The sequence below is a fragment of the Rhizobacter sp. LjRoot28 genome, assembly GCF_964253025.1.
GTDB lineage: Bacteria > Pseudomonadota > Gammaproteobacteria > Burkholderiales > Burkholderiaceae_C > Rhizobacter.
This window is the reverse complement of the sequence record NZ_CAXUQC020000001.1, coordinates 4,253,652-4,307,258: the sequence shown is the minus strand read 5'-3', so window position 1 is coordinate 4,307,258 and position 53,607 is coordinate 4,253,652. Positions and strand designations below refer to the sequence as shown.

Annotated in this window: 57 protein-coding genes (1 of these 57 cut by a window edge); 35 read left to right on the top strand and 22 right to left on the bottom strand. The window is 69.3% G+C overall.

Translation table 11 applies throughout. From position 1 onward, the window contains the following. The 3 genes from ACSQ2F_RS19790 to ACSQ2F_RS19780 all read left to right on the top strand — a co-directional run. Window positions 1-917, top strand: the 3' portion of a protein-coding gene (locus tag ACSQ2F_RS19790; RefSeq protein WP_436025960.1) for an aldehyde dehydrogenase family protein. 523 nt of this gene lie to the left of the window's left edge; only the last 917 of its 1,440 coding nucleotides appear in the window; the start codon falls outside the window, past its left edge; the stop codon is at window positions 915-917. A gap of 112 nt (window positions 918-1,029) precedes the next feature. After that, a complete protein-coding gene (garD, locus tag ACSQ2F_RS19785) occupies window positions 1,030-2,601 on the top strand; it encodes a galactarate dehydratase (protein ID WP_436025959.1) in 1,572 nt (523 codons plus the stop codon). A 383-nt stretch (window positions 2,602-2,984) separates the two neighbouring features. Continuing rightward, window positions 2,985-4,853 carry a phosphoenolpyruvate carboxykinase (GTP) gene (locus ACSQ2F_RS19780; protein ID WP_436025958.1) on the top strand — a complete coding sequence of 623 codons (1,869 nt, stop codon included), beginning with the start codon at window positions 2,985-2,987 and terminating at the stop codon, window positions 4,851-4,853. A gap of 129 nt (window positions 4,854-4,982) precedes the next feature. On the opposite strand, the gene ACSQ2F_RS19775 is transcribed toward ACSQ2F_RS19780, so the two are convergent. Next, window positions 4,983-5,816, bottom strand: coding sequence for a DUF1521 domain-containing protein (locus ACSQ2F_RS19775; RefSeq protein WP_436025957.1), 834 nt, complete (start codon window positions 5,814-5,816; stop codon window positions 4,983-4,985). A gap of 262 nt (window positions 5,817-6,078) precedes the next feature. Between ACSQ2F_RS19775 and ACSQ2F_RS19770 the strand changes: the two genes are divergently transcribed. Both ACSQ2F_RS19770 and ACSQ2F_RS19765 read left to right on the top strand, forming a co-directional pair. Then, on the top strand, window positions 6,079-6,984 hold the full coding sequence (locus ACSQ2F_RS19770) for a DUF4339 domain-containing protein (protein ID WP_436025956.1): 906 nt from the start codon (window positions 6,079-6,081) through the stop codon (window positions 6,982-6,984). Beyond that, window positions 6,981-8,411, top strand: a complete 1,431-nt coding sequence (locus ACSQ2F_RS19765) for a PrsW family glutamic-type intramembrane protease (RefSeq protein ID WP_436025955.1) — start codon at window positions 6,981-6,983, stop codon at window positions 8,409-8,411. Before ACSQ2F_RS19770 ends, ACSQ2F_RS19765 begins: the two co-directional genes overlap by 4 nt. A 69-nt stretch (window positions 8,412-8,480) precedes the next feature. On the opposite strand, the gene ACSQ2F_RS19760 is transcribed toward ACSQ2F_RS19765, so the two are convergent. The 12 genes from ACSQ2F_RS19760 to sctU all read right to left on the bottom strand — a co-directional run bounded on the left by ACSQ2F_RS19760 (window position 8,481) and on the right by sctU (window position 20,063). Beyond that, complete coding sequence (locus ACSQ2F_RS19760) at window positions 8,481-9,704, bottom strand: hypothetical protein (protein ID WP_436025954.1); 1,224 nt, start codon at window positions 9,702-9,704, stop codon at window positions 8,481-8,483. A 103-nt stretch (window positions 9,705-9,807) separates the two neighbouring features. Continuing rightward, window positions 9,808-10,434: a hypothetical protein gene (locus ACSQ2F_RS19755; RefSeq protein WP_436025953.1), complete on the bottom strand. Its 627-nt coding sequence runs from the start codon at window positions 10,432-10,434 to the stop codon at window positions 9,808-9,810. After that, window positions 10,431-11,099 carry a hypothetical protein gene (locus tag ACSQ2F_RS19750; RefSeq protein WP_436025952.1) on the bottom strand — a complete coding sequence of 223 codons (669 nt, stop codon included), beginning with the start codon at window positions 11,097-11,099 and terminating at the stop codon, window positions 10,431-10,433. Before ACSQ2F_RS19750 ends, ACSQ2F_RS19755 begins: the two co-directional genes overlap by 4 nt. Before the next feature lie 15 nt (window positions 11,100-11,114). Continuing rightward, window positions 11,115-12,230, bottom strand: coding sequence for a hypothetical protein (locus tag ACSQ2F_RS19745; RefSeq protein WP_436025951.1), 1,116 nt, complete (start codon window positions 12,228-12,230; stop codon window positions 11,115-11,117). A 233-nt stretch (window positions 12,231-12,463) separates the two neighbouring features. Then, a complete protein-coding gene (locus ACSQ2F_RS19740) occupies window positions 12,464-12,859 on the bottom strand; it encodes a hypothetical protein (RefSeq protein ID WP_436025950.1) in 396 nt (131 codons plus the stop codon). A gap of 82 nt (window positions 12,860-12,941) precedes the next feature. After that, a complete protein-coding gene (locus tag ACSQ2F_RS19735; protein WP_436025949.1) occupies window positions 12,942-14,099 on the bottom strand; it encodes a TolB family protein in 1,158 nt (385 codons plus the stop codon). Window positions 14,100-14,157: 58 nt separating this feature from the next. Then, window positions 14,158-15,315, bottom strand: coding sequence for a TolB family protein (locus ACSQ2F_RS19730; RefSeq protein WP_436025948.1), 1,158 nt, complete (start codon window positions 15,313-15,315; stop codon window positions 14,158-14,160). Window positions 15,316-15,429: 114 nt separating this feature from the next. Continuing rightward, window positions 15,430-16,596 (bottom strand): hypothetical protein, encoded by a 1,167-nt coding sequence (locus ACSQ2F_RS19725; RefSeq protein ID WP_436025947.1) that lies wholly within the window; start codon window positions 16,594-16,596, stop codon window positions 15,430-15,432. Window positions 16,597-16,668: 72 nt separating this feature from the next. After that, window positions 16,669-17,382, bottom strand: a complete 714-nt coding sequence (locus ACSQ2F_RS19720) for a hypothetical protein (RefSeq protein ID WP_436025946.1) — start codon at window positions 17,380-17,382, stop codon at window positions 16,669-16,671. Window positions 17,383-17,588: 206 nt separating this feature from the next. Further along, window positions 17,589-17,915 carry a FliO/MopB family protein gene (locus tag ACSQ2F_RS19715; protein WP_436025945.1) on the bottom strand — a complete coding sequence of 109 codons (327 nt, stop codon included), beginning with the start codon at window positions 17,913-17,915 and terminating at the stop codon, window positions 17,589-17,591. Window positions 17,916-18,039: 124 nt separating this feature from the next. After that, complete coding sequence (locus ACSQ2F_RS19710; RefSeq protein ID WP_436025944.1) at window positions 18,040-18,801, bottom strand: LysM peptidoglycan-binding domain-containing protein; 762 nt, start codon at window positions 18,799-18,801, stop codon at window positions 18,040-18,042. A 77-nt stretch (window positions 18,802-18,878) separates the two neighbouring features. Further along, a complete protein-coding gene (sctU, locus tag ACSQ2F_RS19705) occupies window positions 18,879-20,063 on the bottom strand; it encodes a type III secretion system export apparatus subunit SctU (protein WP_436025943.1) in 1,185 nt (394 codons plus the stop codon). Window positions 20,064-20,402: 339 nt separating this feature from the next. On the opposite strand from sctU, the gene ACSQ2F_RS19700 reads away from it, so the two are divergent. The 20 genes from ACSQ2F_RS19700 (at window position 20,403) to ACSQ2F_RS19605 (ending at window position 37,933) form a co-directional block, all read left to right on the top strand. Further along, entirely contained in the window at window positions 20,403-21,203 is an 801-nt protein-coding gene (locus ACSQ2F_RS19700; RefSeq protein WP_436025942.1) for a lytic transglycosylase domain-containing protein, read from the top strand. A 10-nt stretch (window positions 21,204-21,213) separates the two neighbouring features. Then, on the top strand, window positions 21,214-23,175 hold the full coding sequence (locus ACSQ2F_RS19695) for an FHIPEP family type III secretion protein (RefSeq protein WP_436025941.1): 1,962 nt from the start codon (window positions 21,214-21,216) through the stop codon (window positions 23,173-23,175). Between the two features lie 37 nt (window positions 23,176-23,212). Continuing rightward, window positions 23,213-25,171, top strand: a complete 1,959-nt coding sequence (sctC, locus tag ACSQ2F_RS19690; RefSeq protein WP_436025940.1) for a type III secretion system outer membrane ring subunit SctC — start codon at window positions 23,213-23,215, stop codon at window positions 25,169-25,171. Window positions 25,172-25,173: 2 nt separating this feature from the next. After that, window positions 25,174-26,331: a SctD/MshK family protein gene (locus ACSQ2F_RS19685; RefSeq protein WP_436025939.1), complete on the top strand. Its 1,158-nt coding sequence runs from the start codon at window positions 25,174-25,176 to the stop codon at window positions 26,329-26,331. Between the two features lie 61 nt (window positions 26,332-26,392). Next, on the top strand, window positions 26,393-26,686 hold the full coding sequence (locus ACSQ2F_RS19680; protein WP_436025938.1) for a hypothetical protein: 294 nt from the start codon (window positions 26,393-26,395) through the stop codon (window positions 26,684-26,686). 28 nt (window positions 26,687-26,714) lie between these two features. Further along, entirely contained in the window at window positions 26,715-27,137 is a 423-nt protein-coding gene (locus tag ACSQ2F_RS19675; protein ID WP_436025937.1) for a hypothetical protein, read from the top strand. Between the two features lie 9 nt (window positions 27,138-27,146). After that, window positions 27,147-27,965 carry a type III secretion system inner membrane ring lipoprotein SctJ gene (gene sctJ, locus ACSQ2F_RS19670; protein ID WP_436025936.1) on the top strand — a complete coding sequence of 273 codons (819 nt, stop codon included), beginning with the start codon at window positions 27,147-27,149 and terminating at the stop codon, window positions 27,963-27,965. Continuing rightward, on the top strand, window positions 27,958-28,539 hold the full coding sequence (locus ACSQ2F_RS19665; protein WP_436025935.1) for a hypothetical protein: 582 nt from the start codon (window positions 27,958-27,960) through the stop codon (window positions 28,537-28,539). The genes sctJ and ACSQ2F_RS19665 overlap by 8 nt, the downstream gene beginning before the upstream one ends. After that, entirely contained in the window at window positions 28,536-29,165 is a 630-nt protein-coding gene (locus tag ACSQ2F_RS19660; RefSeq protein WP_436025934.1) for a hypothetical protein, read from the top strand. The genes ACSQ2F_RS19665 and ACSQ2F_RS19660 overlap by 4 nt, the downstream gene beginning before the upstream one ends. A 5-nt stretch (window positions 29,166-29,170) precedes the next feature. Next, window positions 29,171-30,505: a FliI/YscN family ATPase gene (locus ACSQ2F_RS19655; protein WP_436025933.1), complete on the top strand. Its 1,335-nt coding sequence runs from the start codon at window positions 29,171-29,173 to the stop codon at window positions 30,503-30,505. Then, entirely contained in the window at window positions 30,502-31,032 is a 531-nt protein-coding gene (locus tag ACSQ2F_RS19650) for a hypothetical protein (protein ID WP_436025932.1), read from the top strand. The genes ACSQ2F_RS19655 and ACSQ2F_RS19650 overlap by 4 nt, the downstream gene beginning before the upstream one ends. Further along, window positions 31,029-31,601 carry a hypothetical protein gene (locus tag ACSQ2F_RS19645; protein WP_436025931.1) on the top strand — a complete coding sequence of 191 codons (573 nt, stop codon included), beginning with the start codon at window positions 31,029-31,031 and terminating at the stop codon, window positions 31,599-31,601. The genes ACSQ2F_RS19650 and ACSQ2F_RS19645 overlap by 4 nt, the downstream gene beginning before the upstream one ends. Before the next feature lie 18 nt (window positions 31,602-31,619). After that, window positions 31,620-32,783 (top strand): hypothetical protein, encoded by a 1,164-nt coding sequence (locus ACSQ2F_RS19640; protein ID WP_436025930.1) that lies wholly within the window; start codon window positions 31,620-31,622, stop codon window positions 32,781-32,783. Then, on the top strand, window positions 32,773-33,915 hold the full coding sequence (locus ACSQ2F_RS19635; RefSeq protein WP_436025929.1) for a sensor histidine kinase: 1,143 nt from the start codon (window positions 32,773-32,775) through the stop codon (window positions 33,913-33,915). The genes ACSQ2F_RS19640 and ACSQ2F_RS19635 overlap by 11 nt, the downstream gene beginning before the upstream one ends. Next, complete coding sequence (locus ACSQ2F_RS19630; protein WP_436025928.1) at window positions 33,912-34,535, top strand: response regulator transcription factor; 624 nt, start codon at window positions 33,912-33,914, stop codon at window positions 34,533-34,535. Before ACSQ2F_RS19635 ends, ACSQ2F_RS19630 begins: the two co-directional genes overlap by 4 nt. Further along, window positions 34,535-35,440 carry a hypothetical protein gene (locus ACSQ2F_RS19625; protein WP_436025926.1) on the top strand — a complete coding sequence of 302 codons (906 nt, stop codon included), beginning with the start codon at window positions 34,535-34,537 and terminating at the stop codon, window positions 35,438-35,440. Before ACSQ2F_RS19630 ends, ACSQ2F_RS19625 begins: the two co-directional genes overlap by 1 nt. Before the next feature lie 37 nt (window positions 35,441-35,477). Further along, complete coding sequence (gene sctR, locus ACSQ2F_RS19620) at window positions 35,478-36,131, top strand: type III secretion system export apparatus subunit SctR (protein ID WP_436025924.1); 654 nt, start codon at window positions 35,478-35,480, stop codon at window positions 36,129-36,131. Between the two features lie 11 nt (window positions 36,132-36,142). Beyond that, entirely contained in the window at window positions 36,143-36,415 is a 273-nt protein-coding gene (gene sctS / locus ACSQ2F_RS19615; RefSeq protein ID WP_436025922.1) for a type III secretion system export apparatus subunit SctS, read from the top strand. Continuing rightward, entirely contained in the window at window positions 36,415-37,212 is a 798-nt protein-coding gene (gene sctT / locus ACSQ2F_RS19610; protein WP_436025920.1) for a type III secretion system export apparatus subunit SctT, read from the top strand. The genes sctS and sctT overlap by 1 nt, the downstream gene beginning before the upstream one ends. Window position 37,213: 1 nt before the next feature. Beyond that, window positions 37,214-37,933, top strand: a complete 720-nt coding sequence (locus ACSQ2F_RS19605; RefSeq protein WP_436025918.1) for a GNAT family N-acetyltransferase — start codon at window positions 37,214-37,216, stop codon at window positions 37,931-37,933. On the opposite strand, the gene ACSQ2F_RS19600 is transcribed toward ACSQ2F_RS19605, so the two are convergent. The 3 genes from ACSQ2F_RS19600 to ACSQ2F_RS19590 form a co-directional block, all read right to left on the bottom strand. Further along, window positions 37,886-38,554 (bottom strand): hypothetical protein, encoded by a 669-nt coding sequence (locus ACSQ2F_RS19600; protein WP_436025916.1) that lies wholly within the window; start codon window positions 38,552-38,554, stop codon window positions 37,886-37,888. The two genes, ACSQ2F_RS19605 and ACSQ2F_RS19600, sit on opposite strands and share 48 nt — an antisense overlap. Then, window positions 38,551-38,778: a hypothetical protein gene (locus ACSQ2F_RS19595; RefSeq protein WP_436025914.1), complete on the bottom strand. Its 228-nt coding sequence runs from the start codon at window positions 38,776-38,778 to the stop codon at window positions 38,551-38,553. Before ACSQ2F_RS19595 ends, ACSQ2F_RS19600 begins: the two co-directional genes overlap by 4 nt. 86 nt (window positions 38,779-38,864) lie before the next feature. Then, the gene (locus tag ACSQ2F_RS19590) at window positions 38,865-39,107 is read right to left on the bottom strand and encodes a hypothetical protein (RefSeq protein ID WP_436025912.1); all 243 of its coding nucleotides are present in this window, start codon (window positions 39,105-39,107) and stop codon (window positions 38,865-38,867) included. A gap of 129 nt (window positions 39,108-39,236) precedes the next feature. On the opposite strand from ACSQ2F_RS19590, the gene ACSQ2F_RS19585 reads away from it, so the two are divergent. From ACSQ2F_RS19585 to ACSQ2F_RS19570, 4 genes are read left to right on the top strand one after another with little or no spacing between them, the layout of a single operon-like run. Next, on the top strand, window positions 39,237-40,187 hold the full coding sequence (locus tag ACSQ2F_RS19585) for a LysR family transcriptional regulator (RefSeq protein WP_436025910.1): 951 nt from the start codon (window positions 39,237-39,239) through the stop codon (window positions 40,185-40,187). A 36-nt stretch (window positions 40,188-40,223) separates the two neighbouring features. After that, window positions 40,224-40,985, top strand: coding sequence for a UPF0149 family protein (locus ACSQ2F_RS19580; RefSeq protein ID WP_436025908.1), 762 nt, complete (start codon window positions 40,224-40,226; stop codon window positions 40,983-40,985). A gap of 20 nt (window positions 40,986-41,005) precedes the next feature. Continuing rightward, complete coding sequence (locus ACSQ2F_RS19575; protein WP_436025906.1) at window positions 41,006-41,776, top strand: metallophosphoesterase; 771 nt, start codon at window positions 41,006-41,008, stop codon at window positions 41,774-41,776. Between the two features lie 48 nt (window positions 41,777-41,824). Further along, window positions 41,825-42,247 (top strand): universal stress protein, encoded by a 423-nt coding sequence (locus ACSQ2F_RS19570; protein ID WP_436025904.1) that lies wholly within the window; start codon window positions 41,825-41,827, stop codon window positions 42,245-42,247. A gap of 2 nt (window positions 42,248-42,249) precedes the next feature. On the opposite strand, the gene ACSQ2F_RS19565 is transcribed toward ACSQ2F_RS19570, so the two are convergent. Further along, entirely contained in the window at window positions 42,250-42,861 is a 612-nt protein-coding gene (locus tag ACSQ2F_RS19565) for a TetR/AcrR family transcriptional regulator (RefSeq protein ID WP_436025902.1), read from the bottom strand. A gap of 95 nt (window positions 42,862-42,956) precedes the next feature. After that, window positions 42,957-43,154 carry a hypothetical protein gene (locus ACSQ2F_RS19560; RefSeq protein ID WP_436025900.1) on the bottom strand — a complete coding sequence of 66 codons (198 nt, stop codon included), beginning with the start codon at window positions 43,152-43,154 and terminating at the stop codon, window positions 42,957-42,959. Window positions 43,155-43,358: 204 nt separating this feature from the next. Here ACSQ2F_RS19560 and ACSQ2F_RS19555 point away from each other — a divergent pair, with 204 nt between their 5' ends. The 3 genes from ACSQ2F_RS19555 (at window position 43,359) to ACSQ2F_RS19545 (ending at window position 46,523) form a co-directional block, all read left to right on the top strand. Further along, window positions 43,359-43,577, top strand: a complete 219-nt coding sequence (locus ACSQ2F_RS19555) for a hypothetical protein (RefSeq protein WP_436025898.1) — start codon at window positions 43,359-43,361, stop codon at window positions 43,575-43,577. A 75-nt stretch (window positions 43,578-43,652) separates the two neighbouring features. Continuing rightward, entirely contained in the window at window positions 43,653-44,939 is a 1,287-nt protein-coding gene (locus ACSQ2F_RS19550; RefSeq protein WP_436025896.1) for a D-amino acid dehydrogenase, read from the top strand. A 96-nt stretch (window positions 44,940-45,035) separates the two neighbouring features. Continuing rightward, window positions 45,036-46,523 (top strand): YdgA family protein, encoded by a 1,488-nt coding sequence (locus ACSQ2F_RS19545; RefSeq protein ID WP_436025894.1) that lies wholly within the window; start codon window positions 45,036-45,038, stop codon window positions 46,521-46,523. A gap of 51 nt (window positions 46,524-46,574) precedes the next feature. Here the strand turns inward: ACSQ2F_RS19545 and ACSQ2F_RS19540 are convergent, their stop codons facing one another. Further along, window positions 46,575-47,039 carry a tetratricopeptide repeat protein gene (locus tag ACSQ2F_RS19540; RefSeq protein WP_436025892.1) on the bottom strand — a complete coding sequence of 155 codons (465 nt, stop codon included), beginning with the start codon at window positions 47,037-47,039 and terminating at the stop codon, window positions 46,575-46,577. A gap of 116 nt (window positions 47,040-47,155) precedes the next feature. Here ACSQ2F_RS19540 and ACSQ2F_RS19535 point away from each other — a divergent pair, with 116 nt between their 5' ends. Further along, a complete protein-coding gene (locus tag ACSQ2F_RS19535; RefSeq protein WP_436025890.1) occupies window positions 47,156-48,454 on the top strand; it encodes an Hsp70 family protein in 1,299 nt (432 codons plus the stop codon). On the opposite strand, the gene ACSQ2F_RS19530 is transcribed toward ACSQ2F_RS19535, so the two are convergent. Further along, a complete protein-coding gene (locus ACSQ2F_RS19530) occupies window positions 48,426-49,163 on the bottom strand; it encodes a YecA family protein (RefSeq protein WP_436025888.1) in 738 nt (245 codons plus the stop codon). The two genes, ACSQ2F_RS19535 and ACSQ2F_RS19530, sit on opposite strands and share 29 nt — an antisense overlap. Window positions 49,164-49,681: 518 nt before the next feature. Then, window positions 49,682-50,095: a PaaI family thioesterase gene (locus tag ACSQ2F_RS19525; protein ID WP_436025886.1), complete on the bottom strand. Its 414-nt coding sequence runs from the start codon at window positions 50,093-50,095 to the stop codon at window positions 49,682-49,684. A gap of 95 nt (window positions 50,096-50,190) precedes the next feature. Between ACSQ2F_RS19525 and ACSQ2F_RS19520 the strand changes: the two genes are divergently transcribed. Further along, a complete protein-coding gene (locus ACSQ2F_RS19520; protein ID WP_436025884.1) occupies window positions 50,191-51,546 on the top strand; it encodes a S1 family peptidase in 1,356 nt (451 codons plus the stop codon). Then, on the top strand, window positions 51,528-52,541 hold the full coding sequence (locus ACSQ2F_RS19515) for an FHA domain-containing protein (RefSeq protein ID WP_436025882.1): 1,014 nt from the start codon (window positions 51,528-51,530) through the stop codon (window positions 52,539-52,541). The genes ACSQ2F_RS19520 and ACSQ2F_RS19515 overlap by 19 nt, the downstream gene beginning before the upstream one ends. A 51-nt stretch (window positions 52,542-52,592) precedes the next feature. Here ACSQ2F_RS19515 and ACSQ2F_RS19510 read toward each other — a convergent pair whose 3' ends face one another. After that, window positions 52,593-53,567, bottom strand: a complete 975-nt coding sequence (locus ACSQ2F_RS19510; protein WP_436025880.1) for a septal ring lytic transglycosylase RlpA family protein — start codon at window positions 53,565-53,567, stop codon at window positions 52,593-52,595. Window positions 53,568-53,607 lie beyond the last annotated feature (40 nt).

Here is a 53,607-nt window from a genome sequence, read left to right as displayed (position 1 = left end):
TGCCGGGCTCGGCCTGGATGCTGGCCGACATCATCTCGCGCAGCGGGCTGCCGGCCGGTGCCTTCAACCTGGTCATGGGCCGCGGCACCGAAGTCGGTGCCACGATGCTGGAGGACTCCCGCGTCAACGCCATCAGCTTCACCGGCTCGGTGGCCACGGGCCAGCGCGTGGCGAGCGCCTGCCTGTCGCGCTTCGCCAAGTTCCAGCTGGAGATGGGCGGCAAGAACCCGTTCGTCGTGCTGGATGACGCCGACCTGGCGGTGGCGGTGAACTGTGCCGTCGACAGCGGCTTCTTCTCGACCGGCCAGCGCTGCACGGCCTCGTCGCGCGTGATCGTCACCGAAGGCATCCACGATCGCTTCGTGGAAGCGGTGGCCGAGCGCATGCGCGGCCTGAAGGTGGACGACGCCCGCAAGGTGGGCACCGACATCGGCCCGGTGGTGGACGACCGCCAGCTGGCGCAGAACCTCGAGTACGTGAAGATCGGCAAGGACGAAGGCGCGCGCCTCGTGGCCGGCGGCCATGCCATTGCCACCAATGCGGACGGCCAGCCGGGCTACTACATGGCCCCGGCCCTGTTCGCCGACACGGAGCCGACCATGCGCATCAACCGCGAGGAGATCTTCGGCCCGGTGGTGAGCGTCCAGAAGGTGCGCGACTACGACGAGGCGCTGCACCTGGCCAACGACACGCCCTTCGGCCTCGCGTCCGGCATCGCGACCACCTCGCTCAAGCACGCCACGCACTTCAAGCGCCACGCGCAAGCCGGCATGGTGATGGTCAACCTGCCGACGGCGGGGGTGGACTATCACGTGCCCTTCGGCGGTCGCAAGGGGTCGAGCTACGGTCCGCGCGAACAAGGGCGCTACGCAGCCGAGTTCTTCACGACGGTCAAGACGGCCTACACCCAGGCCTGAGGCGACCCCCGGCGACTTGACACCAGTCGCCGGGTCGTCGACCATCGAGGACGGTTGTACGACAACCGATGACCGGCCATCCCGGGCCGGCTCTTCCAGATCGAGCAGTTCCATGGACCAGCCCACCGCCCGCCCGCCTCATACCATTCGCATGCATGCGAACGACAACGTCGCCATCGTGGCGAACGACGGCGGCCTGCCCGCCGGCACGGTGCTGCCAGGCGGGCTGGTGCTGAAGGACCAGGTGCCGCAGGGCCACAAGGTGGCATTGGTGGACCTGCCCGAGGGCGCCGCCGTCCGGCGTTACGACGTCGCCATCGGCTTTGCAGCCCGCGACATCCCGGCCGGCAGCTGGGTCCATGAGCGACTCCTGACCATGCCGGAGGCCCGTGGCCTCGAGGGGCTGCCGATCGCGACGGTGCGGCCGCCGACGTCTGCGCCCCTCGAGGGCTACACCTTCCAGGGCTACCGCAATGCCGATGGCTCGGTGGGCACCCGCAACATCCTGGCCATCACGACGACCGTGCAGTGCGTGGCCGGCGTGGTGGACTTTGCCGTCAAGCGCATCAAGGACCAGCTGCTGCCGCAGTACCCGAACGTCGACGACGTGGTCGGCCTCGAGCACACCTACGGGTGTGGCGTGGCCATCGACGCACCGGACGCCATCGTTCCCATCCGCACCCTGCGCAACATCAGCCTCAACCCGAACTTCGGGGGCGAGGTGATGGTGGTCAGCCTGGGGTGCGAGAAGCTGCAGCCCGAGCGCCTCCTGCCGCCGGGCACCATCGCCATCACCGACCAGCGCGGGGACGCCGCCAATGCGGAGCTGGACGTCGTCTGCCTGCAGGACGCCCAGCACGTGGGCTTCATGTCGATGATCGAGTCGGTCATGAAGACCGCGCGCGTGCACCTGGAGCGGCTGAACCGCCGGCGGCGCGAGACGGTGCCGGCCAGCGAACTCGTGGTGGGCGTGCAATGCGGTGGCAGCGATGCCTTCTCCGGCGTGACCGCCAATCCCGCCGTGGGTTTCTGCACCGACCTGCTGGTGCGAGCCGGCGCCTCGGTGATGTTCTCCGAGGTGACCGAAGTGCGCGACGGCATCGACCAGCTCACCTCCCGCGCGACCACGCCGGAGGTGGCCGAAGCGATGATCCGCGAGATGGCCTGGTACGACGCCTACCTGGACAAGGGTCGTGTCGATCGCAGCGCCAACACGACACCAGGCAACAAGAAGGGCGGGCTGTCCAACATCGTCGAGAAGGCGATGGGCTCCATCGTCAAGTCGGGCTCGGCCCCGATCTCCGGCGTGCTCTCGCCCGGCGAGAAGCTGCGCCAGCGCGGGCTCATCTACGCCGCCACGCCGGCCAGCGACTTCATCTGCGGCACCTTGCAGCTGGCTGCGGGCATGAACCTGCACGTGTTCACGACCGGCCGCGGCACGCCCTATGGGCTGGCCGAAGTGCCGGTGATCAAGGTGGCCACGCGCACCGACCTCGCCCGCCGCTGGCACGACCTGATGGACGTGAACGCCGGCCGCATCGCCGACGGCGACGCCACCATCGAGGAGATGGGCTGGGAACTGTTCCGCCTGATGTTGGACGTCGCGAGCGGCAAGAAGACCTGGGCCGAGCAGTGGAAGCTGCACAACGCACTCGTGCTGTTCAACCCGGCTCCGGTGACCTGAACGGTCGCTCGAAGTCCCCGTCTTCGGAACGCGCCTTCGGGCGCGTTTTTCATTGCACGGCCGTGCACTGTGACCAGGGTATATGGGTTGCTTTTCACATCGTGGACGACGGTTCTCGCCTTCCGAATGCTGCGGCGCCCTCCTGACATGGGACTATGCAAATGTTGCATGACCCCCCCGGTCACGGTGCTGATGGCAGGCGGACAATGTCGCCACAATGATTTGACGGGTGTCCTTTTATCCATCGGACATCGAATCCGGTCCGTCACCCAGTGACCGAAGTGCCCGAAGCGGCATGGGGCGAGCCCCCTGAAAGCGCCTGCGCCAGCAGGTTCGCGAGGCTCGCCCGATTCCGCTTTTGAACTTTGATGATTGGAGCCAACGTGAACCAACCCCAACTGGAAGGCCTGCGCCTGAACGTACCCGCCTATGTGAAGAATCAGCGGCTGATCTCCTGGGTCGCCGACATCGCCGCGCTCACCGAAGCGCGCGACGTGTACTGGTGCGACGGCAGCACCGCGGAGTACGACCGCCTGTGCGCGCAGCTGGTCGAAGCCGGAACCTTCAAGAAACTGAATCCCGAGCTGCGGCCCAACAGCTACCTCGCCCTGAGCAGCCCGAGCGACGTGGCCCGCGTGGAAGACCGCACCTTCATCTGCTCCGCCAAGAAGGAAGACGCCGGCCCGACCAACAACTGGACGGCCCCGGCCGAGATGCGCGAGTTGCTGCAGACCGGCGACAAGGCGCTCTTCAGGGGCGCCATGCGCGGGCGCACCTTGTACGTCGTGCCGTTCAGCATGGGCCCGCTGGGTTCGCCCATCGCCCACATCGGCGTCGAGCTGTCCGACAGCCCGTACGTCGCCGTCAACATGAAGATCATGACGCGCATGGGCCGTGCCGTGCTCGACGTGCTGGGCGAGAACGGCAGCTTCGTGCCCTGCGTGCACACCGTGGGTGCGCCCCTGGAGGCCGGCCAGAAGGACGTCAGCTGGCCGTGCAACACGACCAAGTACATCGTCCACTATCCCGAGACCCAGGAAATCTGGAGCTATGGCTCCGGCTACGGCGGCAACGCGCTGCTCGGCAAGAAGTGCTTCGCGCTGCGCATCGCCTCCACCATGGGCCGCGACCAGGGCTGGCTGGCCGAGCACATGCTGGTGCTGGGCGTCACCTCGCCCGAAGGCAAGAAGAGCCACGTCGCCGCGGCATTCCCGAGCGCCTGCGGCAAGACCAACTTTGCGATGCTCATTCCGCCGGCCGGCTTCGACGGCTGGAAGGTCACGACCATCGGCGACGACATCGCCTGGATCAAGCCGGGCGCTGATGGCCGCCTGTACGCCATCAACCCCGAGGCCGGCTACTTCGGCGTCGCGCCGGGCACCAACAGCCAGACCAACGCCAACTGCATGGCCAGCCTGACCCGCGACGTGATCTTCACGAACGTGGCGCTCACTGACGACGGTGACGTCTGGTGGGAAGGCATGACCGACACCCCGCCGGCCCACCTGACCGACTGGCAGGGCAAGGACTGGACGCCGCAGATCGCCCGTGAGACCGGCGCCAAGGCCGCCCACCCGAACGCCCGTTTCACGGTTGGCGCCCTCAACAACCCGGCGCTCGATGCCGAGTGGGACAACCCGGCCGGCGTGGCGATCGACGCCTTCATCTTCGGGGGCCGCCGCTCCACCACCGTGCCCCTCGTCACCGAGGCACGCGACTGGACCGAAGGCGTGTACATGGCCGCGACCATGGGCTCCGAGACCACCGCTGCGGCCGCTGGCCAGCAAGGCGTCGTGCGCCGTGACCCGTTCGCCATGCTGCCGTTCATGGGCTACAACATGAGCGACTACTTCCAGCACTGGCTGAACCTCGGCGCCAAGCTGCAGGCCGCCGGGGCCACGCTGCCGAAGATCTACTGCGTGAACTGGTTCCGCAAGGGCGCAGACGGCAAGTTCGTCTGGCCGGGCTATGGCGACAACATGCGCGTGCTGAAGTGGATGCTCGAGCGCGTCGAGGGCAAGGCGCAAGGCAACGAGAACCTCTTCGGCGTGACCCCGCGCTACGAGGACATCACCTGGACGGGCCTCGACTTCACCCGCGCTCAGTTCGATGAAGTCATCGGCATCGACAAGGCGGCCTGGCAGACGGAGCTCGGCCTGCACGGCGAGCTGTTCCAGCAGCTGGCCTACCACCTGCCGGCCGAACTGACGGCCACCAAGGCTCGGCTGGAGCAACGCCTGGCGGCGCTCTGATGGCGAGTTGATCCGGATCGGACCGCGCCCCTTGTCGGCCGGTCCGGCCACCGGCGCCACGAAGAAAGGCCTCGCATCGCGAGGCCTTTTCTTCTTGTGCCCGCGGTACGGGCTCCCCGGTGGCCGATGTCAGCCCAGGCGGCCCATCGTCAGTTCGATGCGCAGGCTGAAGAAGCTGCTCTGGTGGTTGAAGAAGTCGCCCGGACGCGGACGGTGACCCGCACCGCGGTTGTCGTCGTGATGGTGGTGGCCTTCGCCACGCCCGCGGCCGCAGCCGGCGTCGTCGTTGCCGCCGAGGAACACACCCGAAAAGGCGATGCTGATCAGCGAGCTCAGCCGGCTGAACGCGTCCTTGTACTTGTCGACGAGCGCGCCGCCCTTCTTGAGGTCCGTCTCGTTGATGTACTGCTGGTCGACCTTGCGCACGCGTCCGTTGTCGTCGACCGCGACGAAGCCCTTGCCGGCGGGGTTCTCCTGCAGCACGTTGCCGTCGCTCACCACGGCGTCGAGCACACGGCCCCAGCCCTTGGCATCGTCGATCTTCAGGTCGCCGGTCTTGTTGCTGTCGACGCCGCTGATCTGAACACCGTAGTCGCCGTTGGTGATGGTGACGCGGGACGACAGGGTCTGGGACGGATCGTTCTTCCACGGCGTGGTCTCGATCGTGACCTTGGTGCCGTCTTCCAGGGACAGGGTAGTCGTGCCCCAGAAGTCGAACTCGTGCTTGCCGTCGATGTTCATGTGCGGATCGCCCCAGGCCTGGTACGTCTCGCCCGTCTTCTTGTTGTTGATGGTGACGGTGTTGTTGTCGTCGGCCGTGATGCGGTAGTTGTCGTTCTCGAACACCGCCTTGCCGCCCTGCATGCTGGTGCGCGCGTTGGTGGGGTTGGTCTCGCTGGTGGTGGGGAAGCAGCCGCCGACGGCGATGCTGGCAGACACGTTGACTTGGGTGTGGGTGAACATTTCTCTCTCTCCCGGTGGGTTGACGTTGGGCCTGGGGCGCGGCGTGAACGGCCGCTTGGAAACGGATGCCATTTCAGCCGTGCACAACCTTTCCGGCCAGATGGGACGTGCGATAGCTGTGACTGCCCCTAGCTGGGGTGCGCCCGAGGGGGCGTGACACCGGCGCTCACCTTTTGGGGGATGTCGGCGGGCAGTCGCTGTCTTAGACTGCGCCGACCCCTGGTGAGACCGACACACAGCGGCCGCCGGGCAGGGAGGACCCATGGCAAACCTGTTGATCCGCAGCGGCCCGCGAACGGCCGGCCCCTACACGCCCGAGGAGACACGGGCCTTCATCGATGCCGGCAGCGTCGCGCCGGACAGTCTGGCCTGGACGGAGGGCCTGCTCGACTGGGCACCTCTGGACCAGGTGCTCACGCTGCTCACGGGCCGCCCGGCATCCGAGGCGGCGGCCGAGTTCACCTCGCTCGACCGGCGGCGCGTTGTGCCCGACGGCGTGCGTGGCTTCAGCTGGGGTGCGTTCGTGCTCGGGCCGTTCTGGTCGGTCGGCAACCGCGTCTGGGTCGGCCTGTGGGCGCTGGTCCCGGGCCTCGGGCAACTGGTGAGCGTCTGGCTGGGATTTCACGGCCGCGAGCTTGCCTGGCAGCGTGGGCGTTGGGCCGACGTACAGAGCTTCCAGGCCGCGCAGCGCAAGTGGTCCGTCGCGGCGGCCGTCGCCTTGCCGCTGCTGGTGGCGGGACTCGTCGCGCTCGCCCTGGCCGTTCGAGGCCAAGGCGCCGGAGAGTCGGCCGAGGCTCGGCCTGCCGAGCCGACCCGACCCGCCGCGGAGCCGCGCCGGGCACCCGCGGGCGAGGCGCCCGCTCCCATCACCGAGCGACCGATCCGGGACGCACCGGACCGCGAAGCTCCGGTGGCCGAGCGACGCGCCCTGGCTTTTCCCGCGTCGCGTGACAGCTTCGAACGCGCGCTGCGCGACCGCGGTCCGGAGCAGGTGCAGTCCATCGCAGGACGACCCACGGCCATGCAGCGCGAGCAAGGCGTGCTGGTCTACGTCTACCGCGAGGCGACTTTGAATCCAGCGTCCGGCGCGCCCGATGCGGCCGCCTTGGTGCTGTTCATCGACGAACGGGCCGGCGTATTCCGCTACATCGAGGAGACCGAGCGATGAACGGCCCGTGCGAACTGGTGCTCACCACCACCCCGGCTGACTTGCCCGAGGCGTTGCGTGAGGCGGCGCTGGCGCACCTGCGTGCCGCCACGCAGCATTCGATCGAGGAACTGCGCCGCCTGTTGCACGAGCCCCAGCCCGTGCTGGCGCGCCCGCGCGACCTGGCCGAAGCGCAACGCCTGCAGGCCACGCTTCGCCAGGCGGGCTGGCACAGTGAGCTGCGGCCTTTGCCCGTCGCCCCGGCCGAGGGCTTGGCCTCGCCGCTGTCGTCGGCGGAGGCTCAAGGCCAGCCAGCGGGCGGCCGGGGTGCCGCAGCGGCGGAGCGCGCCTGCCCCGCGTGTCGGCACCGGAATGCCGCCTCAGCCCGCTTCTGCGGGGAATGCGGCGCCGCCCTTCCCGCCGGCGGTCTTCCGCCCGCTCCTGCCGATGAGGGCTCCGGCGCCTTGGGCGCGGCGGCCCGTTCCATGGCCGGCTTCGTGGGGCTGCCACCCGTTCGCGGTTTCAGTGTCGGCGACCTGCTCGGCGAAGTCTTCAAGCGCCGCAGTCCCAGTGAAGTGGAGGACCACCTGCTGGCCGGCACCCTCAGGGCCACACCCCCCTTGGCGGACGTGAGCCCCGACTGGCCGCGGCCCTGGCTCTTTGCCCGGCTGTTTGCCTCGGCGCTGTTGCTCTACGCGATCTTTCACCTGGGCTGGCTCGTCTTCGGCAACACCAACCTGCTGCCGGGCCTGATGGTGATCGGCAGCTTCATCGTGCCGCTGTCGGTGGTGGTGCTGTTCTACGAGTTGAATGCGCCGCGCAACGTATCGCTCTTCCTCATCACGAAGCTGGTGCTGCTGGGCGGGGCGGGGTCACTGCTGATCTCGCTCGTGCTGTTCCGCTTGGGCAGCGACATCTCGAGCCTGATCGGCGCTTCGGCGGCCGGGTTGATCGAGGAGACCGGCAAGCTGGCCGCCGTTCTGCTCGCCACGCGCTCGCTGAGTCCGGTGCGCTACCGCTACACCTTGAACGGGCTGGTGTTCGGCGCGGCGGTGGGCGCGGGCTTCGCCGCCTTCGAGTCGGCCGGCTATGCCTTCAACACGCTGCTGAAGCAGGGCAGCCCCGATGCCATGTCCGGCATCATCCTGTTGCGGGGTGTGCTGTCCCCGGCGGGGCATGTGGTCTGGACGGCCCTGGCGGCCGGGGCCTTGTGGCGGGTGAAGGGGGCGCTGTCGTACCACGGCACGATGCTGGCCGACGGCCGCTTCCTGCGGCTGTTCTTCACGAGCGTGCTGTGTCACGTCATCTGGAACGCGCCGTTCAGCATCGGGCACTGGAGCCTCAAGTACCTGGTGCTGGCCTTCGTGGCCTGGGCGGTCGCCCTGTCGCTGGTGCAGGACGGTCTGATGCAGGTGAAGCGCGAGCAGCGTTCCGCGGGTGTCGGTTGAGCCGGCTTCGCCCTGCCCGTCGGCATGCCGGGTGCGGCGACGATTCGTCGCACCCGGCGCCGCTTCAGATCACAACTCGAACACCAGGTACTGCATCACCCGCTCCTGCGGCATGAAGCCCTGGGTGGGCGCGTCCGGTTCGGTGTGGTACGAGGTGTAGCTGACGCGGCCCTGGCCGACGCCGAATGACACCGTCAGGGGGCGTTGGACGGCTTCGGACTGGCCGGTGAAGGTGACGGGGCCCGAAGCCCAGGTCTTCACGGCGGCCTGCTGCGCCGGATGCACGCCGGCCATCACGGCCCAGCCGTCCAGAAAACCTTCGACGTGCACCTTGCCGTCGGCAATGCAGGGCCCGTTGACGCAGCTGACGCCCTGCAGCCAAGCCGCCAACGTCCCGTCGACCGAGGCGTTCACGATGAGGCCCGAATCACCGATCTGCGCGGCATTGACCGCCTCGGGCTGGTCTGCTGGTGCCACGCTCCCTTCGAAGTCGAGGTAGGCCGGAAAGACCTGTTCGACGATGTCGTAGGCCTGGTCGCTGGCGTAGATGCGGCCGCCGGCCTCGACATAGGCGCGCAGGGTCGCCACGTTTTGCGGCGTATTCAGAGCGCCCTCGTTCAGGCCGCAATTGAAGAACACCACGCTGTGGTTGAAGATGTCGGCCTGTCCGTTGTTGTCGGCATCGACGAACAGTGCCTCGGCATCCTTGTAACTGCCAGCCAACGAGTCGTCGCCGTCGTACAGCGTGAAGGCCTCGGTGCCCGGCACCAGCCGGCCCTCCGCCACTTGGCCGTAGCCGAGCTTGGCCAGCACGTCCTGGATGTTGTCGAATGCGCCCGTGACCACGGCGAACTTCGATGCGGAGGCCGGCGCCAGCGCGACCGTTCCCACGTTCAACGCGCCGTCGCCCGTCACCGTCAAGGCCTTCTCCAGCGTGAAGGCGCCCTTGACCGCCACCAGCGTGGGCGACGCGGGAACCTTCGCGGTAAAGGTGAATTTGCCATCGGCGCCCGTACAGGCTGCCGCCCAGGAGGCGGTGGGCGGCGTGCCGCACGGGAGCGCCGCCAGCGGGCGTGCCTGGCCGGCTGCCGTGCCGGCCGCGCTGTCCTTGACGTAGACGAGGGCGTTCGCGATGGGTGTCGTCGCATCGGGCGCGGTGAGCTGGCCCGACAGCGTGACCGTCGCCGCGGCCGGCGGTGGCGGGGCCGGCTCGTCGCCGCCGCCACCTCCGCAGGCTGCCAGCAGCGACGCGCCCAAGGTCAGCGTCGCGAGTTTCACGCGAGAAGTGTTCATGGGGTACTCCAGTCGAATCGTTGAAAACGAACCGCCAAGTATCCCCATCGGTACGACTAGCGACACCCCTTCACGGGCGAACACCCCCTTCAGTGGGGGCGGCTCAATTCGCCTGCGGCCCGACGTACAAGTGGCGATGCGTGGCCCACAGTACGGGGCGAAGGCCTGCGAGAAAGGGTTCGTCGAAGTCGCCGCGTGCCGTTGCCTGAAAGCGCATGAGCGCCAGGTCGATCGGGCTGCACACGGCAGGCCCCGGCGTGTCCGCTGCGTCCGACGGGTTCAGCAACACCGCCCGTCCGAACGAGCCGACGCCATCGGCGGCGTGGTCATCGAAGTGGTCCACGCCCCAGTCGACCGCGGGTGCCAGGCAACGCGTCAGCTCACCCAGGGCGACGCCCAGGTCGATGACCATGGTGTAGGCCGTCGCCTGGGTTCCCCCGGCGCGGGGCCAGTCACCCACAGGGTCCACGAGGGGATCGGCCCAGCGACGGCGCATGGCCCGGGGCCAATGGGCCGTCGTCCAGGTGTCGAGCCACGCCAGGGAGGCCAACGGATCGCAGGGGCGAGCCAAGGAGAGTGCGGCCGGCAACCGCCCCTTCAAGCGGGCGAGTCGACGTTCGCGGCTGGCAAGCAGTTCCTCCAGCTCGGCGTCCCCGGTACCCCGATGCCATGGCGGCGGCTCCGCACCGTAGCCCCGCAACAGCCGGGGCTGCACGAAAGGCAGACTCATCGCGGGTCGTAGGCCCCGCTGACGGCATCCGAGACCAGCGCCGCCCACTCGTTTCTCAGCCAGTTCACCGAGGACGTGGGTCGCTGGTAGTGCGCCACGACCACCGCCTCGACGTCGAGCTCGACCTGCGGGAGGGAGGATGCCGGCGCACCCTGCAACAGCACGACGCGACGGTAGCTCGTCATGTCGTCGCGGCCGTTCTGGGGGTCGAGGTCCAGGTCCCAGCGAAAGCCCGGGTGGCGCTGTACCACCAGTTCGCCGAGCAGCAATGCCACGTCGAGGAGCAGCGAGTAGACGATGTCCTCGCCCTGCCGCAAGCTGGCGAGCCAATGGGCGGTGCTGGCATGGCGGGGATCGTGAAGCGCGGGCCAGTGGGCATTGGCCCATTGGTGAAGGGCCTGCACTGTCGGTTCCCACGGGCCGCCGTCGAGCGCAGGGCGAATGTCAATGCCGACCGGGTCCAGGAAGCGGGCCAGGCCCGCAAGCCGTTCGGGCTTGTGGCTCATCAGGTGAGCCAGGTTCTGGTGGGCTTGGGCGTCGGTCCAGCGCCGGGGTGGACCGACGTGCGGCGCCACGTACGGCGGGTAGTCGCGCAGACGGGCCGCCAGTCCGGTGGCGGACGGCGTGCTGCGTGAGCGAACCTGACGGGTGAGCCATTCGAGCATCGGCAGCCTGTGGCCTCAGAACCAGCCCTTGACTGTATCAAAGAGCCCCTTGCCGGCCTGGTCACCCGCGAAGGCCCCGATGGCGCCGCCCACGAGACCACCCACCACCGTGCCCACGCCGGGAAAGATCGCGGTGCCGATGGCCGCGCCGCCCACCGCACCCCCCCAGCCCCCGAGGGCGCCGCCGGCAACGCCGCTGGCCGTGCGGCCGGTGTTCTCGCCGATCCGGTTGCCATCGGCCTGGAAGGCCTGGCCGATCGACACGGCGTCGAGGACCACGCCGACGGGGCGGGCCACCTTGCCCACGTTCTCGAGTACCACGCCCGATCCGCGCAACATGCGGTTGTCCGCGAGCGTCTTGACGTCCTGCGCCACCTGGCCGCGGGTGGTGCTGCTCTGGCCGGTGCGGCCCACCTTGGATTCGATCTCGATGCGCTGCGACATGCGCGGGTCCTGCGCCGGCAGGTCGACCACGACGTCGACCACGCGGGCCCCGCCGTTGCGTGGCTGCTCGGTCGACACGACGGCGTTGGGCAGCGTCGCATAGCGGGCCGCAATCGCGTCCCGTGCCAGCGAGCCGTTCGTGTTGTTCGCAATGGACGAGTGCACGCCAGAACTGCGATTGAGCGAACCGGCGGGCGACGGATGCGGCCGGTCGAGGAAATCGATGCCGCTCTTGTCGAACAGTTCCTTGAGCGGGCCGGTGAAGCCGCCGCGGCCGGTCCAGGCGCTGGTGGTCGGCTCCCATCGCTTGGTGAGGATGGGGTTGTCCACGAGCAGCCGCGTGCCGCTTTGCAGCAGGCCCTGCCCTGCGCCGGCGAGGCCGCTGGGCACGAAGGCCTGCGCGGCGCTGACGACTTCGCTGTTGAAGCTCGCGGCGTCGGCGGGGCTGCTGGCGAGCAGTCGCGTCTCGATCGCCGCATGCGCTTGCGACGCCGCGCTCGGGTTCTGCCGCGCCGCGTCGGCCACCCATTGCCCGAGCTGGCGCGTGTTCACCGTGCCGTTGCGCGGGTCGGTTGCCTGCTGGACGAGCGCGCCCGCGTGGACGGCCGGATCCGGACGCTCCGTCGTGCGGTCGGTCGGCGTCGGGCGAGTCGACGGGGTCGATGAAGAGATCGCGGCGGCGGACATGGCGTTTCTCCTTGGGTGTTGCGCAGGAGCTGTCACCGTAACGGCCGGGGCGCCATCCAGCCAGCTGGGGCCGCTCCCAGCTCGGGCTGACCCGAGGGGCCGCGGCGGAAGCCACGTTCGGCGCGGCGAGCCTCGACGCGGGTCAGGTGCGGGTGCATTCCAGCAGCAGACGCACGGCCGCGGCAGCGATGTTCGTCGTTCGAGCCCTGCGCCGCGTCCTGGCCCGTGGCCGCTCAGACAGCGTGGTCGGTCGAGCAGTAGGCCTTGAGGCGATCGCCCACGCGGCACAGGTTGTAGGACTCGCGCCAGCTCCCGCACGAGCCGCCATCGGCGTCCAGCAGTTCCCATTGCACCGTCGCCACCGCCGCGTGGGCCCCGAGCGGCGTCACGCGAAGGTCCTCGTACCGGCAGGAGCGACAGCCACGCGCGTAGTAGGCGTCGACCACGCGCCGGAAATACGCGGCGATCTCCGCCGACGTGGCGAAGACATCGGCCGAACCCGCCGCATGGAAGGCCAGGTACGGCGCGTGATACCGCGCGGCGATGGTGGCGCCGTCGAACGAGCCGAAGGCTTCGACGAAGTCGTCGAAGAAGCGCCGGGCGAGCGAGTCGTGTGCTGAAGACGTCATGGTGTGGGGTCACGCCGCCGCGGGTCGCTCCCGACGGCTCGCGGACGCGTTCTCAGCGGACGATGGTGGCGCTTCACTTGCTTCACGGCAGCCAGGCGATGTCCCCGCAGGCCGACAACCACTGGCCGCCCGGCTGACCTGCCGGCGCGCGAACCTTGATGCCGTACTGCGCGTCGAACCGAGGCCACGAGATCACGGTGCGCTCGGCGTCCGCTGGCAGCACGAACACCTGGTTCGTACCGCAGCCCGTTGATCCGATCACTCCGCCCGGAAGAGGAAACGACTGATCATCCGGAAAGATGGGCGCCACGACCGAGCCCGACATGTTGTACATGCCGGCAATCCAGCGACCGTCCGGAGACCACGTGGGACTGACGAATCCGTAGCTCATCGCCGTCGCTTCGTCGGGCACCTTGGTGATCCGGCGCAGTCCCGTGCCGTCCGCTCGAACGACCCAGATGTGGCCGTCCCAAGCCGTGCCACGCGACTCCCTCCAGGTGAACGCCAGATGGGTTCCATCGGGGCTGGCGACCAGCGTGCTGGTGCCGCTGACATAGTCCCCGAAGTCGCCATTGATCGGAAGGTCGAGCGTGGCAACCAGGCGGGACGTTCTCTCGGACGGCGATGAGATGTACAGCGCATTGGCAACGAGGTACACGTACTGCCCGTCCGGCAGCCATGCGGCCGGACTCGAGATCACCGTGTCGTCCTCCGTCAACATGGAGCCGCGTTTGACAACCGCGCCTTGCTCGGCGTCGAAGATCGTCAACGGGTTTTTCTCCGACGAGAACACACCCTGTGAACTGTCGTGCCAGAAGGTCAGGATTTGCTTGCCGTCGGCGGACAGTTTGGGCCGGTCGAACGACGCGTGAATCGTGATGTCGTCGCGTGTGCGGGTCCATGTTCGGGTGCTGAAGAAGGCGATCGGTACGGTCCCTGCGTAGGGATGCAGCTCCCAACGAAGAACCGTGTCGGCTGACGCGCCAGCCGTCCAGCGCGCTTTGGCCTTTTCGAGGGTTGGCAGGGCCGTGCGTTCGCCCGTGCGCAGGTCGAACACCACCGCATCACCGGCCGGGTGATTGACCAGCATCTTCCCCGGCAGGTTGGTGTCACGGTAGGTGGTGATCTCTCCGGCCTCACCGGCTCCTGGTGTCGGCGCACCCGATCCACCGCCTCCGCAGCCGGCGGCGGCCAGCAGGGAGGTTGCCGCAACGGCGGAGAGCAGGCGCAGGAGGGACATGGTGGATCCTGGGAGGGTTGATGCTCGGGCCTGAACGGAACGCCGCAGGCGAGGTGCTTCACGGAAGCCAGGCGATGGCCCCGCAGGTCGTGAGCCACTGCGCACCGGTGTTCTCAGGATTGCGCACCTTGATGCCGAAGGTGGCGTCGATCGCGGGCCAGGAGATGCGGACCTTGTCCGCCGTGGCCGGGAGAACGAAGACCTGGCTGCCGCTGCAACCCGTCGTGCCGATGACCTGCCAACCCGAGAACTCGTCCTGCGGGTAGTCGGGCGCGATGGAGGTGCCCTGCATGTAGAAGACCCCTGCGACCCATGCGCCGTCGGGCGACCACACCGGATTCCCGAAGCTGTAGTCGAGAGGAGAGTCAGGGTCAGGGACGGCCGTCAGCTTGCGAAGCCCGGTTCCGTCGATGTTCACAACCCAGAGGTGCGAGTCCAGCGAATTCTTGCGCGGCTCGTGCCACGAGAACGCGAGGCGCTTGCCATCCGGGCTCACGCTCATCGACGAGTTGGTCGACACGGGCCGTGTGCCGAGCGCGTCGTTGTCGGCCAGCGGCAGCGTGGCGATCTCGGTGGAGGTCGGTGAGTCAGGGCTCGACACGAACAAGGCGTTGCCTGCCAGATAGACATACCGTCCGTCAGGAAGCCATGCGGCTGGTTTGGAGAAGACGAGTTCTCCGTCCAACTGGGAACCCCGCTTGAGAATGTCGCCGTTCAGGGCGAAGACGGTGAGCTGCTTGTCGGTGACGCTCTCGCCCCCGGGTTCGTCGTACCAGAAGGTCAACAGCGAACGTGCGTCGGGCGCGAGCAGCGGGGTGGTGTAGCTCGGCGGAAGGGGCAGGTCGGCACCCAACGGGGCAAACGTCCTCGCGTCGAAGAGAGACACCGGCCAGACGTCGGCACCGATCGACGTGTTGTAGCGCAGCACGGCCGTGGAACTCCCGCCGGCGGCCCAATGGTCCGCGTCGGCGTCACGGGCAGACTGCGGCAGGGCGCTTCGCGCGCCGGTACGCAGGTCCACCACGAAGTCGTTTCCGGTCTGGTCGACCAACAGCCTTCCCGGCAGGTTGGTCTTGCCATAGGTGTTGGCCTCGGCCTCGGGCGACCCGTTCGGCGGCGGGGTGGCGGTGTCGACGCCGGGGCTTCCGCCACCGCCGCCGCAGCCGGCTGCGAGCAAGCCGGGCAGCAGGGCTGCGAGACAGCATGTACGGATCATGGGCATGGATGGACTCGACAGGACTGCAACCGCGGCAAGGGGGCCGTCGGCTGCGCGGTGCAGCCGACGGCCGCCTGCGTCACGGCCACGTGAGACAGAGATGCGCGGTCGGCCTCACGGCATCCAGTGCACCGACCCGCAAGTCGACAGCCACTGACCACCGGCGCCGCCGGCGGCCCGCACCTTCACGCCGTAGGTGGCATCGAAGCGCGGCCACGAGACGCGCACCTTGTCGGCCGCTGCGGGCAACACGACGACCTGGCTGTTGGCGCAGCCGGTGGTGCCGGTGACCACGCCGCCGAGGAAGGGCTCGTCGGGGTAGACGGGCGCGGTGGACGTGCCTTCCATGTGGAACACGGCCGCCACCCATTGGCTGTCGGGCGACCACGTGGGTTCGCCGTAGGTGTAGGACACGGCGGCGGCGGGGTCGGTGGCGCTGGTGAGCTTGCGCAGGCCGGTGCCGTCCACGTTGACGACCCAGATGTGGGAGTCATCGGTGGTGCCGCGCGGCTCCAGCCAGGACAGGGCGATCTTGGTGCCGTCCGGGCTGACGGACAGCGTGCCGGTGCCGTTGATGTAGCCGGCGTCGGTTTCGCTGTTCGCCGGCAGCGGCAGCTCGGCGATGAGCGTCGAGCCCGCGGACGTGGGCGAGGAGGCGTAGAGCTTCTCTTCGACCATGTAGACATAGCGGCCGTCAGGCAACCAGGCGGCCGGGGTGGTGGTGATCACGGCACCGTCGAGTTGCGAGCCTTGCTTGACCACGGTGCCGTTTGCCCGATTGAAGACGGTGAGCTGCCGATCGGCCCGGGTCTCGCCCGCCGACTCGTCGTACCAGAAGGTCAGGAAGTGCGCGCCGTCCGGCGACAGCAGCGGCTGGGTGAATCGCGACGACACGGTCGCGTTGGAAGCCGCTTGCCAGGAGCCGGTGTCGAAGAAGGCCAGCGGCCAGGCGGCAACGTTGGTGTCGGTGGTGTAGCGGATGGCGACCTTGCCGGCGGCACCCACTGACCAGTGGTCGCTCGTCGCGCGGTCGGCCGTCGCGGGCAGCGCGGTGCGTGCGCCGGTGCGCAGGTCGACGACGAAGTCGCCGTCAGGATTGTCGACGAGCAGGCGCCCGGGAAGGTTGGTGTCGCGGTAGGTGTTGGCGGCGGAGCCGCCCCCGCCCCCGCCCCCGGGTGGCGGGGTTCCCGTGCCCACATCGGTTCCTCCGCCACCTCCACACCCCGCTGCGATGAGGGCGGGCAAGAACGCGAGGGCGGACAACAACCGAAGTTTCTGCATGGGTTCGACTCCTGAAATGACCAATCCGGCCCACGGCATGCGCCGTGGACCGGATCGGGGGTTGGAAAGTGATTACTGCTTGCGTGCGACGGACGACATGCCTTCGCCGATCGTCTTCATGGCGGTGTTGAACGAGTTCTGCAGCAGGTTGAACTCCTGGCTGGTGGCCGAGAACTCGGCGTTCAGGCGCTGCATTTCGGCGGCAGCTTCCTGCTTGGCTTCATCGCTGCTGCCCTTCGGCTTGTTGTTGGCGATCTCGCCGCTCAGCTTGACCAGGTTCGATGCCTTCTCGCCCATCACCTTGCCCATGGCATGGGCGATGGCGACCATCCAGCTGCCGCTGCTGGTCTTGCCGCCCTTGGAGGGCTTGCTGGAACCGTCGTCCTGCTCGTTCTGGTTCTTGATGGACTCGCGGACGGCTTCGATGATGGCCTTGGTCAGCTGCTGGGTGAAGTTGTCGAACTTGTCACCCACGCGGCCCTTGGCCTCATGCTCGGTGGAGGCATCGACATCCTTGTTCTTGCTCTCGGCGAGCGCTTCCTTGACGACGTCCTTGACCTGGTTGACCAGGAACTTGGGCATGCCGTCTTCCTTGTGCAGGGTCTGCGCGGCGTCGTTGACGGCGCTGCCCACGGCGTCTTGCAGCAGGTTGCCGACGGCCGAGCCGATCATGCCGCCGATCGGGCCGCCGAAGATCGAGCCGACGATGCCGCCGATGCTGCTCAGAAGGCCGCCGCCGCCGGCGCCACCGATGCCACCCATCACGCTGTTCAGAGCTCCAGACATGTTTCTCTCCTGTTGAATCCGATTCCGTTGATTTGAGGCTCCCGACGTTGCGGGGCCCCCCTGCAACTCATTCGCCACCGATGCCGATCGCGTACTGCAGAGTCGACGGAATGAATTAAAGGCGCAGGAGGCTGGATTCGTAAGCTGGTGCGTGCGATAGCTAGGGTGCGCCCCAGACGCAGATGTCATGGGAGCGCGGTGCATGGTCATGCCTCGTGGCTCACTGGATGAGCCACCCCGACGTCGGAAGCGGAGGGCTTGGCGGAAAGGGATGAACGCGAGAGCAGGGAGATGCCGCCGGCCGTCACGCCGAGCAGCCACTCGTCGCCCTGGTAGTGCAGCACGACGACGCGTTCCTTGGCACCGACGGGCAGGGCACGAACGAAGCGCAGCTCGTCGCCGTGGACGCGTTGGCCGGGCAGCATGCGCCCTTGCTGCAGGCGCTTGAGCAGGGCGATGCAGACCCACGCGAGCACGGCGACGAAGGCCAGTGCGAGCAGCGTGCTGAGCAGTTGGGTGGAGAAGTTGTCCATGCGCAGTCGGGTGTTGGCTGCGCATTCTTGAACAGCTGCGGCGACGATTGCCACCACAGACCACGGCGAAACTAGGGATTGACCAGCCCCGCGTGCATGACGCGTGGCGTCATGGCAGGCCGTCTCAGCCCGCAGTCGGCGGCCGGCGAACGGCCACGATGTCATAGGTGCCGAGGCCGAAGGAGGACTCCTTCACCTGGTTGCTCTGGTTGCCGCCGAGCAGGGTCACGCGCCCGTCACCGCTGGTGACAAAAAAGCCGACATGGTTCTGTCCGGTCTGGCGATTGCGGATCACGACGACGTCGCCGGACCGCGCATTGCCGAGTCCGCCCACGTTCTGGCCCCAGCCGGCCCAGCTGATGGCCGCGGCACTGTCGGTGCCTCGCATGCCCGCCTGCTCCATGGTCCAGTTGACGAACGATGCGCACCAGGGTGTCTCGTCATCGTTCGCCCGGAGGCTGGTGGTCTGGTGGTACTGCACGATGCGGCCGTTGTCCTGGCCGCCGGCGATCTCGCGCTGGCCCATCTCGCCGCGGGCGATGGTCATCCACGGGCGGGTCGGGTCCGCCAGGCCGTTGCGGCGCGCGAGGGTGGCGACATCGCCGTCATGCCGGGCGGCGAGCTGGGCCAGGGTGGCGCCGCCACCCTGGCTGGTGCGTGCGCCGCTCGATGCGGTTGCACCGGGGAGCTTGAGGGTGTCGCCGGCGTAGATGAGGTCGCGGTTGCGGATCTGCGGGTTGGCGTCCATCAGCGCCTGCACCGTCGTGCCGTAGCGGGCGGCCAGGCCCGACAGCGTCTCGCCACGCTCGATGAAGTGGGTGCCGTCAACGCCCTCGCGCGGGCGCTGGGCGGTCGATGCGGAGTGGGCGGCGGTGACGAGGCTCATGGGCGACTTCCTTAGACTGCGGTTGGCCCGAACCTTAGGGGCTCCGCCTCGACGCCGCTACCTGTCGCCGGCCCTGGCTAGGGCGGACCCGAGGGGGCGGCATGCAGGCCGTCGGGGTAGCGCGTGAGGTCCTCGCCAGGTGGTTTGCGGCGCGGTCGGTCGGCGGCGCGGGGTGCGGTCTTCAACGGATCGACATGCGACTGCACGTCTTCCCGGACCTCCTTCGCCCACAGGATGACCTCGGCCATCACCTCGAAGAGGTCGCGCGGAATGATCTCGCCTTCCTCCCCTCGGGCGAGCAGGTCGCGGGCGAGGGGAATGTTCCGCACGATCGGCACACCGGCCGCCTCGGCCGCCTCGCGCATGGCGCGGGCGATGTCGTCCTCCCCCTTGGCGCTCAGCGTGGGGACGGGGCAGGCCTCCCGGTCGTAGTCGATCGCGATGGCCACGTGCGTCGGGTTCACGAGCAGCACGTTGGCCTGGCCCGCGGCGTTGGCCGCGTTGCGCTGGGCCCATTCGTGCTGGGTCTGCCGGCGCTGCGCCTTGATGTGCGGGTCGCCCTCGGACTCCTTCATCTCCTGGCGAATGTCGCGCAGGCTCATGCGGTTCTTCTTCGTGAAGCTGTGGCGCTGCCACACGAAGTCGAGCACGCTCACCGCGGCGAATACGCCGAGCGTCCAGGCGACGAGCTTGAAGCTCACCTGCCACAGCGCGGTGCCCATCGCATCGGGCGTGGCGCCGCCGAGCAGCGCGATCTGCGGCAGCAAGGCGCGCAGGACCAGCCAGCCGATGGCCAGCAGCAGGGCCGTCTTGACCACCGCCTTCAGCACCTCGATGAGGTTGTCCATGCTGAACATGCGCTTGACGCCGGCGGCGGGGTCGAGGTGCTCGAGCTTGGGTTGCACTTTCTCCATGGCGAACACCGGACCCGCCTGCAGGAACTCGACGAGCAGGCCGATCGCGATGACCGGCAGCAGCAACAGGGCGGTGGCCCACAGCACGACCTCGATCGCGAGCCAGCCCATCGCCGTCGCGGCGATGGCAAAGGGCTGCTGCACGCTTTCGATCACCCGCTCGGTCAGCGCGGAAACGCGCTCGCCCACCCAAGGCAGGGCCATCGCGCCAAGCGCGAGCCAGACCAGCAGGGTCAGGGTGCTGGTGATTTCGCGGCTCTTCGGGACGTCACCCTTCTTGCGCGCATCCCTCAGGCGCTTCTCGGTCGGCTTCTCGGTCTTGTCGCCGCCGTCGTTGCTGTCGGCCATGGCAGATCCTCATGTGCGGGAACCCGCAAAGACTGCCTCAAAAGCGAGGTTGGACCGGACCATCCCTAGTTTGAAGCGTAACTGACGCTTACAACCATGACAGGCGACGCCACTTCTTATGGAGGGACGCGCCGCTTGACACAATTCCTGTAACGGACAGATACAAACGGGCGTGATGCACGTCACGAACTGGACGCCCCTCCCCGGCAACATCCCGGCATCGAAGTCACCGCAGTGTGGCTCGGGGGTCACACCGAACCGGGAGTTCCGATGTTTCGCGGACGGATTGACGTAGTTGGTGCCAATGCTGCGCGCAAGGGCGCGCTGATTCTTGCGATCTTGACCACTTATGGCGACGCTGCCCTGGCGTGCGGCAGTACCGCTGCGGCGTGGGCTGTGCAGTCGCCCGACATTGCCCGCAAGTTCGCCCTGGCCCACGCACATTGCGGCGCCGGAGGTGCTGCGGGCGCGGTCGCACCTGCGCAGCAGGCCGTGCCCTCGCGGCCGGAACGCTTCGCCGAGCAGCTGTGGCTGTACGAAAACGCCCGGGCGGCAGCCCGGCCGGAAACCACCGCGCTGAACCCGCCCGTACCGGCCGCCGCGGCGCCCGCGGCGATTCCGACGGAGGGTCTGCGTCATCGCTCCGCGGGAATCATTCGCCCGATGCAGGGCGTGAGCCGATCGTCGGCGGCCCGTGCGCTGGCGCTGGTGCCTCAGATCAGCCAGGTGGCAGAGCGCTACCGCATCGACCCGCTGCTCCTGCACGCCATTGCACACGTCGAGTCGCGACACAACCCCGACGCGGTCTCCCACGCCGGGGCCCTGGGTCTGATGCAGGTGATGCCCGCGACCGCGCGCCGCTTTGGTATCACCCAGCCTCGGACGGAACTGCACGACCCGCGCATCAGCCTCGAAGTGAGTTCGGCGTACCTCAAGACGCTGCAACGCCGTTTCGACAACGACCTCACCCTCGTCATCGCGGCATACAACGCCGGCGAAGGGGCGGTGGAGAAGTACGGCCGCCGCGTGCCGCCGTACAAGGAGACCCAAGGCTATGTGAAGGCCGTGATGGCGCACTACCGGCTGTTGCTCGGTTTGCGGCAAGGCACGGACACGGCAGCCGTGCGGCCCTCGCTCTGAAGGGGCCGCCATGAGCCTGTCTGCCTACTTCCAGTCGGCCTCGCTGCGCCCGGAAGGCGCGCTGTCCCGCTACAGCGACCTCGTGCTGGTGGCCGGCGTCATCGCCATCGTGGCGCTGATGGTGTTGCCGCTGCCGCTCTTCGTCATCGACCTGCTGGTGGCGGTGAACCTCGCGATGGGCGTCATGCTGCTGCTGATGGCGATCTACATCGGCTCGCCGCTGGAGTTCTCGGTCTTCCCGAGCGTGTTGCTCATCAGCACGCTGTTCCGACTCTCGCTGGCCATCGCGACCACCCGCATGATCCTCTTGCACGGGGACGCGGGCCACATCATCGACACCTTCGGGCGCATGGTGGCCGGCGGCAACCTCGTCGTCGGGCTGGTGGTGTTCCTCATCATCACGGTGGTGCAGTTCATCGTCATTGCAAAGGGCGCCGAGCGCGTCGCTGAGGTCGCCGCCCGCTTTTCCCTTGATGCAATGCCGGGCAAGCAGATGTCCATCGATTCGGACCTGCGCTCGGGCCTGATCGACAAGGACGAGGCCAAGCGCAAGCGCCGCGATCTGGAAGCCGAAAGCAAGCTGCACGGCAACCTCGACGGCGCGATGAAGTTCGTCAAGGGCGACGCCATTGCGGGGATCGTCATCATCGTCATCAACCTGCTGGGCGGCCTGGCGGTCGGCGTGCTCCAGCAAGGCATGGACATGGGCCACGCCATGACGAAGTACTCGGTGCTGACGATCGGCGACGGCATGGTGTCGCAGATCCCTGCCCTGCTGGCGGCGATGGCGGCCGGGTTGATCGTGACGCGCACCTCGGATGCGGAAGACAAGCACCTGGGCGACGCCATGCGCAAGCAGTTCACGGCCAAGCCCCGCGTGTTGCTGGTGGCAGGAGGCATCTGCGCCCTCTTCGCCTTCGTGCCTGGGTTCCCGGCCACCACCTTCGGCGTGCTGGCCCTGGTGCTGGGCGCCGGCGGCATTGCGCTGACACCGGTGCTGCGCAGCCGGCTGGGCAAGGCGTCGGGGCCGGCCTTCGACGCCGTCATCAAGCGCAAGGAAGCCGCGCCGGGCGTCATGGCGACCGCCCTGCCCGCGCCGCAACCCGCCGTGCCACTGCTGCTCGAAGTGCCGACGCGCGCCCTCGGCGTGGACCAGGGCGCCTCCCTCACTCGCGCGCTCGAGGAGGTGCTCCAGCACTTCCAGCTCACGCTGGGCCTCGCGCTGCCGCGCATCAGCATCCATGCCCAGCAAGCCGACGCCCCGTGGCGCCTGCATGCCTTCGAGGTGCCCATCGCGGAAGGCGAGGTACCGGCCGAGGCCATCCCCGACACGCTGGCCCACGCCGTGCGCGAGGCGCTGCGCCGGCACACCGCGCTGTTCCTCGGCATCCAGGAAACCAGCGCGTTGCTGACACGCGCCTCGGTGGACTACCCCGAGGCCGTGAAGGAAGTGCTGCGTGCCATTCCGATGCAGCGCCTGGCCGACATCCTTCGCCGGCTCGTCGAGGAAGAGGTGTCGGTGCGCCATGCCCGCGACATGCTGGAGGCGCTGGCCGAGGCGGGCCAGCGCGAGAAGGACGTCTTCACCCTGGCCGAGTTCGCCCGCATCGCCTTGAAGCGCCACATCAGCCACCGCTACGCACCGCACGGCACCTTGCGCGCCTGCCTGCTGCTGCCGGACCTGGAAGACCTGCTCCGCCAGGCCTTGCGAACCACCGGCGGCGTGCAGCAGCTGGCCATCGACCCGGCCGCGGCACGCCAGATCATCGACCAGTTGCGCCACAGCGTCACCACGCATGGCGTGGCGGCGATCGTCACCACGGTGGACCTGCGCCGCCATGTCCGCAAGCTGATCGAGCTCGACTGCTTCGACGTACCGGTGCTGTCGTACCACGAGCTGATGCCCTCGCTCAAGCTGGACGTTGCCGACCGTGTCGGCGCGCCCGCCACGCCCCTGCTCGAAGCGGCTTGAGCGCCGCTCCGAACCGCCCTTTCACGAGATATCGCGAATGCTCCGATCACTTCCTGCCCCTGCAAACCCGGCCAAGCGCTCCGACCCTTCCCCGGCGCGTCGCCTCGCCGCGATCGCGCGCCGCTGCCTCGTCACGGCCGCCGCGGCCGGCGTGCTAGGCGCGAGCGGCGCGGCCTGGTCGGCCCCGGCGCCGTTCGCCGATCGCAAGATCCAGCTCGCCGCGCGCGAGCAACCGATCGCCGCCTTCCTGCAGGACCTCTTCGGTCTGCTCGACGTTCCCGTGTCGGTGTCGCCCTCGGTCAAGGGTCATGTGAACGGCACCTTCAACGGCGAGGCCGAAGGCATCGCCCGCAGCATCTCCCGTGCATTCGGGCTCGTCATGTACTACGACGGCGCGGTGATGCACGTGTACACCGCCGGCGAGATGGGGGCCCGCACGCTGCCTACCAGCCCGGCCGTGGCCGACAAGGTCATGCGCGCGGCCACCGAGATGCGCCTGGCCGATGCGCGCAACACGCTCCGCGCCACCCGCGACGGCGCCGTGATCGCCAGTGGCACCCGCCGCTTCATCGAGCAGGTGGAGGAGCTCGCCCGCGCCAGCCAGGTGAGCCAGGCCGTGCAGCCGCCCATGGGGTTCAAGGTCTTCTACCTGCGATATGCCTGGGCCCAGGACGTGACGGTCAACTTCTCCGGGCGACAGTTGGTGGTGCCCGGTGTGGCGAGCATCATCCGTTCGCTGGTCACGTCATCACCGCGCAGCCCGGCTTCCCTCGCCGGCCACGAACAGGCGTTGCGTCCGACCCAGCCGCGCCTGAAGGGCCAGGGCCTGGGCCGCGTGGCCAACCAGCCGGTGCTCGGCTTGCCCGACGCAGAGGCGCGGCCCGGCACGGCCGACGTGCTGATGGCCGCCTATGGCGGCTCGGGGGGCGGCGTGCAGGGCGGCGGCAGTGGCATGGGGGGCGGCGGACTGGTGCTGGGTGACCTGCAGCAGGTGCGGATCGAGGCCGATACCCGGCTCAATGCGGTCATCGTGCGTGACGCTCCGGAGCGCCTCGCGCACTACGAGCAGCTCGTGCAGTCGCTCGACGTGGAGCCGCAATCGCTCGAGATCGAAGCCACCATCATCGACATCAACACCGACAAGCTGCGTGAGCTCGGCATCAACTGGCGCGGGAACACCGGCAAGAGTTCGGTGCTGCTCGGCAAGGGCGACTCGTCCGACCTGCTGCTGCAGCCGGGCGGCTCCGTCGTCGGCTCGGCCATCACGCCGAGCGCCATGGGGGGCGTCATCTCGGCCGTGCTGGGCGACAAGGCGCAGTTCGTGGCCCGCATCAGCGCGCTGCAGAGCGAGGGCGCGGCGAAGGTGGTGTCGAGCCCGCAGGTCGTCACGCTGTCCAACGTGGAGGCGGTGTTCGACAACAGCCAGACCTTCTACGTGCGGGTGGCCGGCCGCGAGGAGGTGGACCTCTTCAACGTCTCGGCCGGAACCTCGCTGCGCGTCACGCCCCATGTGTTCAAGGACACCCAGGGCGTTCGCATCAAGCTGCTGGTCAACCTGGAGGACGGCACGCTGTCGTCGGAGCGCGTGGATGCCCTGCCCATCGTGGAGCGCTCGTCGATCAACACCCAGGCGCTCATCTACGAAGGCGAGAGCCTGCTCATCGGGGGCCTCACACGCGAGTCGTCCGGCAGTGGCGTCGACAAGGTGCCGTTGCTGGGCGACATCCCGATCATCGGCAACCTCTTCAAGACGCAGCGCGAGAGCGGCGGGCGCATCGAGCGGATGTTCCTGATCTCGCCCCGGCTCTCGGCGCGGCGCTCCGCGGCGATGGGCCCGGCGCCCGCACCCGCGGCGCCGGCCATCCCTCCTGCAGTGCAGCCGGCCGCTCCGGTGGCCCCGCCCGCAGGTGGAACCTCGGGCTACTGCGATCTGCCCGGCTGCCCGCGCGACCGCGTGCTGGCCCAGGCGGCAGGTGGCTCGGAGATGCGGCAGTGAGCATGGAACAGGCCCTCGAACTCCGTGTCCTCGCCGGGCCGCAGGCGGGGGCCCGCATCGCCCTCACGCCCGGCGGCCGGGTGGACGTCGGCAGTCTGGATGCAACGGGCTGCCATGTCGTGCTGCGTGACCCGCAGGTTACCGAGCAACGGGTGCGACTCCACGTCGGCGTGGACGACGCGTCGCTCGAGGTGCTGTCCGGTCGGGTGTTGCTGGCCGGGCGCTGGCTGACCGCGCCCGCCACGGTCCCGTGGGCCTGCTACGCCCCCATCCGCGTCGGCGACACGGTGCTTGCGATCGGTCAGGACCAGAGCGAAGGGTGGGCACGCGCCGAATCCATGGCCTTGGTGCCGCTGGCCGAAGCGGACGCCGTCGAGGCGCCCCAACGGCCTGATCCCGGCGTCCCTGCCAGCACCGAGGCCACCGTCTCCGTGGCGCCCACCAGCCGACCACGTCGTCGGCTCGAGACCTGGCTCGCCATCTTCGGCGGCGCGCTGACGCTGGTGGCCTCCGGCCTGCTGGCCTTCGTGAGCGTGGCCACGCCGGCCCACGTGGGCATGGAGTCGCCTGCCCAGCGGCTCACCCGATTGCTGCAAGTGCCCGAGTTCAGCGGCCTGCGTGTGGTCACGGCGGAAGGCGACCGGCTGCGCGTGCAGGGCGACCTGCTCACCAACGCCGACCGACGCCGCCTGGAGGCGCAGTTGTCAGCCGCCGCGCTGTCACCGGTGCTCGACGTGCGGGTGGGTGAACAGATCGCGGCAGGTGTTCGCGAGGTGTTTCGCATGAACGGCGTCGTGGCTGAAGCGGCGCCGCCGATCGAGCTCGCCCAGGTCGGCACCGTGCGCGTGGCCACCCGCGTCGCCGATCCCGCGGTGCTTCAGCACGCCGAGGCGGTGGCGCGCCGCGACGTGCCGGGCCTGTCCGGCCTGCAGGTCAGCAATTCGCCGCCGGCGGCCGTCCCGGTGTCGACGCCCGTGGCCGACGATCCGGGCAAGCGCGTGGCGTCCATCGTGCCCGGCGAAGCGCCCTACGTGGTCACTGTCGACGGCACCCGCTACTTCACCGGCGCGATGCTGCCCAGCGGGCATCGGCTGTCGGCCATCAGCGAGCAGGAAGTGCTGCTCGACAAGGACGGCGTCGTCTCGAGCCTGAAATTCTGAGCGCCGGCCGCCGTGCCGGTTGTGTGTCCCCCGTGTTCAACGATCAACCCAGGAGTCTTTCATGAGCAACGCAATCAATCCCCTCTCCATGATGGCCACCGCCCCCACCAGCGGCAAGGCGGGCAAGTCCGACAACTGGTTCGAGGCCATGGCGCAGGCCTGGGGCGAAACGCTCGACAAGACCGCCACCACCATCGAGACCATGTCCAACGACATTGGTGCAGGCAACGACAAGCCGGCAGCCATCACGGCCCTCTCGGCCGAGTCGCTGAAGATGAGCTTCCTCTCCAACAGCTCGCACACCGCGCTGTCGAGCGTGGGCAGTGCCCTCGAGACCATGGCCCGCAAGCAGTGAGCCGCTGCGCATCGACGAGGAGCCTTCGATGAACATCGATCCATCCATGCTCGCCGCTTCGCCGGTGCTGGGACTTGGCGGGGCGGCGGGCGGCTCGCCCGCCATGCCGGCCGGCGGGGTGCAGGCCGGCTATGGCCTGTCCTTCACCGACCTCGGCCACTTCGAGCAGGCCTTGTCCACGTCGCAGGCGCGGCTGGAGGCGCGGCCGGTGCAGGCGCCGTCCGAGGCACTGCAGGCGATGGCGCGCCCGCTCGAGTACGTGAACAACGAGGCTGCGTCCCTGGCCGAATTCGCCAACCGCGCCGTGGAGGCGGGCAGTGCGATGACGCCCGGCGAGATGGTGATGCTCTCGGTCCGCTGCCAGGAGTTCATGTTCCATTGCCAGCTCACCTCGAACGTGGCGAACCGCGCGTCCGACGGCTTGCAGCAGCTCTTCCGCCAGCAGTCCTGAGTTCACGCCATGCCCGCCTTCTCGCTGCCCCGCCGCTGGATGCCCATCCTGCCCGCCCTGCTCGCGATGATCCTGCTTGCGGGCTGCGCCCGCCAGGAGCTCTATGGCCAGCTCTCCGAGCGACAGGCCAACGAAATGGTCGCCTTGCTGCAGGCCTCCGGCATCGACGCACGCAAGGAGTCGCGGGATGCGGCCACCTTCGCCATCTCGTCGCCGCCCGAGTCCTTCGGCCGGGCGATCGAGCTGCTCCATGCGAACGGCTACCCGCGCGGCAGCTTCGACACCGTCGGGCAGGTGTTCAAGAAAGAGGGCTTCGTGTCGTCGCCCGTGGAGGAACGCGCACGGCTCACCTATGCCTTGTCGCAAGAGCTGGCCAACACCCTGCAGACGATCGACGGCGTGGTGGTCGCCCGCGTTCACCTGGCCGTTCCCGACAAGGACCCGCTGGCCGACAAGGCGCGGCCCGCGTCGGCCTCCGTGTTCATCAAGCACCGGCCCGGTCGCGACCTCACCGGGCAGGTGGGGCAGATGAAGGCGCTGGTGGTGAACGGCGTGGAGGGCCTGCCCTACGACAACGTCACGGTCGCCCTGTTCCCGGCCGAAGCCGGCCCGGCGGTCAGCCCCGTGAAGGCGGCTGACCCGCTCAACACGGTGCTGTCCGCGGCGGCGGGCGTCGGCGCCCTGCTGCTGCTGGGTGGCGCAGGCCTGTGGGGCTGGCGTCAGCGGCACCTGAGGCGGCAGCCCGCGTTGGCGCTGGTCCCGCAACCGGGTGGCGCGACGGCCGCGTTCGATCGGGCGGCCGAGGCGGCGGAGGCTCGCCGTGCGTGAAACGACGCTCGCCCTGCAGCCACCGCTCGTGCCCGACGAGGCCCGGCGCACACGTGCCTGGAACGCGCGCGTGGCCACCTGGCTGAACGAGGTCTGGGCGGGCGAACCGGAGGACGCGATGCCGGCCGTGCGCTGGGACACCCTGGGCGCCGTGCCCGCCTGGGCACTCGGCACGCCGGCCCAGCTGGAGCGTTTGACCCTGCTGGCGGGCGCCCTGTTTGCGGCGCCCGCGCTGCGGGTCTGCCTCGATGCCAGGCCGCTGACGGGCGTGCGCAACCTCATCGGCGCGCAGGCACTCGAGCGTGTGCTCGGCATGCCGGGTCTGCCGACGCAGGCGCCGGTCTGGCCGCAGGCCGAAGTCGATGGCCGCAGCGAGCGGGACATCCTCCACGCCTGGGGCGGCGCGTTGCTGGTGGCGAGCGTCGGCGAGCCGGGTTTGCAAGCGACCGTGCGCCGGGTCCTCGACCTGCGCGGCGATCCGGTCGACATCCAGGCGCTGCCCGCCTCGGTGGCCCTGCGGCTGGTGCGCCTGGCCCTCGACATCGCGCGTGACCTCGACCGGGAGGCCGCATGAACCGCTTCACCGTGTTGCATGGCCGCCGCTCGCTGCAGGTGGCAACGAACCGGCTGGTCATTCCGGCCGACGAGATCGGCAGTTTCGCCACCTCGATCGAATGCGCCCAGGCGCTCACCTCGCTGCTCGAGCACGAACGGGCCCGCGTCACGGCGGCGATGGAACAAGCCCGCCAGAGCGGTCTGGAAGCCGGGCGCCGCGAAGGCCAGCGCGAGGCCTCCGAGCGCATGACCGAGGCGGTGGCCCGCATGGTGAGCGAGCAGCACGCCCAGACGCAGGCCACGCGCGCCGCGGTGGGGACGCTCGCGCTCGCCGTGGTGAACAAGCTCGCGGCCACGCTGGGGGCCGAGCAGCTGGTGCCCGCGCTCATCGAGCAGGCGGTGGTCGAGCTCCTGCCCCAGCGCCCCACGCGCGTGCGGGTGAGCCCGGAAGCCGTGGAAGCCACCCGGGAACGCGTGGGGCGCCTGGGCCTGTCGGCCGATGTCCGCGCCGACGAGACCTTGCAGCCCTTCGACTGCGTGATCGACAGCGTGAATGGTCAGCACGTGGTGAGCCTCGACACCCAGCTGGCGGCGATCGCACGGGCGCTCGGGGTGTCCGAGACGGTGGACATCGAGGTCAGCTGAGCGCCATGGACGACAGCCCGCTCGATCTGCACCTGCAGCGCACCCTGCACAACCTGCAGCGCATGCGCACCGTGAGCCAGCGCGGCCGCGTCGTGCAGGCCTTCGGCACGATGCTGCGCGTGAGCGGCATCCCGGCCCGCATCGGCCAGCAATGCCGCATCGTCGACGTGCACACCGGCACGGCGCTCGGGGCGGAGGTCGTGGGGTTCGCCGACGGCCACGCGCTGCTCGTGCCGCTCGCGCCGCTGCATGGCGTCACCCTCGACGCCGAGGTGGAGGTGCTGCACGACGGAGGCACCGTGCGCGTGGGCGAGGCCCTGATGGGCCGGGTCCTCGACGCCTTCGGTGCGCCGCTGGACGGCCGCCCCCTGCCGACCGGACTGGTCGCAGCGCCGCTGCACGCGGACGCGCCGGCCGCACTCGACCGGCCGCCGATCCATGACGCGTTCGCGACCGGCGTGCGAGCCATCGACGGTCTGCTGACCGTGGGGGTCGGGCAGCGGCTGGGCGTATTCGCCGCCGCCGGCGGCGGAAAGTCGACCCTGCTCGGCATGCTGGCGCGCCAGGCCTCCGCGGACGTCAACGTCATTGCACTGATCGGCGAACGGGGCCGGGAGGTGCGCGAGTTCATCGACGACAACCTCGGGCCCGAGGGCCTCGCCCGCTCGGTGCTGATCGTCTCGACGTCCGACCGCCCGGCGATGGAGCGCGCCCGTGCGGCGCAAGCGGCCACCGCCGTCGCCGAAGGGTTCCGGGCGCAGGGCGCACGCGTGATGCTGCTCATGGATTCCGTGACCCGCTATGCGCGGGCGCTGCGCGAGATCGGCCTGTCGATCGGCGAGCCGCCGGTGCGTCGCGGCTTTCCACCGTCTGTGTTTGCCGAGCTGCCCCGGCTCTTCGAACGCGCGGGCAATGACGGGCGGGGCAGCATCACCGCCTTCTACACGGTGCTGCTCGAGGACGAGGACAGCGCCGATCCGGTCGCCGAGGAAGTGCGCTCCATCCTCGACGGGCACCTGGTGCTCTCGCGTCAACTGGGCCAGGCCAACCACTACCCGGCGATCGACGTGCTGGCCAGCACGAGCCGCACCTTCGGCCGGGTCACGTCGCCGGAGCACCGCGCGGCCGCGGCCCGGCTGCGCGCGCTGATGGCCAAGCATGCTGAAATCCGCTTCCTCCTTCAAGTCGGTGAGTACCGTGCCGGCAGCGACGCGCTGGCCGACGAAGCCATTGCCAAATGGCCGGCCATCAACGCCCTGCTGCGCCAGCCGGCCGAGACGGCATCGGCCTTCGCCGACACCCTCGCGCAACTGAGCGATCTCAGCGGAGTGACCCCATGAAGTCCGCCACCCCGACCCTCGGCCATCCGGCAGACCTCGCCCAGCTGCTCCGGCTCCGCACGCTGCGAGCGGATGCGGCCGAGCAGCACGTGCGACTGAAGCGCCACGAGGTGGAGGCGGCCGCCGCTGCGGTGGCCCAGCGCCAGCGCGACATCGCCGCCGCTCGTGACGAGGTCGAACGCCATGCCCGCTTCAGCGTGGGCGCGGGCGCCGTCGACCTGGCCCGCCTGGCGCCTTGCTTCACGGCGTTCCGCGAACAGATCGAGGAACGCCTGGAGCGGGTCGAATACGGCCTCATCGACGACGAGGAAGCGCTCGAGGCGGCCGAGGCCGAGCTCGACGCGGCGCGGCGCGAACTCTCACGCGCCCAGGCGCGGCGAGACGCCGTCGACGACGCCTTGCAACGCAGCCGCCGCGCCCGGGTCCTCGGGCGCGAGCGTGCATCCGACACCGAACTCGAAGACCTGCCCGCGCTGTGCGGCCCGGCGGGTCACCCCCCGTCCTTGCTTTCCCGGAGCCCTCGATGAACCCCGCTGCACTGGACCGTCCACCCGTCCGCCCCGCCGCCGAACCGGTGTCTCGCGCGCGACCGCCCCAGACCGAGCGTGACGACTTCGAACGCCTGCTCGACGAACAGGAGCAGGCGCCCGCCGAACATACGCCGGAGGCTGCGGCCGGGTGGCCGCAGGCGGCTCAGGCCGCGACCGGAACGGAGCCGGGCACCTCGGTCCTGCCGGAGCGCGCCGAAGCCGGTGTCGCTCCGTTGCGTCTCGCCGCGTCGCTCGGCGAGCCTGCGCCGCCGCCGCCCCTCGCGGCGCCCGCCAGCGATCAGGCGGCGCTGGCGGCTCGCCTGGACACCCCACTGCGCGCGCCGGGTGAAGCGGCTCGCTTCGACGTCCTCTCGCCGTCCACCAGTGCCGGGGTCTCGTCGGTGGAACTGCGCCCCCTGGCCACCGGTGGCGTTGGCGTCACGGTGGTCGCGGGCGCGGAGCATGCGCAGCTGCTCGACCGGCACGTGCCGCAGCTGCAACGCCGGCTCGGCGCCAAGGGATCCGCACACCTGCGTGTGGACGGGCAGGCCGACGGACGGCGGTGACGTTCTGGAACGCACGCGATGAGCGACCTCTCCATCTCAGCCATCACCGCGGTCTCCCGCACCAGCGCCTTCGCCGGCGGTGAATCGGCGGCCGGCGGCAGTGCGAATCCGGCGCCCGCCAGCGCGCTGGAAGCCCTGGTGGCGTCGCCCTCGGGCGTCGTGGAGACCGGCGGCACAGGCGGCGCACTGACCAGCACGCTCACGAACGGCGTCGCGGCCTTGGGCGCCGCCCCCGAGGCGTCGACCACCTGGACCGAGGCCCAGACGCCGGGCGGCCATGAAGCGGCCACCGCTCCGCCTTCGCAGACCCTGGCCTTGATGGCGCAGGCCGGGCCTCGCCCGGAGACGCTTGTCGAGCGTCCGGGGACGGTCGGTGAAGCGGGGCTGCGTGACAACGCTGCCGCCGTGACGGGTTGGGGCGACAGCCAGGTGGCTCCGTTGCAGACGGAACTGCAGGCGACCGTGGCCGTCGCATCGCTGCTGCACATCCCGAGCGGCGGTACGAGCCCGCGCGCCGCGGGCGTCGAGGATCCGACGCGCCACGGTGGCGGCTTCGACCACGACGATGGCGGCGCGGACGAGTCCGATTCGTCCGACCAGGACGAGGCCCCGGCGCCAGACGACCAGATTGGCGCGCCGCGCCGTGCTTCGCCCGGCATCGGCGACCCCGACCTCTACCAGCGCCTGCTGGCGGTGCTGCGCGCGGCGGAGCGTGACTGCGAGGCGCTCGGCGCGATCCTCGCCGAGCTGCGGCGCCAGCGTTGCGTTCTGCTGGTCACCCCCGTCGGCCTGCCTGCCGGCGAGCGTGCCGCGGCACATGTGGATGTGCTCTGGCCCAGAGCCACGGGCGGTCGTGCGCTGCGCTTCGCCGGCGAACTGCACTGGCCGGCCGCGCCTGCGCCCGCCTGGTGGACGAGCCATGTGGTCAAGACCCAGTCCGCGGGCCACGTCCGCCGGCTCGCACCCGTGGTGACCGGAACGTCGAACGCTTCGCAGGTGCAAGTGCTGCTCGGCGCCCAAGCCCGGCCGCCGGAATCCGTGCAGGGCGTGTGCCTGCGGGTGCGCGAGTCGACCCGTTTCTGGCGCGCGCTCGAGCCGCAGTGGAGCCTGCGCATCGCGCTGCATTCGCGGCCATTGCTCGACCCGGTCCACCATCATGAGGAACTGGCGCATGGGCCGTGAAGCCGCCACCATCGACCGGGCCGTGACGTCGTCGGCGACCCTCGACCCGATGAGCCACTGGCCCATGGCCACGCTGGAGGCACTGGACATCTGCGCCGCTTCGCTGGCGCCGTCGTCCGGTCGTGTGCTGTGGCGCGCGCCGGCCTTCGACGACCTGGTGGGCGGTGCGCACGACACGATCGAGGCCTTGTGTGGGGCACTGCCGGGCCTGCAGGTCCTGCTGGACGACCTCGACGACGATCTGGTTCGCCCGCTCGACTGCGGCGGCCGCATGCTGGAAGCGCAGCTCACCCGCCGCGGCGGTGTGACGGTGCTGCGCCTCGCGGACCGGGTGGCTGAGGCGCAGGCGCGCCAGCGTCATCTGGAAGACCGTGAGCGGCTGCTCTTCACGTCGCGCCTGCTGTCCATCGGCGAGATGGCGACCACGCTTGCCCACGAGATCAACCAGCCGATCGGCGCGGCGGCCAATCTGCTGCGCGGCGCCGTGATGCGGCTGCAGCGGCAGCAGGGCGCGTCGGCAACCGCTGAGCAGGCCAGCCTGCTGCAGGCGCTGCAGCGAGCCACCGAGCAGGTGTTGTTCGCCTCGCGCGTCATCGCCCGCATCCGCGAGTACACCCATTCCCACACGCCGCAGCGCGTGCCGGTCGACGTGGTCGCGCTGCTGAAGGTCTGCGTGAGCCTGCTCGACTGGGAATGCGAGCGGGAGGGCGTGGACGTGAAGGTGGAGGTGCCGGGCACGCCGCTGTGGACGATGGCGGACGAAGTCATGCTGCAGCAGCTCTTCGTCAACCTCATGCGCAACGCCATCGATGCCATGCGGGGCTGCCCGCCCGGCTGCAAGGCGCTGGTGATCGATGCGCGGCCCGAGGGGCCGCAGCTCGAGGTGACCGTGCGCGACAGCGGCTGTGGCATCAGCGAGGCCGCCGAACAGACGCTCTTCGTGCCGTTCGTGTCCAGCAAGCCCACCGGCACCGGCATCGGGCTCAACATCTGCCGCTCCTTCGTCGAGTTGCACCAGGGCCGGCTCTGGTTCACCCGCAACGAAGACGGGCCGGGCACATCCTTTCACGCGGCACTGCCCCTGCTGCCGCCTGCCGACATCCAGAAGCTCCAGGAGGAATCCAAGCGATGAACGCCCGCACCGTCTACATCGTGGACGACAACACCGAGTTCCTGCAGTCGGCCGTCTGGTGGCTCGAAGGCGCCGGTTTCACCGTGGAGAGCTTTGACGACCCGAAGCGTGCGCTCGAAGCACTGGCGACGCCGCGGGCCGATGCCTGCCTGCTGCTCGACGTTCGCATGCCGACCATGTCGGGACTTGAAGTGCATGAGTCGCTGCGCCAGCGCGGCGTTGCGATTCCTGTCGTCTACATGACGGGCCACGGCGATGTGCCGCTGGCCGTGGAGGCCATGCGCAAGGGCGCGGTCACCTTCATCGAGAAGCCCTTCGCCGACGAGGCGCTCGAGTCAGCGCTGGCGCTGGCCTTCGAGGCGCGGCCGGGAGCGGCGACGCAGCCGGCCGCCGGCAGCCCGGAGGACGACGCCTTCGCGGCGCGCCTCGCACGGCTCACGGCGCGCGAGCGCGAGGTGATCGACTGGGTCATCAAGGGCAAGCTCAACAAGGTGATCGCCGACCTGCTCGGCATCAGCATCAAGACGGTCGAGCTTCACCGAAAGAACGCCATGACCAAGCTGCAGGCGCGCAGCGTGATCGAGCTGACACGGCTCATGGTGACGGGCAAGGTGTCGTGATGGGCGGAGCAGACCTCAAGCTCGGTGAGGCGCAGACCCTGCAGGGCGGGGCCACGCACCATGCCTTTGTTGCGCGGCTGCCGGATGCGGTGGTGGGCATCAAGGTGCCGGCGGCCACCCCATCGGCCGAGGCCCTGTCGCGCCGTGGCACGCTGGATGCGGCGCTGGCCCTGGCCCGCGCCGAGCCCTGGATCGCCTTGCTCGAAGACTGGTTCGGTGCGGGATTGATGCCCGTTCCAGCACCGGCAGACCCTGCGGCTGCTGCAGCCCGACTCGGCCAGCACGCGCGCCTGTGCCATGAAGATTCCGGGCTCGAACTGCAGTTGTCGCTCGTGGCCCTCGCGGAACTCGGGCGGCCACTGCCGGACGCCTTCGCGGCGTGGCGCTGGCAGCCCGTCCAGTGCACCCTCGTGCTGGACGCCATGGCACTCGGGGAGGCCGACGCGCGCGCCTTGGCGCCCGGTGCGGTGCTCCTGTTGCCGGCGTCGTTTTCATCGACGTGGCAAGCCCGGCTCGTGCCGGCCGGCGGGCAGGGCGGCCTCTTCGGCGCGCGCCTGCATGAGGCGCGCGGCCGCTTGTGCGTGAGCCCCACCGGTGAACGCGTGCAGCATGCCGGCAATGACCACGCCTCGGTGCACTTCGCCGCGCCCGTGGTGCTTCGGCCGCCCGATCTCCTCGGGTGGACCGGCGGCGGCAAGCCCTCGGCGCTCGACATGGCCGCCTTGCTGTCTCCCGCCAGCATGGTGCTGCACAGCTCGCCGCTGCAGCAGCAACGGGTCATGGCCTGCGGGCAGCTGATGCCTGTCGGGTCGGGCTACGGCGTTCGCATCGAGTCCGTCCCGTCAACCCCGGCCGCGCAGGCCGCGGTGGACCGCCTGTCCACGGACGCCTCTTTCCCGGCCTGACGGCCTGTCACGCAAGCCCGGAGCGCTTCGCCCCTTCATGGACCTCACCCAGTTTTCGCCGTCTTCCGCCCTGGTCACCGTGGTGGTGCTGGCGCTGGCGCCCTATGCCGCCGTCATGGTCACCTCCTTCACCAAGATCGTCGTGGTGCTGAGCCTGTTGCGCAATGCGCTTGGCTTGCAGCAGGTACCGCCCAACGTGGTGCTGAACGGCCTGGCACTGGTGCTCTCGGTGTACGTCATGTTCCCGGTCGGACAGCAGATGATGGAGCGGGCCGCCCAAGTGCCGAATGCCGCGGGCAGCACGAGCGGCCTGCTGGCGGCGGCCGATGCTGCCAAGGAGCCGCTGCGCGAGTTCATGCTCAAGCATGCGCAGCCGCGTGAGCGGGCCTTCTTCCTGAAGACGGCCCAGAAATCGCTGCCGGCCGACAAGGCGGCCGCCCTCACCGACCGCGACTTCATCGTCATCGTGCCGGCCTTCACCGTCACCGAGCTTGCCACGGCATTCCAGATCGGATTCCTGATCTTCCTTCCCTTCCTGGTGGTGGACCTCATCGTGTCCAACATCCTGATGGCGATGGGCATGATGATGCTGTCGCCCACCACCGTGTCGCTGCCCTTCAAGCTGCTGCTGTTCGTGCTGATCGATGGCTGGGTCAAGTTGACCCACGGCCTCGTGCTCACCTACCACTGAGGCCGGGCGACATGTTCAACACCGAAGCGATGCAACTCACGCAGCAGGCCCTCTGGCTGGTGCTCGTGCTGTCGGCGCCGGCCGTCGTGGTGGCCGCGCTCGTGGGCCTGTTGATTGCCTTCGTCCAGGCGGCCACGCAGTTGCAGGAGCAGACCTTCCAGTACGCCGCGAAGTTCTTTGCCATCGTGGTGGTGATCCTCATCACCGCGTCGCTGCTGGGCGGCACCCTCGTCCACTACAGCGACCGCATCTTCTCCGGCTTCGCCGGCATGGTGCGCGGCTAGTGGAGTCGCTGGGGCAGATCGCCGCGCTCTCGGACCAGGCCCTGCTGCTGGCCTTGTCGACGACCCGCATTGCCGTCGCCTTCCTCTTGCTGCCGCTGTTCACCGGCGACCTCATCCCGGCCACGGTGCGCAATGCCATCTACCTCGCCTTCGGCATCATCGCGCTCAGCCTGCAGCCGCTGGCCACCAACGCGCAGGTGATGCACGTCAACTGGATCCTGCTGTTCGCCAAGGAGGCCTTCATCGGCGGTGGAGTGGGCTTTCTCTTCGGCTCCATCCTCTGGGCCTTCGAGGCGGCGGGTTCGCTGATCGACACAAAGATCGGTGCCACCACCGCCCAGGTGACCGACCCGCTCTCGGGCCAGCAGACGCCACTGACCGGCGCCTTCCTGGGCCGGCTCGCCAACTTCGTCTTCATGTTCTCGGGCGGCTTGCTGGTGCTGGTGGGCACGCTGCTCGACACCTATGCGCTGTGGCCCGTGCTCGCGCCGGCCCCGGTGCTCTGGGCTGCCGGCGGCGCGGTGTTCGAGGCGGAGTTCGGCCGGCTCATGCGCCTGGCGCTGCTGATCGCCGCGCCGTCGCTGGTCGTGTTGTTCGCCATCGACGGCATCCTCGGCCTCGTGAACCGGTTCGCGCAGCAGCTCAACGTGTTCTCGCTGTCGATGTCGATCAAGACCTGGGCATCCACCGCAGTGCTCATGGTGTTGCTCACGTCCTTCGTGCAGCAACTGCTGACGGACATCCAGAGCCGTCCGGCGGCCGTGCTCCGGGCCCTGAGGGCCTTGCTGGGGGGCTGAGATGACGGCCCTGCCATCCACCGAGGGGCGGCTGCGACTGCGGCGCTTCACGCCCGAAGACCGGCATGCGCTGGTCGCCATGCATGCCGAGCCGCGCCTGCGCGAGTTGCTCATCGATGACATGCCGTTCGACGACCCGCGCTTCTCCGCCCTCTTCGTCGAGCGCATGAACGCCTTCTACGAGGCGCATCCCGGGCTCGGCATCTGGGCGGCGGAGCAATGGCTGCCGGCGCTCACGCCCGACGATCCGGAGTTTGCAGACGCGGTGGAGGCCTTGGCGCCGGAGGCGTTGGCCCGGCTGCTGGCGCCTCGGCCGGAGTTCGTCGGCTGGTTCAACCTGATGCCGATGCCCTCGCAGCCCGAGGAGGTCGAGCTGGGCTGTCGGCTGGTACCTGCCGTGTGGGGCAGCGGCATTGCCATCGAAGGCGGCACACTGTTGCTCGACCATGCGTTCACCACGCTCGGCCGCGAGCGCGTGCAGGCGGTGTGTCACCCGCAGCATCGCTCAGTCCACATGCGATTGCACATGCTCGGGTTCCACCCCACCGGCGAACGGCCCTACGAGGGCGTATGGTGCAGCCACTTTGCCGTGGACGCCGCTACCTGGCGGCAGACACGCGTCCAGGCCCTGGGGTCGCGGCGGCGTGCCGCGATGGCCTGGCTGGGTGGGTGGTCAGCGGTCGAAGCGGGCGCGCGCGTCGCCCAAGGCACCGAAGGGTGAGCCATGGAGGGCGTCCCGCAGGGCGCCCACGACGGCATCGGCCGGCCGGTCGGCCTCCCAGGCCGAGACCAGCGCCGACAACGCGGCGCGGGTCGAGCGGGTGAGCGAACCACCGAGCGGGTCATCGATGTCCTGGCGCAGCTTCGCGCAGTAAAGCGCCTTGGCCTGGCGATCGGAGGACACCAGCGCCACCACCGAGGTCGCTGCGGAATCGAAGGCCGCGGCCGGGAGGGGTGAGGGGCCACTCTGCTGGGCGTGCCAGGCGCACAGGTACTCGATGGGACCGAGGCTCCGGCTGTGCCCGCCGGCCGAACCGGCCTCCAGGGCGTGTCCACCCCAGGCGCTCAGTCGGCCCGAGGGCATGCGACCGGTGGAAAGCGCGTGAACCAGGGTTTGCGCAACGGCCCGCTGCCCCTCGGCGTCGGCGCGGTCATGGACCACGCACAGCAGCTTGAGAAAGGCGGGGTAGAGCTGATCGCCCAGCGCGAGGCAGACGCGGTCGAGGAAGCGAACGCGCTGGTCCGGCGTGGGAAGCGTGCTGCAGCCGTCGATCAGGTCCTGAGCGGCGGCCTCCCAGTCGGGAGTCGCCTTCAGCACCGCGCTCGGGGCGCCGGCATTCATCGCGCCGGATCGGCCTCGATCAAGTGGCTGGCCAGGCGGAGGGCCCAGCCGTCGGCGTCCAACGGGGCGTCGGCTCGCCGCTGCGGCGACAGGACCCGGGCACTGGCCACCTCCTGCGTCAGCCACTCGGCGGGCCGGGCGGAAGCCGGCGCGGGGCGGGACGTCGTCAACTCGCTCCAGCCGGAGGCGGGGCGGTGATGGGTGAAGGGGACCGTGGTGCTCATCGGGACTGTTCCTGGGACCGAAGCTTAAGCGCTTCGCGTCCTCGGGGGCAGATGGTGCCGCCCCCAGCTAGGGTTGCCCCCAGGCCTTACAGGCCGTTCTGCTGCTCGTAGCGGTCGATCGCGGCGGTCAGGTCGGCGGCGCTGCGCGGGTCGCGACGGTTCCATTCGGCGGCCAGGGCGCGGGCACGGCGCACGTCACGCGAGGCGTCGCGCTGAGCGGGGCTCGGACGGAACGCGGTGAGGAGGTCGGCCACGGCGTTGCCGATCCAGGTGGCGCCACGGGGGGCAGTGCGTTGTTGGGGGACTTGCAGATTCAGGGTGGTGTTCATTTTGAACTCCTTTCAACTCGCCGACCGACATCGATCAGCGCATGGTCGAGAGATTAGGGTTTCCCCTAGATTTCCGCAAATTGAATCTGTGAAGGATGGATATACACAACACTTATATCTGGGCGCGGCATGAATTTCCTCACGCTGGACCTCAACCTGCTGCGCGTGTTCGACGCCGTCATGGCCGAGCGCAGCCTGACCCGGGCCGCTGATCGCCTGGCGATCACCCAGCCGGCGGTGAGCAACGCGCTGAAACGCTTCAGAGATTCGGTCGGCGAGGACTTGCTCACCCGGGAGCCGTACGGCGTGCGCCCGACCGCTTACGCCGAGCGCGTGTGGCCCCAGGTGCGGGCGGCCCTGGCGACCTTGCGGGACGCGTTCGGCCAGAAGGCATTCGATCCCCAGATCGATGCCGCCAACTTTCGCATCGCCAGCGCCGACGCCACGGCGGCCACGTTGCTGCCGTCGGTGATCGCGGAGATCGAACGCACGCAGGCCCAGGTCAACCTGCGTGTCGTGCCCCTGACGACCCGGGATCCGCGCTCGCTCCTGGAGCGCGATGAGGTCGACGTCGCCGTCGGCTACTTCCCGGAGGCCGTCGCCGCGCTGGTCGCCCAGGGGGCGGATGCCACCCTGCGCCACCGCCAGCTTCACCAGAGCGAATACGTCTGCGTGATGCGCCGTGGCCATCCGCTCGCGGAGCAACCGCTCACCCTCGATGCCTTCTGCCAGGCTCACCACCTGCTCGTCAGCTTCTCCGGGCGACCCCACGGTTTCGTCGACCAGGCGCTCATCGCGCTGAACCGCACGCGGCGCATCGTGCTGACGGTGAACCAGTTCTTCACCGCCGGGCGCGTCGTCTCCCAGAGCGACCTGCTGACCGTGCTGCCGGCGTCCTTCATGGCCGCCACCGGCTACCAATCCGCCCTGGTGGAGCGGCCCTTGCCACTGCACCTGGCCCGCATCCATGTGGCCGTGCTGTGGCACCTGCGGCATGACGACGACCGTGCCCATCAATGGCTTCTGGCCCGATTGAGCGACGCGGCGCAGGCGCTCGAGGCCGCGCGCGCGGCTTCGTAAGACAATGGGGCCTGTGCCATCCCACCGAGACCTGCCATGCCGCCGCCCGTTGTCGCCTCCATCCCCCACGACCTGAACGACGAGGAGTTCGCCGAGCTGGACGACCTGCTGCAGGCCACGCCCGAGCCGCTCACCCCGGTGGACGTCGTCATGCTCGACGGCTTCCTGTGCGGCGTGCTGGTGCAGCCCGTGCTCCTGGAGCCGGCGGTGTGGCTGCCCTTCGTCTTCGACTTCGACGGCCAGCCGCTGCCCGACGACGTGGACGTGGCCTGGAAGGAACGTGTCACCTCGCTGGTGCTGCGCCGTCAGGCGGCCCTCAACCACGCCCTCGTCGAGGACGGCTGGTTCAACCCGCTGGTGCTCGAGTTCGACGAGGAACACCCCCGCGAGCCGGTGCCCGAAGGCGAGACGGACCCGATGGCCGGCCTCAGCGAAGTGTCGCAACCGCTGATGCCCTGGGTCGCCGGCTTCCAGCATGCCGCCCTGTGCTTCCCCGACCTCTCCGAGATGCCGGATGACGCCGTCATGGCGGCCCTCGCCCGCCTGTACCGCCACCTGCCGACCGAGACGGACGAGGAGCGGGAAGTGGTCGCCGTGCTGGATCGCGAGCATCCGCTCGCGACGCTCGACGACGCGATCGAGGAGCTGGTGGTCACGGTGGCCGACCTGGCCGACCTGACCCGCGACCAGCGCTTCAAGGTCGAACAGGTCCGCCGCGACACCCCCAAGGTCGGCCGCAACGACCCCTGCCCGTGCGGCAGCGGCAAGAAGTACAAGCAGTGCCACGGCGCCACCTGAGCGTGAAGGGCCGCTGATCCGTGCGACTGCAGCTGCTCTCCGACCTCCACCTGGAGACCGAGCACTTCGACCCCGTCCCGGTCCCGGGTGCCGACCTCCTCGTGCTGGCGGGCGACATCGACAGCACCTGGGAGGGTCTGGCCCGCTTTGCCGGCTGGCCCGTGCCAGTGATCCTGGTGGCCGGCAACCATGAGTTCGACCGGCGGGAACTCGACACCGCCTGGCCAGCCTTGCGCGAGCATTGCGGGCAACTGGGCCTGCGGCTGATCGAGCGCGAGCGCCATGTCGTGACCTCCCCCGACGGCCGCCGCATCCGCTTCGTCGGCACCACCCGCTGGTGCGACTTCGAGCTCTTCGGCCCGGGTCGACGGGTGAAGACGGAACGCGCCGGCGAGTTCTTTGCGCGGGTGATGCGCTCGACCCAGCATGGCGAACCGTTCGACGCCGCGGCGGTTCGGCGCGAGGCGCTGGCCTGCCGCGCCTGGCTGGCCGACGAGCTCGCCTGTTCCGGCGACTGGGACGCCACCGTTGCCATCACCCACTTCGGACCCAGCCTGCGCAGCGCCGACCCGCGCTACGGTGACCAGCCGGGCACGGCCAGCTTCTGCAATGCCGATGACGACCTGCTGCCGCACGCCGACCTGTGGATCCACGGCCATTTGCATTGCCGGCACGACTACCGCGTGGCCCACCCGGACGGCCGGGAGACCCGCGTCGTCTGCAACGCAAGGGGGCATGGCCACAAGAACGAGAGCGACGGCTACGACGGCGCCCGCACCGTCGATGTATGACCCCTGCCGGGTGTGCAACACTCGGCGTCCTTTTTCCCTGGAGCGTTCATGAAGATCCTCATCGCCGCTGATGGCAGCCCCTACACCCGCCGCGTGCTCGACTACCTCGGCAGCCACCCCGAGTTCGCAGAAGGCCACCAGGAATTCGTGGTGCTGCACGTCGTGGCCGCGGTCCCGCCGCGGGCGGCCGCCAGCGTCGAACGTGAACTGCTGCAGGGCTACTACGACGACGAGGCCGAGAAGGTCTTCAAGCCCATCCGCAGTTTCTTCAAGAAGCAGGGGCTGAACGCCGACTTCGTTGCCAAGGTGGGTCACGCCGCCGAGGTGATCGGGAAGACGGCGAAGTCAGGCAAGTTCGACATGGTGATCATGGGCTCGCGCGGCCACGGCAGCCTCGGATCGCTGCTGATGGGTTCGGTGGCCGTCAAGGTGCTCGGCCACTGCGAGACACCGGTGTTGCTCGTTCGCTGAACTCAGCCCCGGGCGGCCAGCCCGTCGAAGCACGTCCGGGTCAGCATGTCGATGATCTGGGCGTCGGTGTACTGGCCGCCGGCCTTGAGCAGGCCGAGCACCGGGTCGCAGGCGCGTGCGAACAGGGTGTAGAGCACGATTTCAGGCGGCAAGGTCGCGTCGAGTTCGCCGGCTGCCTGGGCCGCCGTGATCCACTCCCCGAGCCGGTCGCTCACTTCCATCAGGCGGTCGATGTAGACCTTGTGGCTCATGAGCGTCGTGCGGAGCAGGGAGTTCTGGGCTGGCAGCGAGGGCATCTCGCCCGCCAACTGAACCTCCATGGTCCAACGGGCCACGGCTTTGAGCTGTCCGACCGGCGAGGCTGACCCGTCGGCGGGCAGCGTGTCGAAGAAGGCAAGGGCGCGTTCGAGCACCTTGACCATGGCCGCCGCCGCCAGCACCTCCTTCGACGGGAAGTGCTTGTACAGGCTGGCCTTGGCGATACCGACGTCAGCGGCCACCTCGTCGACCGTCATGGACTCGAAGCCCTTCTCGGCCAGCAGGCGATTGACCGACGCCACGATCGCGTCTTCACGCACCTTCAACACCTGCTCACGAAAAGAAACCTTGGCCATGACGCCATTGTAGGGCCCTTGCAGGCGGCTCGCCTTTTCGGCAGACGATCAGGTGTGCGTGTGAACTACAGAGTTCACACAGCGAAGCTTTTCGGTCAGTCCGCCAGTGGCAGCCCGGTCCGCGAGGAGACCCTTCGCAACCTCGGGTCGGCCGGTCGCTCGGCCGGCCCGGGGTCGGGCGCATCGAAGCTCGCATCGAGGCCGAAGGCCGTGCCCATGTCCGCCGCGTCCGGTTCCACGGCCTTGTCGTGCCACCGGCGAGGCCACCATGGCCAGTAGGGAATGAGGTTCATCGCAATGCTCCCGGGAGGTCAGGCCCAGGGACAGTGTGCGGGTTGCCCGTTTCCTGAAGGGCTTGAACTGAGGGCGCCAGCCGGCGCATCTCCGATGATCCGGCCCTGTCCTACACCGCTTCGCTCGCTGGAGGGATGCCGCTGCAGTCGCCCGCGGCGTAACGTGGAGTCCTGCGCCACCGGACTCGGCGCACGGAGATCGACATGAACACCACGCCCCGACAAATCCTTGCCTCCGGTACCGCCATTGCCGCGGTGGCGGGTGCGCTGCTACTCGGCGCCGAGGACAGCGGGCGTGCTCCGTTCACGGTGGAGCATGCGGCCGACATCACCGCCGGCCTGTGGATGCCCGCACCACGCGTGGTGATGCCCGTCAGCAACCAGCGCACCCCCTCGGACCGCGCCCGCCAGGCGGCGCGCTGACCGATCGGAGCGATGCTTGCCGCCGGTCAACCGGCCGCGCGGGCAGGACACGCCGATCGGGCGTAACCTAGCCGAATGAAAATCGTTGTCCTGGGGGCGGGCATCATCGGGGTCAGCACCGCCTGGCATCTGCTGCAGCGCGGCCATGAGGTGACCGTCGTCGATCGGCAACCCGCCGCGGCCCTCGAAACAAGCCATGCCAACGGCGCCCAGATCTCGGTCAGCTTCTGCGAACCGTGGGCCCACCCGACCGCGCCCCTGAAGGTGCTGCGCTGGCTGACCCGGGACGACGCGCCCCTGCTCTTTCGGCCCCAGCTGGACTGGCACCAGTGGCGATGGGGCCTCGGCTTCCTGGCCCAGTGCACCATGCCGGCCTTTCGCCGCAACGTCGGCGAGCTGGTGGCCCTCGGCCGCTACAGCCACGAGGCCCTCAAGCAGATCGTGGCGGACACCGGCATCGAGTACCACCGGCTCGAGCGCGGCATCCTGCACCTGTTCTCGACCCAGCAGGACCTCGACACCGGTGCGGCCGCCGCCGCGTTGATGCAGCACTTCGGGGTCGACCGACGGGTGCTGACGCGCGAGCAGGTGCTGGTCGTCGAGCCCTCGCTTCGTCACTTCGCCGGTCTGCGCGGCGGCACCTACACCCCGAGCGACGAGTCCGGCGACGCCTTCGTCTTCACCCAGGCGCTGGCCCGGCAGTGCGCCGAGCGCGGTGCGCGCTTCCTGTTCGGACGGGACATCCTGGCCCTGGACCGCGACGGCGGCGGCGTGCGCGGCGTGCGGGTGTGTGACCGGGAGTCGCGTGAGCTGGCCACCCTCAGCGGCGATGCCTACGTCGCCGCGCTCGGCAGCTTCACGGCGCCGCTGCTGCGGCCGCTCGGGGTCTTCCTGAACATCTATCCCACCAAGGGCTACAGCGCCACGCTGCCCCTGAAGCGGCCAGAGGATGCCAGCGAGGTGAGCCTGCTGGACGATGCCTACAAGATCGCCATCAGTCGCCTCGGACCGGAAGTCCGCATTGCCGGCACAGCCGAAATGGCGGGCTACGACACCAGCCTCACCGGCAGCACGGCCCAAGTGCGCTGCCGCCAGCTGGTGCAGCGCTACGAGTCGCTTTTTCCGGGCGTGGCCGACACCAGCGCGCCGCGCTTCTGGGCCGGCCTGCGCCCGAGCACGCCGGACAACCGGCCGATCATCGGACGCACCCGCCTGCCCAACCTCTGGGTCAACTCCGGGCATGGCACGTTGGGGTGGACCCACGGCGCCGGGTCGGGCCTCGCCCTGGCTGAATTGATCGACGGGCGGACGCCGCCCATCGGTTTCGGCTTCTCCGGCGCACGGCGCTCCGGCACCGTGTGACTTGCGACACGCGACGATCCTGGCATCCCCTCCTAAACTGCCGCACCGGTCGGCGACCCCGCCTGCCGGACCCAACAACTTGAGGGAGAGGGTCGGATGAACAAGGCAGTGGTCGGCGCAGCGGCGCTTGTGGTGGTGGTCGGGGCCGGCACCGGTTTCGCGGCATGGTCGGGCGCCAAGGTTGCCGGCGAACTGCAAGCCAAGACGGGCGAATTCCTGGCACCGTTCGGTGGCGTCAAGGTCATCGAGAACCGCGTCGACAAGGGCCTCTTCAGCTCGCTGCACACGGTCACCATCGAAGTCGGCTGCGGTCCTGATGCTGACGCAGCACCGGCCGCCGTGCCAGCGGCCGACGAGGGCGACGCGGCCGGCAAGCCCACCCGCATCACTTGGCGCCACCACATCGCCCATGGCCCGCTGCCGGGCGGCAAGGCCGTCGGTCTGGCCACCATCGACTCCGAGATCGTGCTGCCGCCGGAAGTGGCCGCCCAGATCGCCAAGGTCGCGGGTGACAAGGCCCTGCTGACCGTCCGCACCACCCTCGGCTTCGGTGGCGGCTATGTCACCGACATCACCAGCCCGGCGCTTCAGTTCGCCGAGGCCGGCAAGGGTGAGTTCAACTGGCAGGGCCTGCGCGCCACGGTGCGCGGCAGCCTCGCAGGCGGCATGGCTGCGGGCGGCACGTACACCCTCGAGGCCCCGGGCCTCGACGTCAAGTTCCAGACCCCCGATCAGCAAGGCGCCATGCAGGTGGGCCGCATGACCATGGAAGGCGAGGTCCTGCCCCATGCCGGCAATGCCTTGTGGATGGCGCCCTCACGCGGCACCGCGCGCGTCGCCTCCATGTCGTTCACGCTTCCGCAGGCGGGACAGGCCGAGCCGACCCGCGTGGTCTTTGACGACCTGACCCTCAGCTCCGACGCCAAGATCGACGCCGCCGGCCTCTGGTCGGCCGTCAGCAAGATGAGCACCAAGGGCCGCGTCGGCGAGTTCGCCATCGACAAGGTCGACATGCAGGTCTCGCTGAACCGCATCCATGCCGCCACCTATGAAGCACTGATCAGCAAGGCGATGCAGTCGTCGTTCAGCTGCAAGAAGGACGGCGACGCCGAGGCCGCCGTGGCGCTGGCGGCCGACATGCAGAAGGGCTTCGGCGCCCTGCTCACGCACAACCCCGAGTACGCCCTGGACCGCCTGGCCGTCGAACTCGGTGGCCAGACCGCCGAGCTGTCCTACAGCTTCGGTACCAAGGACATGACCGAGGCCGACGCCGCCCTGCCCCTGCCGGCCCTGCTCGGCACCAAGGCCTATGGCAACGCCTCGTTCAAGGTGCAGAATGGCTGGATCGAGAAGGTCGTCAAGCAGATGGTGGCGCTCAAGGCACAGGGTGACGCCGCTGCCGCCGAGGAAGCGACCGCCGGCACCCTGGCGTTCGTCAACGCCTCGATCGACGACATGGTGACCAAGGGCTTTGCCGTGCGTGAAGGCGATGTCGTGCGCAGCAAGGCGGTCTTCGAAGGCGGCATGCTGAAGGTCAACGACCAGCCGCTGAACCTGCCGATCGGCGCGATGATGGGCCGCTGAAGCGGACCGTACCGCAGTGAAGGCGAGGCCGCGAGCGTCAGCCCGCGCGCCTCACCAGCCGACGTACTTGTTGCCAGCCGCCTTGTAGCGCCGCACGGCGTCTTCGAGGTCCAGGTACTCGGGGCAACTGCGCTGGCAGGCCTTGTCCAGACGCGCCAGGCGATCCTGCGCGGTGCGCAGGTCGCCGTTGATCAGGGCGAGCTCACCCGAATAGGCCAGCGCGCCGCGATGGGCGGGGTCAAGTTTCAGTGCCGCGTCGTAGTGCTTGCGAGCCGCCACCCGATCCGGCTTGGCGCTGCGGCGCAGGCTGTAGCCCATCAGGTTGTGCCAGTCCGGATTGCCGGGATCGCTCACCTCGCGAAGCGACACCACGGCCTCCTCCCACCGTTTCGACGCGATGTGCTCCCGGGCTGGCGCCAATGCATCGTTGCCACCCCCGCCATCGGCCGCCCACACCGCAGCGGCCGCGAAGGCCAACAGGGCCGCTGCGCAGGCGCGCGGGAACGTCGAGGTCATGGCAGCGCTCCGGAAAGGGTGTGGCAGGAATTGCGTGCCCGGATTGTGCGGCCTTTCGCCGCCGTGCTCCGCGGGCTGCCCCTACAATCGCGCCCCCGCTTGAAGCACCCCACCCCATGTACTGCGCGATCGACTTCGGCACCTCCAACTCGGCCATTGCCATTCCCTCGGCGGACGGCATGCGCCTCGTCGAACTGGAGCCCGGCCACCGCACCATGCCGACCGCGGTGTTCTACTTCACCGAAGGCCGCGAGGTGGACGGCCCGCCGCGTGCGTTCGGACGTGCCGCCCAGGCCGCGTATGTCGAAGGTGTCGACGGCCGCCTGATGCGCTCCATGAAAAGCATCCTGGGCAGCAGCCTCGTCGAGCAGACGACGGACGTGGGCGGGGGGCGGGGCGTCAAGTACCTCGACATCATCGGCGGCTACCTGCTGCACCTGAAGCGGCTGGCCGAACGGGACGCCGGCGCACCGATCCGGCGCGCCATGCTGGGCCGGCCTGTCTTCTTCGTCGATGACGACCCACTGCGTGACGCGCAAGCGCAAGCCACCTTGGAAGCTGCCGCCCGAAGCGTCGGCTTCGACGAGGTGCAGTTCCAGTACGAGCCATTGGCCGCGGCCTTCGACTTTGAAAGCCGCGCGCGGCAGGAGCAGCTGGTGCTGGTGGCCGACATCGGCGGCGGCACGTCCGACTTCTCGGTCGTGCGGGTGGGGCCCGAGCGGGCCGCCCGCCTGGACCGCCGCGACGACATTCTCGCCAATCACGGCGTCCACGTCGCCGGCACCGATTTCGACCGGCGAGTCGAACTCGCCAGCATCCTGCGCGAGTTCGGCTACGGGGCGAGCGGCCCGAGTGTGAACGGCGCGGCGCCGCGAGAGGTGCCCAGCACCGTCTACTTCGACCTGGCCACCTGGCACCTCATCAACACGGTCTACACGCCGCAGCGCGTGGCGGAGTTGCGCAACATGCGCGGCTTCTATGGCGACCCGGTGCACCACAAGCGGCTGATGACGGTGGTGACCGAGCGGCTCGGCCACGAACTGGCGGCTCGCGCCGAGGAGGCCAAGATCGCGGTCGCCCAGGGCGGTGACACGCGAATCGACCTGGGCGTGGTGGAGAACCGCTTGGCGGTATCGCTCTCGGAGCGTGAGGCCGTCCAGGCGATCGATGCGGACATCGAACGCATTGCCGAGGCCGCGCGCGAAACGGTCCGCCAGGCGGGACTCGAGCCTGCGCAGGTGGATGCGCTGTACTTCACCGGCGGCTCCACCGGTCTGCGGCTGTTGTCGGAGCGGATCGCCGGAGCATTCCCTTCAGCCGAGGCCCTGCACGGCGACCGGTTCGCCAGCGTGGCCACCGGCCTCGGCCTGCACGCGCGCCGCTGGTTCAGCGGCGCGGCGGCGGACCGCGCCTGACCGGCGGGCGGGGGCTTCTCGGCGCGGCAGCCGCCTGCACCGGTCGGCTCACGTCGGCCAGCAGCAGCGTGGCGCGCACCAGCGTTTCGACCGCCTCGGTGAGGTCCGCGGGCGGCTCCATGGTTTCGATCTCCGCCAGCAGGTCGTCCGCGTCCTCGAGGTCGTCCGGCGCCAGGTGCTGGAACAACAGCGCGAGCGGTTCGGTGAGCTTCTGTTCGTCGAGCTGCATCAAGCCTGCAAACCGGTCCACGGCAGCGGCGAAGCCCGCCACCCACGGGTAGACGGCATCCACCTCGGGCGGTGCTTCGTCCTCGTCGGCGAAGCCGTCGTTCTCTTGCGCCGCGCCCGGCGCCTCGTCGAGTTCGAACACCCAGGGATCGAACCACTGACGCGAGACGATGGCCGCATTGAGCTCGCCATGCCGACGCAAAACCAGTTGACGCAGGCGGGGCGCATCGAACCGACCGGGCACCGGGCGACCCTGGTCGATGTCGGTGACAAAGGGCAGCCACTGCGCCTCGGCCACCCGTTGCGGCTGCAGCAGCACACCGCAGAGAAAGCCGTCGAGCATGGTGACGTCCAGCGGTTCCAGCGGTGCCGGCACGCGGTCAAGCAGGGACTGCAGTTCGTCGATCTCGCGCTCGCTCAGGGGAGGCGGCACGGGACGGGGCGACGGCGCAGACGGGGGGCGGGCATGAGAAGGGGCCATGCGCGATTGTCGCGCCGAAGCAGGCGCATCCCCCAAAAGGGGGTGTCCCCGTGCGGGGGAGGTGCGAGCTCTTGCGGCATGGCATCGGTTCACCCAACTCGTTGTCGCATCAAGCGTTTTTGGATGCGCCGGCGAAGAATCCGCCGGATTTCGTCCTACCTCCTAGGGATGGTCTCCTCGGAGGTACCCCCCTAAAGTCCCCTTCGAGCTGTCACACGGGTCTCGCGAGGCCATGCCTCAAAGGTCGAATCGCCCGCCTTGCCCACTACAACCACAACGCATCCACAAGGGCGATAGACCGCAACGTTCCAACGACGTCCAACCGGACTTGAAGCCGCCCTTGCCGGGCGGCTTTTTTTTGTTCGGCAGCTCGCGTTCATCGGCGCGCGAGGGGTCGCTCCGGACCTTGGCCCAGGCAAGAACGGGGTGGCAGACGCAATGCCGCCCTGGCCCGCTCAGACGGCGTTGGGCAGTGCCCCATCGACCGGGCCGGCGCGTGCGTCGCCCAACCCGCGCCCTCAAGCGAGGATCATCTGCGTGCAGCGAAAGAGCGCCACCTTTCGATCGTCCGCACCGCGCACGGTGGCGGACCACACCTGGGTCGTGCGCCCGAGGTGCTCGGCCACCGCTTCACAGTGGAGTCTTCCGTCGCGCGCCGTGCCCAGGAAGTTGCTCTTCAGCTCGATGGTGGTGAAATTGCGTGCGCCTGCCGGCAGGTGCGCGATGGTGGCGTAGCCCGCGCAGCTGTCGGCCAGCAGGATGACGCTGGCCGCGTGCAGGAAGCCGTTGGGCGCAAGCATCCAGGGCTGGACTTGCAGCTCGCCGCACAGCCGGCCTTCCTCGATCGCCGTGACCTTGAGGCCGAACCGGCCGGGCAGGTGATCGCCCTGAAGGGTGTCGAAGTGGGCGGGGGTCATGTCAGGGCGCAGCATCGGATCTCCTTCGCATGGGTCGCAGAGGGCCCTGCTTGCCAGCATAGCGCCGTGGCACGTGCAACGGCTGGCCGGGCCGCCCTAGAATGGGCTGCATGAATGATTCCCGCGGGTGGAGTGTCCTGGTGCTCGTCGCCGGATTGACTGTCGCGACCCCCGGGGCGGCCCAGTCCGTGCCGCCCCCCGTGCCCCCGCCGGCCCCCGCGGCCGCGGCCTCGGCGGTGCTGCCGCCGGTGTCGCTCTCGGCGCGCAAGGTGTACGAGCAGGCCCGTTCCCAGCTGGTGCAGATCCGCACGGTGCTCAAGGGCCAGGCGAGCCAGACCTCGGTGGGCTCGGGGTTCGTGGTCAGCACCGATGGGCACATCGTCACCAACTACCACGTGGTCAGCGAGGCGGCCCTTCACCCCGAACGGCACGACCTGGTCTACGTCACCGCAGACGGCAAAGAGGCCCCGGTGCAGCTGCTGATGATCGACGTGCTGCACGACCTTGCTTTGTTGAAGGCGGCTCCCCGGGAGCAGCCCTTCGAGGCATTGAGTTTCCGGCCACCGGGCCAACCCCTGGGTCAAGGGGAGCGCATGTACTCGCTCGGCAACCCGCTCGACGTCGGCTTCGCCGTCATCGAAGGCAACTACAACGGGTTGGTCGAGCGCAGCTTCTACCCGCAGATCTTCTTCGCCGGCTCGCTCAGCGGCGGCATGAGTGGCGGCCCTGCCCTGGATCAGGAAGGCCGCGTGATCGGCATCAACGTGGCGCGCCGGGTCGACGGCGAACAGGTCAGCTTCCTCGTTCCTGCGGAGTTCGCGGTGGCGCTCATCAAGCGGGGCCGCGCGGCGGAACCCATCAAGGCCAGCGTGTGGCCGGTGGTCGCCCAGCAGCTCACGGCGCACCAGGAGGTGCTCACCGATCGCTTCGTCCAGCAAGGCTTCAAGCCCGCCACGCATGCGCGGTATTCGGTGCCTGTGCCAGTCGACCGGTTCATGCGTTGCTGGGGCACGAGCCAGACCTCGCAGACCGGCGGGCTCGATTTCGAGCGCTCGGACTGCGCCATGGACACCCGAATCTTCGTGGGCGAATTCACCACCGGCGCCTTGCGCACCGGCCATGAGAGCTACGACGGCCGCAAGCTGGGCGCCATGCGCTTCGCCCAGCGCTACAGCGCGAGCTTCGAGAACGAGAGCTTTCGTCGCCTGTCGTCCGAGCACCAGACCAAGCCCCGCTGTCACGAGGACTACGTCGATCGCAACGGGCTGCCGCTGCGGGTCGTCGTCTGTCTGCGCGCCTACAAGAAGGTGCCCAAGCTGTATGACGCCTCGGTACTCGTGGCCACGCTCGACCAGCCGGCATCGGGCGTACAAGGCCGCTTCGACATGCAGGGCGTGAGCTATTCGAACGCCATGCGCCTCACCCGACATTACCTGGAGGCCTACGGATGGGCACGCTCGCGCTGATCGAGACGCTCGACCGGGACGGCAGCGTCCGGCAGAGCCACAAGGTGCAGGCCTGGCCCGTGCGCGTGGGCCGTTCGCTCGACAACGACATCGTGCTCGACGATCCCCATGTCGCGGCGTTCCACTTCACCGTCGATGCGAACGAGGACCACGGCGTATTCGTCGCGGTGGGCGACACGGTGAATGGCGTGACCGTGGGCGCGCAGCGGCTCGCCGCGGGCGAACGCTGGCACGTGGGCGCCCGGCCCGCCGACATCACGGCTGGCAGAACGCAGCTCAACCTGCGGCTCGCGGAGCACACGCTGTCGCCCGAGAAGGCGCTCACGGCCTCGCGCGTCTTTGCGCAGAGCCCGAGCGTGCTGCTGTGGCTGGTGCTGCTGAATCTGCTCTCGGTGGGCTTCACCACCTACCTCGCCACCGACCCGGAACTGCTGCCGCGCACCCTGGCGTCCAACGGCATGATGCTCGCGGCCATCGTGCTCGTGTGGTGCGGCGCCTGGACGCTGTTGTCGAAGCTGTTCACGCGGCGCGGCCACTTCGGCTGGCACCTGAGGGTGATGCTGACGGCCCTGCTGGCGCTCGAACTGCTGGGCTTCGTCGCATCGCTGCTGGGATTCGCGATGTCGTGGGACTGGCTCACGGCCTACGACTACATCCCCGAGATGGCGATCGCCGCCTTGGCGCTCTACCTGCACCTGCAGGCCGTCGAGCCGCACCGGCACCGCTTCACGCGCGGGTTCGCGGTCGGTGCGCTGATCATGGGCCTGGCGGTGGGCGCCTGGCGTCACTGGCAGGACCATGAGAGCCTCGCCAGCGAGCTCTACATGACCGCCTTGTATCCGCCGGTGTTCCGCGTGGCCGACGGCGTATCGGCGGACGCGTTCGTCGAGCGTCTGGCGCCGTTCGAGAAGGCCCTCGATGAGAAGGCCGCCGAGCCCACCGACCCGGATGACGAGGACGGTGAGGCCGAGGCGGAGGTCGAGTCGGGCAAGTGACGGCTCACCCAAACCGGGCCGGACGGGCCCGGGGTCCCTGGGTGCAACCGCTCAGCGCCGCTTCTCCACGATGACCGGCACGAGCTGCAGCGCGTCGCGAACGCGCTCCGCGGCGCTGGCAGCTTCACCTCGGCTCGGGTAAGGGCCGGCCTGGAGGCGAAACAGCGTCGGTTCGCTGAACACGGCAAGCAAAGGCGACAACCATTCCAGTTCCGTCGCGACGCGTTGCTGGAACTGCACGGCGCCCTCGCGCTGGCGGAACGCCCCGAGCTGGATCCAGTAGCCCTGGGCGGCGGCCGTATCGGCGCGCTCGGACGGCGCTGGTGCTGCGGTGGGTGCGATCTCCGGTGCTGCCTCGCCGCCCGTTGCTCTGGGCGGTGCTGGCGCCGGAGTGCCCGCGCTCGCGGTTGCGTCGTCCGGTGCACTGCCGTTGCGACGCCACGCGCCGGTACGGATGTCCTCGTGCGTGATGCGTTCGACCTCGACGGGTGCGATCCCGTTGTGCACTCCGAGGCGCATGGCCGCGGTGTAGCTCAGGTCGATCACGCGGCCGCGGTGGAACGGCCCGCGGTCGTTCACGCGCACGATGATCTCGCGGCCGTTGGCCGGGTTGCGCACCCTGGCATAGCTCGGGATCGGCATGGTCTTGTGCGCGGCCGTCATGGCGTACATGTTGTAGACCTCCCCGCTGGCGGTCCGGCGGCCATGGAACTTCTTGCCGTACCACGAGGCCAGCCCCCGTTCGGTGAAGCGGGTGTCCTCGCGCAGGGGCACGTAGTCCTTGCCGAGCACCTCGTAGGGCTTGTTCGGGCCGCCCGGGCGGATCGGCTCGATGCGCGGTTCGGCGTCCGGCACCTGCGACAGCCCGCTGGGCGGTCGGGCTTCGACCCCATCGCGCGACTTGTCGGGCCCCGAGGCGCAGGCCGCGAGCACGAGGGCGGCGCACAGCGTGGCGGCTCGCGCCAGCATGCGGCGGCCCATGGCGGTGGATGTTTCGGTGGACGGCAGGGTGGCGGTCAGGGTCATGCGGGGGGCCCGGGTTCGGGGCATTGTGCCAAAGCCCCGC

What these genes read in the sequence shown, in the direction of transcription:
- garD (WP_436025959.1), top strand. Translation starts at nt 1,030, where the DNA reads ATGGACCAGCCCACCGCCCGCCCGCCTCATACCATTCGCATGCATGCG.
- ACSQ2F_RS19775 (WP_436025957.1), bottom strand. Translation starts at nt 5,816, where the DNA reads ATGTTCACCCACACCCAAGTCAACGTGTCTGCCAGCATCGCCGTCGGC.
- ACSQ2F_RS19770 (WP_436025956.1), top strand. Translation starts at nt 6,079, where the DNA reads ATGGCAAACCTGTTGATCCGCAGCGGCCCGCGAACGGCCGGCCCCTAC.
- ACSQ2F_RS19765 (WP_436025955.1), top strand. Translation starts at nt 6,981, where the DNA reads ATGAACGGCCCGTGCGAACTGGTGCTCACCACCACCCCGGCTGACTTG.
- ACSQ2F_RS19760 (WP_436025954.1), bottom strand. Translation starts at nt 9,704, where the DNA reads ATGAACACTTCTCGCGTGAAACTCGCGACGCTGACCTTGGGCGCGTCG.
- ACSQ2F_RS19755 (WP_436025953.1), bottom strand. Translation starts at nt 10,434, where the DNA reads ATGAGTCTGCCTTTCGTGCAGCCCCGGCTGTTGCGGGGCTACGGTGCG.
- ACSQ2F_RS19750 (WP_436025952.1), bottom strand. Translation starts at nt 11,099, where the DNA reads ATGCTCGAATGGCTCACCCGTCAGGTTCGCTCACGCAGCACGCCGTCC.
- ACSQ2F_RS19745 (WP_436025951.1), bottom strand. Translation starts at nt 12,230, where the DNA reads ATGTCCGCCGCCGCGATCTCTTCATCGACCCCGTCGACTCGCCCGACG.
- ACSQ2F_RS19740 (WP_436025950.1), bottom strand. Translation starts at nt 12,859, where the DNA reads ATGACGTCTTCAGCACACGACTCGCTCGCCCGGCGCTTCTTCGACGAC.
- ACSQ2F_RS19735 (WP_436025949.1), bottom strand. Translation starts at nt 14,099, where the DNA reads ATGTCCCTCCTGCGCCTGCTCTCCGCCGTTGCGGCAACCTCCCTGCTG.
- ACSQ2F_RS19730 (WP_436025948.1), bottom strand. Translation starts at nt 15,315, where the DNA reads ATGATCCGTACATGCTGTCTCGCAGCCCTGCTGCCCGGCTTGCTCGCA.
- ACSQ2F_RS19725 (WP_436025947.1), bottom strand. Translation starts at nt 16,596, where the DNA reads ATGCAGAAACTTCGGTTGTTGTCCGCCCTCGCGTTCTTGCCCGCCCTC.
- ACSQ2F_RS19720 (WP_436025946.1), bottom strand. Translation starts at nt 17,382, where the DNA reads ATGTCTGGAGCTCTGAACAGCGTGATGGGTGGCATCGGTGGCGCCGGC.
- ACSQ2F_RS19715 (WP_436025945.1), bottom strand. Translation starts at nt 17,915, where the DNA reads ATGGACAACTTCTCCACCCAACTGCTCAGCACGCTGCTCGCACTGGCC.
- ACSQ2F_RS19710 (WP_436025944.1), bottom strand. Translation starts at nt 18,801, where the DNA reads ATGAGCCTCGTCACCGCCGCCCACTCCGCATCGACCGCCCAGCGCCCG.
- sctU (WP_436025943.1), bottom strand. Translation starts at nt 20,063, where the DNA reads ATGGCCGACAGCAACGACGGCGGCGACAAGACCGAGAAGCCGACCGAG.
- ACSQ2F_RS19695 (WP_436025941.1), top strand. Translation starts at nt 21,214, where the DNA reads ATGAGCCTGTCTGCCTACTTCCAGTCGGCCTCGCTGCGCCCGGAAGGC.
- sctC (WP_436025940.1), top strand. Translation starts at nt 23,213, where the DNA reads ATGCTCCGATCACTTCCTGCCCCTGCAAACCCGGCCAAGCGCTCCGAC.
- ACSQ2F_RS19685 (WP_436025939.1), top strand. Translation starts at nt 25,174, where the DNA reads ATGGAACAGGCCCTCGAACTCCGTGTCCTCGCCGGGCCGCAGGCGGGG.
- ACSQ2F_RS19680 (WP_436025938.1), top strand. Translation starts at nt 26,393, where the DNA reads ATGAGCAACGCAATCAATCCCCTCTCCATGATGGCCACCGCCCCCACC.
- ACSQ2F_RS19675 (WP_436025937.1), top strand. Translation starts at nt 26,715, where the DNA reads ATGAACATCGATCCATCCATGCTCGCCGCTTCGCCGGTGCTGGGACTT.
- sctJ (WP_436025936.1), top strand. Translation starts at nt 27,147, where the DNA reads ATGCCCGCCTTCTCGCTGCCCCGCCGCTGGATGCCCATCCTGCCCGCC.
- ACSQ2F_RS19660 (WP_436025934.1), top strand. Translation starts at nt 28,536, where the DNA reads ATGAACCGCTTCACCGTGTTGCATGGCCGCCGCTCGCTGCAGGTGGCA.
- ACSQ2F_RS19655 (WP_436025933.1), top strand. Translation starts at nt 29,171, where the DNA reads ATGGACGACAGCCCGCTCGATCTGCACCTGCAGCGCACCCTGCACAAC.
- ACSQ2F_RS19650 (WP_436025932.1), top strand. Translation starts at nt 30,502, where the DNA reads ATGAAGTCCGCCACCCCGACCCTCGGCCATCCGGCAGACCTCGCCCAG.
- ACSQ2F_RS19645 (WP_436025931.1), top strand. Translation starts at nt 31,029, where the DNA reads ATGAACCCCGCTGCACTGGACCGTCCACCCGTCCGCCCCGCCGCCGAA.
- ACSQ2F_RS19640 (WP_436025930.1), top strand. Translation starts at nt 31,620, where the DNA reads ATGAGCGACCTCTCCATCTCAGCCATCACCGCGGTCTCCCGCACCAGC.
- ACSQ2F_RS19635 (WP_436025929.1), top strand. Translation starts at nt 32,773, where the DNA reads ATGGGCCGTGAAGCCGCCACCATCGACCGGGCCGTGACGTCGTCGGCG.
- ACSQ2F_RS19630 (WP_436025928.1), top strand. Translation starts at nt 33,912, where the DNA reads ATGAACGCCCGCACCGTCTACATCGTGGACGACAACACCGAGTTCCTG.
- ACSQ2F_RS19625 (WP_436025926.1), top strand. Translation starts at nt 34,535, where the DNA reads ATGGGCGGAGCAGACCTCAAGCTCGGTGAGGCGCAGACCCTGCAGGGC.
- sctR (WP_436025924.1), top strand. Translation starts at nt 35,478, where the DNA reads ATGGACCTCACCCAGTTTTCGCCGTCTTCCGCCCTGGTCACCGTGGTG.
- sctS (WP_436025922.1), top strand. Translation starts at nt 36,143, where the DNA reads ATGTTCAACACCGAAGCGATGCAACTCACGCAGCAGGCCCTCTGGCTG.
- ACSQ2F_RS19605 (WP_436025918.1), top strand. Translation starts at nt 37,214, where the DNA reads ATGACGGCCCTGCCATCCACCGAGGGGCGGCTGCGACTGCGGCGCTTC.
- ACSQ2F_RS19600 (WP_436025916.1), bottom strand. Translation starts at nt 38,554, where the DNA reads ATGAATGCCGGCGCCCCGAGCGCGGTGCTGAAGGCGACTCCCGACTGG.
- ACSQ2F_RS19595 (WP_436025914.1), bottom strand. Translation starts at nt 38,778, where the DNA reads ATGAGCACCACGGTCCCCTTCACCCATCACCGCCCCGCCTCCGGCTGG.
- ACSQ2F_RS19590 (WP_436025912.1), bottom strand. Translation starts at nt 39,107, where the DNA reads ATGAACACCACCCTGAATCTGCAAGTCCCCCAACAACGCACTGCCCCC.
- ACSQ2F_RS19585 (WP_436025910.1), top strand. Translation starts at nt 39,237, where the DNA reads ATGAATTTCCTCACGCTGGACCTCAACCTGCTGCGCGTGTTCGACGCC.
- ACSQ2F_RS19580 (WP_436025908.1), top strand. Translation starts at nt 40,224, where the DNA reads ATGCCGCCGCCCGTTGTCGCCTCCATCCCCCACGACCTGAACGACGAG.
- ACSQ2F_RS19570 (WP_436025904.1), top strand. Translation starts at nt 41,825, where the DNA reads ATGAAGATCCTCATCGCCGCTGATGGCAGCCCCTACACCCGCCGCGTG.
- ACSQ2F_RS19565 (WP_436025902.1), bottom strand. Translation starts at nt 42,861, where the DNA reads ATGGCCAAGGTTTCTTTTCGTGAGCAGGTGTTGAAGGTGCGTGAAGAC.
- ACSQ2F_RS19560 (WP_436025900.1), bottom strand. Translation starts at nt 43,154, where the DNA reads ATGAACCTCATTCCCTACTGGCCATGGTGGCCTCGCCGGTGGCACGAC.
- ACSQ2F_RS19555 (WP_436025898.1), top strand. Translation starts at nt 43,359, where the DNA reads ATGAACACCACGCCCCGACAAATCCTTGCCTCCGGTACCGCCATTGCC.
- ACSQ2F_RS19550 (WP_436025896.1), top strand. Translation starts at nt 43,653, where the DNA reads ATGAAAATCGTTGTCCTGGGGGCGGGCATCATCGGGGTCAGCACCGCC.
- ACSQ2F_RS19545 (WP_436025894.1), top strand. Translation starts at nt 45,036, where the DNA reads ATGAACAAGGCAGTGGTCGGCGCAGCGGCGCTTGTGGTGGTGGTCGGG.
- ACSQ2F_RS19540 (WP_436025892.1), bottom strand. Translation starts at nt 47,039, where the DNA reads ATGACCTCGACGTTCCCGCGCGCCTGCGCAGCGGCCCTGTTGGCCTTC.
- ACSQ2F_RS19535 (WP_436025890.1), top strand. Translation starts at nt 47,156, where the DNA reads ATGTACTGCGCGATCGACTTCGGCACCTCCAACTCGGCCATTGCCATT.
- ACSQ2F_RS19530 (WP_436025888.1), bottom strand. Translation starts at nt 49,163, where the DNA reads ATGGCCCCTTCTCATGCCCGCCCCCCGTCTGCGCCGTCGCCCCGTCCC.
- ACSQ2F_RS19525 (WP_436025886.1), bottom strand. Translation starts at nt 50,095, where the DNA reads ATGCTGCGCCCTGACATGACCCCCGCCCACTTCGACACCCTTCAGGGC.
- ACSQ2F_RS19520 (WP_436025884.1), top strand. Translation starts at nt 50,191, where the DNA reads ATGAATGATTCCCGCGGGTGGAGTGTCCTGGTGCTCGTCGCCGGATTG.
- ACSQ2F_RS19515 (WP_436025882.1), top strand. Translation starts at nt 51,528, where the DNA reads ATGGGCACGCTCGCGCTGATCGAGACGCTCGACCGGGACGGCAGCGTC.
- ACSQ2F_RS19510 (WP_436025880.1), bottom strand. Translation starts at nt 53,567, where the DNA reads ATGACCCTGACCGCCACCCTGCCGTCCACCGAAACATCCACCGCCATG.